The sequence below is a fragment of the Arthrobacter sp. 1088 genome (genome assembly GCF_031455315.1).
Taxonomy (GTDB): domain Bacteria; phylum Actinomycetota; class Actinomycetes; order Actinomycetales; family Micrococcaceae; genus Arthrobacter.
Genome location: NZ_JAVDSM010000010.1, coordinates 170112 through 227782, shown reverse-complemented (window position 1 = coordinate 227782; position 57671 = coordinate 170112). Strand labels below are relative to the sequence as shown.

Annotated in this window: 51 protein-coding genes and 1 tRNA gene (2 of these 52 cut by a window edge); 27 read left to right on the top strand and 25 right to left on the bottom strand. The window is 61.0% G+C overall.

Annotation, left to right across the window (positions count from 1 at the left end; translation table 11 throughout):
- Together J2Y41_RS17165 and J2Y41_RS17160 are read left to right on the top strand one after the other, a co-directional pair.
- On the top strand, positions 1–726 hold the 3' portion of the coding sequence (locus J2Y41_RS17165; RefSeq protein ID WP_309930240.1) for a site-specific integrase. It extends 372 nt beyond the left edge of the window; 726 of the gene's 1098 nt are visible here — the last part of the coding sequence; its start codon lies off the left edge, out of view; the stop codon is at positions 724–726.
- Between the two features lie 5 nt (positions 727–731).
- Complete coding sequence (locus J2Y41_RS17160; RefSeq protein ID WP_309930239.1) at positions 732–1064, top strand: helix-turn-helix transcriptional regulator; 333 nt, start codon at positions 732–734, stop codon at positions 1062–1064.
- Positions 1065–1352: 288 nt separating this feature from the next.
- On the opposite strand, the gene J2Y41_RS17155 is transcribed toward J2Y41_RS17160, so the two are convergent.
- Positions 1353–1610 carry a hypothetical protein gene (locus J2Y41_RS17155; protein WP_309930238.1) on the bottom strand — a complete coding sequence of 86 codons (258 nt, stop codon included), beginning with the start codon at positions 1608–1610 and terminating at the stop codon, positions 1353–1355.
- Here J2Y41_RS17155 and J2Y41_RS17150 point away from each other — a divergent pair, their 5' ends adjacent.
- Both J2Y41_RS17150 and J2Y41_RS17145 read left to right on the top strand, forming a co-directional pair.
- Positions 1611–2558: a hypothetical protein gene (locus J2Y41_RS17150; protein WP_309930236.1), complete on the top strand. Its 948-nt coding sequence runs from the start codon at positions 1611–1613 to the stop codon at positions 2556–2558.
- Positions 2559–2598: 40 nt separating this feature from the next.
- On the top strand, positions 2599–2832 hold the full coding sequence (locus tag J2Y41_RS17145; protein WP_309930233.1) for a hypothetical protein: 234 nt from the start codon (positions 2599–2601) through the stop codon (positions 2830–2832).
- 806 nt (positions 2833–3638) lie between these two features.
- On the opposite strand, the gene J2Y41_RS17140 is transcribed toward J2Y41_RS17145, so the two are convergent.
- The 3 genes from J2Y41_RS17140 to J2Y41_RS17130 all read right to left on the bottom strand — a co-directional run bounded on the left by J2Y41_RS17140 (position 3639) and on the right by J2Y41_RS17130 (position 7164).
- Positions 3639–4916: a S8 family serine peptidase gene (locus tag J2Y41_RS17140; RefSeq protein WP_309930231.1), complete on the bottom strand. Its 1278-nt coding sequence runs from the start codon at positions 4914–4916 to the stop codon at positions 3639–3641.
- 96 nt (positions 4917–5012) lie between these two features.
- A complete protein-coding gene (locus J2Y41_RS17135) occupies positions 5013–6134 on the bottom strand; it encodes a pyridoxal-phosphate dependent enzyme (RefSeq protein WP_309930229.1) in 1122 nt (373 codons plus the stop codon).
- Position 6135: 1 nt separating this feature from the next.
- Positions 6136–7164, bottom strand: coding sequence for a hypothetical protein (locus tag J2Y41_RS17130; RefSeq protein WP_309930228.1), 1029 nt, complete (start codon positions 7162–7164; stop codon positions 6136–6138).
- Between the two features lie 485 nt (positions 7165–7649).
- On the opposite strand from J2Y41_RS17130, the gene J2Y41_RS17125 reads away from it, so the two are divergent.
- Both J2Y41_RS17125 and J2Y41_RS17120 read left to right on the top strand, forming a co-directional pair.
- On the top strand, positions 7650–10922 hold the full coding sequence (locus J2Y41_RS17125; RefSeq protein WP_309930226.1) for a hypothetical protein: 3273 nt from the start codon (positions 7650–7652) through the stop codon (positions 10920–10922).
- Between the two features lie 2 nt (positions 10923–10924).
- Positions 10925–12250, top strand: coding sequence for a hypothetical protein (locus J2Y41_RS17120; RefSeq protein ID WP_309930224.1), 1326 nt, complete (start codon positions 10925–10927; stop codon positions 12248–12250).
- A gap of 106 nt (positions 12251–12356) precedes the next feature.
- Here the strand turns inward: J2Y41_RS17120 and J2Y41_RS17115 are convergent, their stop codons facing one another.
- Positions 12357–12530 (bottom strand): hypothetical protein, encoded by a 174-nt coding sequence (locus J2Y41_RS17115; protein ID WP_309930222.1) that lies wholly within the window; start codon positions 12528–12530, stop codon positions 12357–12359.
- 630 nt (positions 12531–13160) lie between these two features.
- Positions 13161–14216 carry a PDDEXK nuclease domain-containing protein gene (locus J2Y41_RS17110; RefSeq protein WP_309930219.1) on the bottom strand — a complete coding sequence of 352 codons (1056 nt, stop codon included), beginning with the start codon at positions 14214–14216 and terminating at the stop codon, positions 13161–13163.
- A 241-nt stretch (positions 14217–14457) separates the two neighbouring features.
- Here J2Y41_RS17110 and J2Y41_RS17105 point away from each other — a divergent pair, with 241 nt between their 5' ends.
- Positions 14458–15489, top strand: coding sequence for an LLM class flavin-dependent oxidoreductase (locus tag J2Y41_RS17105; RefSeq protein ID WP_309930217.1), 1032 nt, complete (start codon positions 14458–14460; stop codon positions 15487–15489).
- 89 nt (positions 15490–15578) lie between these two features.
- Here the strand turns inward: J2Y41_RS17105 and J2Y41_RS17100 are convergent, their stop codons facing one another.
- The 3 genes from J2Y41_RS17100 to J2Y41_RS17090 form a co-directional block, all read right to left on the bottom strand.
- Positions 15579–16004: a ChaB family protein gene (locus J2Y41_RS17100; RefSeq protein ID WP_309930252.1), complete on the bottom strand. Its 426-nt coding sequence runs from the start codon at positions 16002–16004 to the stop codon at positions 15579–15581.
- A gap of 91 nt (positions 16005–16095) precedes the next feature.
- Positions 16096–16764 (bottom strand): response regulator, encoded by a 669-nt coding sequence (locus J2Y41_RS17095; RefSeq protein ID WP_309930216.1) that lies wholly within the window; start codon positions 16762–16764, stop codon positions 16096–16098.
- Positions 16761–18356, bottom strand: coding sequence for a sensor histidine kinase (locus J2Y41_RS17090; protein WP_309930250.1), 1596 nt, complete (start codon positions 18354–18356; stop codon positions 16761–16763). Before J2Y41_RS17090 ends, J2Y41_RS17095 begins: the two co-directional genes overlap by 4 nt.
- A gap of 283 nt (positions 18357–18639) precedes the next feature.
- On the opposite strand from J2Y41_RS17090, the gene J2Y41_RS17085 reads away from it, so the two are divergent.
- The 5 genes from J2Y41_RS17085 (at position 18640) to J2Y41_RS17065 (ending at position 22766) form a co-directional block, all read left to right on the top strand.
- A complete protein-coding gene (locus J2Y41_RS17085) occupies positions 18640–19650 on the top strand; it encodes a tripartite tricarboxylate transporter substrate binding protein (protein WP_224094198.1) in 1011 nt (336 codons plus the stop codon).
- A complete protein-coding gene (locus tag J2Y41_RS17080) occupies positions 19647–20150 on the top strand; it encodes a tripartite tricarboxylate transporter TctB family protein (protein WP_309930213.1) in 504 nt (167 codons plus the stop codon). The genes J2Y41_RS17085 and J2Y41_RS17080 overlap by 4 nt, the downstream gene beginning before the upstream one ends.
- Complete coding sequence (locus J2Y41_RS17075) at positions 20150–21760, top strand: tripartite tricarboxylate transporter permease (protein ID WP_309930211.1); 1611 nt, start codon at positions 20150–20152, stop codon at positions 21758–21760. Before J2Y41_RS17080 ends, J2Y41_RS17075 begins: the two co-directional genes overlap by 1 nt.
- The gene (locus J2Y41_RS17070; protein WP_224094195.1) at positions 21757–22149 is read left to right on the top strand and encodes a universal stress protein; all 393 of its coding nucleotides are present in this window, start codon (positions 21757–21759) and stop codon (positions 22147–22149) included. Before J2Y41_RS17075 ends, J2Y41_RS17070 begins: the two co-directional genes overlap by 4 nt.
- An 86-nt stretch (positions 22150–22235) precedes the next feature.
- Entirely contained in the window at positions 22236–22766 is a 531-nt protein-coding gene (locus J2Y41_RS17065; protein ID WP_309930208.1) for a GNAT family N-acetyltransferase, read from the top strand.
- A gap of 31 nt (positions 22767–22797) precedes the next feature.
- Here J2Y41_RS17065 and J2Y41_RS17060 read toward each other — a convergent pair whose 3' ends face one another.
- Positions 22798–24933, bottom strand: coding sequence for a glycogen debranching N-terminal domain-containing protein (locus J2Y41_RS17060; protein WP_309930205.1), 2136 nt, complete (start codon positions 24931–24933; stop codon positions 22798–22800).
- Positions 24934–24973: 40 nt separating this feature from the next.
- The gene (locus tag J2Y41_RS17055; RefSeq protein WP_309930203.1) at positions 24974–26056 is read right to left on the bottom strand and encodes a glycosyltransferase family 4 protein; all 1083 of its coding nucleotides are present in this window, start codon (positions 26054–26056) and stop codon (positions 24974–24976) included.
- Between the two features lie 219 nt (positions 26057–26275).
- Here J2Y41_RS17055 and J2Y41_RS17050 point away from each other — a divergent pair, with 219 nt between their 5' ends.
- On the top strand, positions 26276–26974 hold the full coding sequence (locus J2Y41_RS17050; protein ID WP_224166353.1) for a DsbA family protein: 699 nt from the start codon (positions 26276–26278) through the stop codon (positions 26972–26974).
- Positions 26975–27050: 76 nt separating this feature from the next.
- Here the strand turns inward: J2Y41_RS17050 and J2Y41_RS17045 are convergent, their stop codons facing one another.
- The 6 genes from J2Y41_RS17045 to J2Y41_RS17020 form a co-directional block, all read right to left on the bottom strand.
- The gene (locus tag J2Y41_RS17045; RefSeq protein ID WP_224166352.1) at positions 27051–28589 is read right to left on the bottom strand and encodes an alpha-N-arabinofuranosidase; all 1539 of its coding nucleotides are present in this window, start codon (positions 28587–28589) and stop codon (positions 27051–27053) included.
- A 49-nt stretch (positions 28590–28638) separates the two neighbouring features.
- A complete protein-coding gene (locus J2Y41_RS17040; RefSeq protein ID WP_224166351.1) occupies positions 28639–29535 on the bottom strand; it encodes a carbohydrate ABC transporter permease in 897 nt (298 codons plus the stop codon).
- A gap of 2 nt (positions 29536–29537) precedes the next feature.
- The gene (locus tag J2Y41_RS17035; protein WP_224094187.1) at positions 29538–30485 is read right to left on the bottom strand and encodes a carbohydrate ABC transporter permease; all 948 of its coding nucleotides are present in this window, start codon (positions 30483–30485) and stop codon (positions 29538–29540) included.
- 35 nt (positions 30486–30520) lie between these two features.
- Complete coding sequence (locus J2Y41_RS17030) at positions 30521–31855, bottom strand: extracellular solute-binding protein (RefSeq protein WP_309930199.1); 1335 nt, start codon at positions 31853–31855, stop codon at positions 30521–30523.
- 182 nt (positions 31856–32037) lie between these two features.
- Entirely contained in the window at positions 32038–33036 is a 999-nt protein-coding gene (locus J2Y41_RS17025) for a LacI family DNA-binding transcriptional regulator (RefSeq protein ID WP_224166349.1), read from the bottom strand.
- Positions 33037–33245: 209 nt separating this feature from the next.
- On the bottom strand, positions 33246–33797 hold the full coding sequence (locus J2Y41_RS17020; RefSeq protein WP_224166348.1) for a hypothetical protein: 552 nt from the start codon (positions 33795–33797) through the stop codon (positions 33246–33248).
- A gap of 532 nt (positions 33798–34329) precedes the next feature.
- Here J2Y41_RS17020 and J2Y41_RS17015 point away from each other — a divergent pair.
- The gene (locus J2Y41_RS17015; RefSeq protein WP_224166347.1) at positions 34330–35742 is read left to right on the top strand and encodes an MFS transporter; all 1413 of its coding nucleotides are present in this window, start codon (positions 34330–34332) and stop codon (positions 35740–35742) included.
- 183 nt (positions 35743–35925) lie between these two features.
- Positions 35926–36597, top strand: coding sequence for a TetR/AcrR family transcriptional regulator (locus J2Y41_RS17010; protein ID WP_224166346.1), 672 nt, complete (start codon positions 35926–35928; stop codon positions 36595–36597).
- A gap of 16 nt (positions 36598–36613) precedes the next feature.
- Here the strand turns inward: J2Y41_RS17010 and J2Y41_RS17005 are convergent, their stop codons facing one another.
- Both J2Y41_RS17005 and J2Y41_RS17000 read right to left on the bottom strand, forming a co-directional pair.
- The gene (locus J2Y41_RS17005) at positions 36614–37258 is read right to left on the bottom strand and encodes a LytR C-terminal domain-containing protein (RefSeq protein ID WP_224166345.1); all 645 of its coding nucleotides are present in this window, start codon (positions 37256–37258) and stop codon (positions 36614–36616) included.
- A 22-nt stretch (positions 37259–37280) separates the two neighbouring features.
- Entirely contained in the window at positions 37281–37580 is a 300-nt protein-coding gene (locus J2Y41_RS17000) for a type II toxin-antitoxin system VapB family antitoxin (RefSeq protein WP_062069994.1), read from the bottom strand.
- 136 nt (positions 37581–37716) lie between these two features.
- Between J2Y41_RS17000 and J2Y41_RS16995 the strand changes: the two genes are divergently transcribed.
- Both J2Y41_RS16995 and J2Y41_RS16990 read left to right on the top strand, forming a co-directional pair.
- Positions 37717–38637, top strand: coding sequence for a hypothetical protein (locus J2Y41_RS16995; protein WP_224166344.1), 921 nt, complete (start codon positions 37717–37719; stop codon positions 38635–38637).
- A 47-nt stretch (positions 38638–38684) separates the two neighbouring features.
- The gene (locus J2Y41_RS16990) at positions 38685–40274 is read left to right on the top strand and encodes a stealth family protein (protein ID WP_396133557.1); all 1590 of its coding nucleotides are present in this window, start codon (positions 38685–38687) and stop codon (positions 40272–40274) included.
- Between the two features lie 10 nt (positions 40275–40284).
- Here J2Y41_RS16990 and J2Y41_RS16985 read toward each other — a convergent pair whose 3' ends face one another.
- The 4 genes from J2Y41_RS16985 to J2Y41_RS16970 all read right to left on the bottom strand — a co-directional run bounded on the left by J2Y41_RS16985 (position 40285) and on the right by J2Y41_RS16970 (position 44093).
- On the bottom strand, positions 40285–41238 hold the full coding sequence (locus tag J2Y41_RS16985; RefSeq protein WP_224166343.1) for a phosphodiesterase: 954 nt from the start codon (positions 41236–41238) through the stop codon (positions 40285–40287).
- A gap of 140 nt (positions 41239–41378) precedes the next feature.
- Positions 41379–41861: a glutathione peroxidase gene (locus J2Y41_RS16980; protein WP_309930193.1), complete on the bottom strand. Its 483-nt coding sequence runs from the start codon at positions 41859–41861 to the stop codon at positions 41379–41381.
- Between the two features lie 100 nt (positions 41862–41961).
- Complete coding sequence (locus tag J2Y41_RS16975) at positions 41962–43518, bottom strand: M23 family metallopeptidase (RefSeq protein ID WP_309930188.1); 1557 nt, start codon at positions 43516–43518, stop codon at positions 41962–41964.
- Positions 43519–43715: 197 nt separating this feature from the next.
- A complete protein-coding gene (locus J2Y41_RS16970) occupies positions 43716–44093 on the bottom strand; it encodes a MarR family transcriptional regulator (RefSeq protein WP_309930186.1) in 378 nt (125 codons plus the stop codon).
- 96 nt (positions 44094–44189) lie between these two features.
- Here J2Y41_RS16970 and J2Y41_RS16965 point away from each other — a divergent pair, with 96 nt between their 5' ends.
- The 6 genes from J2Y41_RS16965 (at position 44190) to J2Y41_RS16940 (ending at position 50882) form a co-directional block, all read left to right on the top strand.
- On the top strand, positions 44190–45629 hold the full coding sequence (locus J2Y41_RS16965) for an MFS transporter (protein ID WP_224166341.1): 1440 nt from the start codon (positions 44190–44192) through the stop codon (positions 45627–45629).
- An 89-nt stretch (positions 45630–45718) separates the two neighbouring features.
- Entirely contained in the window at positions 45719–46639 is a 921-nt protein-coding gene (locus tag J2Y41_RS16960) for an oxygenase MpaB family protein (RefSeq protein ID WP_224166340.1), read from the top strand.
- Between the two features lie 316 nt (positions 46640–46955).
- Positions 46956–48050, top strand: a complete 1095-nt coding sequence (locus tag J2Y41_RS16955) for an extracellular solute-binding protein (RefSeq protein ID WP_224166339.1) — start codon at positions 46956–46958, stop codon at positions 48048–48050.
- Between the two features lies 1 nt (position 48051).
- On the top strand, positions 48052–48939 hold the full coding sequence (locus tag J2Y41_RS16950; protein WP_224166338.1) for an ABC transporter permease: 888 nt from the start codon (positions 48052–48054) through the stop codon (positions 48937–48939).
- A complete protein-coding gene (locus tag J2Y41_RS16945) occupies positions 48926–49753 on the top strand; it encodes an ABC transporter permease (RefSeq protein WP_224094166.1) in 828 nt (275 codons plus the stop codon). Before J2Y41_RS16950 ends, J2Y41_RS16945 begins: the two co-directional genes overlap by 14 nt.
- Positions 49754–49760: 7 nt before the next feature.
- Positions 49761–50882, top strand: a complete 1122-nt coding sequence (locus J2Y41_RS16940; protein WP_309930181.1) for an ABC transporter ATP-binding protein — start codon at positions 49761–49763, stop codon at positions 50880–50882.
- Positions 50883–50966: 84 nt separating this feature from the next.
- Here the strand turns inward: J2Y41_RS16940 and J2Y41_RS16935 are convergent, their stop codons facing one another.
- Positions 50967–54428 carry a bifunctional proline dehydrogenase/L-glutamate gamma-semialdehyde dehydrogenase gene (locus J2Y41_RS16935; RefSeq protein ID WP_309930179.1) on the bottom strand — a complete coding sequence of 1154 codons (3462 nt, stop codon included), beginning with the start codon at positions 54426–54428 and terminating at the stop codon, positions 50967–50969.
- A gap of 123 nt (positions 54429–54551) precedes the next feature.
- Between J2Y41_RS16935 and J2Y41_RS16930 the strand changes: the two genes are divergently transcribed.
- Positions 54552–55451, top strand: a complete 900-nt coding sequence (locus tag J2Y41_RS16930; protein ID WP_309930177.1) for a LysR substrate-binding domain-containing protein — start codon at positions 54552–54554, stop codon at positions 55449–55451.
- Between the two features lie 72 nt (positions 55452–55523).
- Here J2Y41_RS16930 and J2Y41_RS16925 read toward each other — a convergent pair.
- Positions 55524–55608, bottom strand: a tRNA-Ser gene (locus tag J2Y41_RS16925).
- Between the two features lie 306 nt (positions 55609–55914).
- On the opposite strand from J2Y41_RS16925, the gene J2Y41_RS16920 reads away from it, so the two are divergent.
- From J2Y41_RS16920 to J2Y41_RS16910, 3 genes are all read left to right on the top strand, one after another.
- Entirely contained in the window at positions 55915–56265 is a 351-nt protein-coding gene (locus J2Y41_RS16920; RefSeq protein ID WP_309930175.1) for a hypothetical protein, read from the top strand.
- Positions 56266–56274: 9 nt separating this feature from the next.
- Positions 56275–57189: a hypothetical protein gene (locus tag J2Y41_RS16915; protein ID WP_309930173.1), complete on the top strand. Its 915-nt coding sequence runs from the start codon at positions 56275–56277 to the stop codon at positions 57187–57189.
- Positions 57190–57315: 126 nt separating this feature from the next.
- Positions 57316–57671: the 5' portion of a M15 family metallopeptidase gene (locus J2Y41_RS16910; RefSeq protein ID WP_309930171.1), read on the top strand. It continues 310 nt past the right edge of the window; 356 of the gene's 666 nt are visible here — the first part of the coding sequence; it begins with the start codon at positions 57316–57318; its stop codon lies off the right edge, out of view.

Genomic DNA, 57671 nt, shown 5'->3' with positions numbered 1-57671 from the left:
CAGGTCTGCTTTGACTGGAACACCGCGGTCCATGCGCAGGCGACAGAGTCAGCTCCAGTCCGGCGCCCGTTCACCAGGCAGGAGCTGCAGGCCTTCTTTGACCGGTCCGATGACGAGGTGGACCGGATCGCAACCTTGGGCCGCAAGGGCTGGCTGCCGGCCTACCGCGACGCTGTCCTCTTCAAGGTGGCCTACAGCTGGGGGCTACGACGCAACGAGGTCAGACACCTCCAGACCGTGGATTTTGCCCGGAATCCGCACGCCCGGGAATTCGGCAAGTACGGGGTTCTGCAGGTCCGCTATGGCAAGGCCATGAAAGGGTCTCCCCCGAAACGCCGCAGCGTCCTGACGGTGTTTGACTGGTCGGCGGAAATCATCGCCGACTGGCTGGAACGCGGCCACCGGCACATGACCGACGGGCTGGACCTGTTCCCCTCCGAACGCGGCACCCTCGTTTCCGAGACAGCACTGAACCGCAGGTTCAACCGCTACTGCGAAGACCTGGGCCTCTCCCCCGGACTGGACATCCACTCGCTGCGCCGCTCCTACGTCACCCACCTGATCGAAGCCGGCATGGACCCCCTGTTCGTCCAGCACCAGGCCGGGCACGAACATGCGTCGACGACGGCTCTCTACACGTCCGTTTCCAGCGACTACCGGGTCAAAACGCTGCGCCGGGCCCTGGACTCCACCGTCCGGGACGCCCTGGCCGGAATGGAAGACTGAACCTCATGAAACGAGAGATCGACTACCGGTGGCGGCTTGCAGAACTCATGGCAGCCCGGGGAATGCACAACAGCACCGACCTGAGCCCGTTGCTAAAAGAACGCGGCATCGAACTCTCCGCCTCCCAGGTCTATCGGCTCGTCACGCAACGCCCGGAACGTGTCTCGCTCATGATGATCGCCGCCCTCTGCGACATCTTCTCCTGCGGACCCGAGGACCTCGTCACCGTCACGGCAACAGATGCCAACGTCCGCAAGGTCGCCTCCGACGCCAACGTCGTGGACCTGAACAAGACCATCCGGCCCAAACGGGCCCGCGTGATCCGCGATGACGGCTGAAATCACACCGCGGATTGCCGTCCGCGGCCGGCCCCGCACGGCAGGGGCGTTCACCTGCGACAGATGCTCACGGGCAGCCGGCAGGCACCGCGCCAGCTGGCCAGAAGGCAGGATCTGCGGGACCTGCTTCACGATCGCCATGCGCACGCACGGACCCTGCCCCGGCTGCCGAACAGAGCGCATGCTTCCCGGGCGGTCTGCTGCCCACGGCGACCAACCGGTCTGTGTCGATTGCGCAGGCATCACGCAGGATTACCACTGCTCCCGCTGCGGCACGGAAACCGAGCACTACCGCCAGAACACTTGCGCACGCTGCTCACTTCGGGACGACCTCACCGTCCTGTTGCGCGTCGACGATGCCCGGGGATCGGAAACGACGGCGACGAAACTGCTCGGCGCGCTCTGCGGAGCCCAGCGCCCCGAAAGCATCCTCACCTGGCTCCGCAAAACCGGCGTCCGGGACCTGCCGCCCGGCTTGCCACCGGCGGCATCCCCCTCAGCCATGAGGCGCTGGACCAGGAACCAAACAGCCTGCGGGTGGAACACATGCGCAGCCTGCTCACCCACCACAAGCTACTCCCGAACAGGGACCACTACCTCGCCCTCTTCGAACGCTGGCTCACCAGCAAGCTCGAGGACCTTGACGACGCAGACATCCGACGGCCGGTCGAGTCTTTCGCCCGGTGGCACCACCTGCGGCGCATCAGGAGCCTCTCCGCAGACGGGAAACCCACCCGCGGCCCCGTCCACAGCGCGAAGCAGGAAATCACAGAAACCATCAAGTTCCTGACTTGGCTCAAGCTCACCCACGGACGGACCGTCGCCTCCTGCGTCCAGGCCGACGTCGACGCATGGCTGGCAGACGGCCCAACCACAAGGCACGCCATCAGGACCTTCTTCGTCTGGGCGGTCAAGAACCGGATTTGCACCAACATCACCATCGGATTCCGACAAGCCAAGACCGTGCCACTGCTCACCCAGGGCCAGCGGCTCGCCATGCTCAAAGCCTGCCTCAGCGACAACATCGACACCCTGCACTACCGCGTCGCCGCCACTCTCCTTCTGCTCTACGCCCAGCCAGTCGTGAAGATCGCCGCGATGAAAAGCACCGACGTGATCCTCACGCCCGATGGCCTGCGCCTGTCCCTCGGCGACGGAGATCCAGCGCCAGTACCGGAACCTTTCGCCTCACTGCTCACCCAACACCTGGCCTCACGCCCCAACTTACGCACAGGCAGCAGCTCAGGCAGCAAATGGCTGTTCCCCGGCTACCGGCCCGGGCACCACATCCACCCCAACACGCTCATGGAACGCCTCAGAGAAATCGGCATCGAACTCCTGGGCGCACGCAACGCATCCCTCCGCACCCTCGTGAAGGAAGTGCCCGCCCCGCTCGTTGCCGAAATGCTCGGCTACAGCTACCAAGTCACCCAGAAACACGCCGCCGCAGCGGCAGAACCGTGGTCGCGTTACGCAGTCACTGAGATGGCATAGATAATGGCCGAACAGGATCCTCCGTTGTTAGGGAGAACGCATGGCGCCCGGAACAATATTCGGTCTGGTACTGGTTGGGGCAGGAATTATTCTCTTCGCTATTTCACCTGCCCTGACGGAGCGGGCGGCGAGGATCCGCGTCGAATGGTTTCAGCCAAACCTGGACCTGCCGGCATTCAAGCGGCGAAACGTCAGGATACTGCGGATCATGGCCGGGGCTTGGGTTGGAATCGGCGTCGCCATTGCGATCCTTGGGCTTGTCTCGGCTAGATAACCTCGGTGGCAGAGTTTCTCAACTAACCACCACCAGACTGCTGGGCGGCACTATCGGCTCCACCGTTTAAATGCGGGCTCAGTAGCCAGCTGAGAATAGTTCGAAAACGGATAATCCTCGTTACCAGTAGTAATGACTCTAAGTGCGGTTGTTGCACATCCGATATCGGCTTTAAAATCACGGGAGTGGAAGTGGCTGCGAGAACTCCCGTGCGGGGATAGCGCCCGTTCTCTTCCTGCACATCCGTCCCCTTTAGAGGTCACAGCGCTCCGCCTTTGGCATTGCAAATACCGGTAACTGGACGGTTTGGCGGATTACGAAGGGTTGGAGACATTAGTAGTTGCGACCTATCCAAATACAGATCTCGAACCACTTACCGGCCTCAGCAACCTTGAATACCTGAGCATTACGCATCTACCAGGAGTCTCAGATCTGTCCCCTATTGCCCGTTGGAAGAAACTACGCACGGGAAGACAGGACGAGACTTTCTGAACCGAAGTCCCTGCTAGGGACCGAGGGGTCCATCCTAGGTTGGGATAGAAGTCTCCGCTCCCCTACGAAGACTTCTGAAGGTTAACCATCTGATATTCACCAGCCGACGTCGTCCGGAACCAGTTCCGGCACTCGCTTCCGGAACCCGCGTAGCTTGAGTGCGCCACCAACCGATTGAAGGTTCAGTACAGTTTTCACCGTACACCTCTTACTCGGCACAACAACTCGCCCGATACTTTCGGGGCCGCATCATCGATTCGCCCCCTTCGGAGCCCATACAGAGTTCTCGTGTTACCCGAATTTCATACTTGGCGCTATGGGGCAGTCGCCAGTCCCACACCAAAATCAACCACACTGCTGCCGTCTACGAAAACGTCATCCCTTGCCGACGAAAGCAAGCGAGCGGCAACGTTCTTAGCGGTCGACCCGCCGTGTTTGGCCTGGAGTTCCTCCCACCAAAGCGCTGCCACTCCTGCAACATGAGGACACGCCATGGAAGTTCCACTCTTAGTGACAAGACCGCCTCCGACCCTGGCCGACTCAATTCCAACACCTGGACCAGCGATAGAGGGAAACGTGTTCGAAAATTCTGCAATGGAGTACCCCGCTCCGGTTGATTCCACGGCTGCCACGGCAAGCACGCCCTCAGCTGCAGCTGGAAGGGAAGCAGCAATTTCAAAACTGGGGGAACCACGCCGTTGGCTCTCGTTGCCAGAAGCCGCAACCAGCAAAGTACCTGCCCCAAACGCTTCACGAGCGCGAATCATAGACATAAGCGCGTCAAACATACGGAGATTGCCCCGGTAGGCCTCCAACGCGCGTGAAGTGGCGACTTGGACTGGCCAGCCCTGTTCGGAGAGCTGGGTCACCATCCCTGGAAAGTCGAAACCGAGTGACATAGACACAACATTGGCCCCGTTATCGACAGCCCAGCTCAGGCCCTTAAAGGCCATATCTGAGCTGCCCCGCCCGTTATTATCGAGGATCTTTCCAATAAGCGCCCGAGATATGCCACGAGCTGTACCAATACGTTTACCTTCAATATCCCGGCCAAAAATAGTCCCCGCGCAATGTGTTCCGTGTCCAACGATATCCCCGTTGCCTACCCCGGTAAAGTCTTGCTCTATGAGTGCGACCCCTTGGAATGCGTCGTGATTAGCATCAATCCCAGTGTCCAGAACCGCCATGACTACGTCACGACCAGATCGCGAGCTTATGTCCGCATGCACTGCGGACACCCCCCAGGGACTGCCGCTATCTAGTGTCTCGCTTGCTAGTGGAACTATTAAATGAGTAGGCATGATCCGAGCTAAAGCTGCGATGTCCGGATCATTCGCTAGGTCACGCTTCTCTTGAGTACTCAATTCTGCCGTCTCAAGATGAGGTGTCGGCGGCTCATCAATTTGAACATAAGCGGAAGTCTGCAGATGATATTCATCCGGCATGGCGTAGTCTAGATCGAAAGCATCTACTGAGACGCTTTCAGATTCTTGCCGATTTGACCACTTAGTAACTCCTAGGTCACGCGTCAGTGACGTACCCCACCCACTCCGAGAAACGTCACGCAGAATTATGTACTCTTCATTATCCATTCCTACTCCTCATGGCCCCTTGGTGCTGGAACACCTGTACCAATAAAATACTGCTATGCAGAAACGGGACTTGAAGTCACCTTTAATTGCGCGCGATCAAAATGAACTCGCAATCGCCCTTCTACCCCATTCCATGCGAAACCAGCCTGCCTCTACGCCCGGAAGACTTGGGTCCGAGGAGCGTGATGATTGAATTTCCAAAGGAGAAGTTTGAGCACACCCGAAATCGACACCATTGCGATCGCGCCATTCCTCGGAAAGCAGGCTCCCCAAATAACGAAGCGCGGTGTCTGGAAAGATAACTACTACAATCCTATCTGGATGTAATTTTGCTTCCCAACTAGCCGCGACAAATGCAGCACCACTACTCCCACCTACCTTCACATTCTTTTTGTAAAGATCAGAGACTGCTTTAAAGGCGGTGTTGTCATCAACCCAATGGACGACGTCGTAAAGTGTTGGATCCAACAACGGCATAAAGCGATCACTTCCGAGCCCGCCCAACAGGTATGGCGACGGTCCGTGGCCAAAATTTGTGCTTCCGCAAGCATCGACTCCAACCAGCTCTAGCTCCGGAAATCCAGAATCTCGGAGGAACCTGGTGGTGCCCCCAGATGATCCTCCCGTCCCAACTGGCGCTACTAGAACATCAATAACGTCGAACTCTGATACCAAGAGTTCAGCGAGACGCCAATAAGAGTTGGGGTTGTCCGGATTTCCATACTGATTCACCCAACTAACGGCCCAACCCTTGGACCTATAGTCTTCGTCGATCTGTACCAGCCTCTCAACTCGCGCATCTTGCGACTCTGCATCAATCTCTTCAAGTCTTACACCCGATGCCCTAATGGCCTGCTTGGTGGAATCGTCAACAGTAGCCGGCACTAGGAGATGGAGTTCGAGGTTCATGGCTGCAGACACCTCTGCTAGTCCCGTGGCCATATTTCCCGAGGACGTCTCGATGAATATTCGATGTTCATGGTCCTGGCTAAGGGTTGCTACAGCCCCGATCTCCACGGAGGTAGCACTCTCACTGAAGAAACCACTTTCATCCAGCGTGAAATTCTCGGTGGGGTCCAGGGCACGTTCTATACAGTGACGAGCTGGTATGCGTTTCATAAACTCAAATGAAATTGCTACAAGATTGGGATTTTGCTGGGGTGACGGTTTGTACAGTCGGGGCATCCAGAGTGCGTCAAGGGGGCTGTTGAAAATCACGTCACTTCCGCCTTTCAGCAGCCTGTGTAGTATCGAATACGCGGACCTCGGTTGCTAGATGTTTACTATGCGTTCGAACATGATCCGAAAAAGAATCCAGCAAATCCCTCTCCACGGTAGATGGAAAGAGTGCCGTATGATAGGAGCCAGTATGGGCAACAGAGTAGCCAAGCGCTCCAAAATTGCTTACTGCATGGATCAAAAGTGGTAGATCTCTGCTAATATTTCGCTTTTGATTCTCATCGGCACTTGCCATGGCTAAAGTGGCCAAACGACGTGAATCCCCCGTTCGCACAGCCCGTTCAACTGATGCCCAGCGGACACGCCATAAAAGCATTTCAGGTTCGGTGTAGCTAAACTTCACAGATCCAGTACTTACAGAGTCACCCGTGCTCCACGTGATGGCCTTGAAAGATGGTGGACGCCATCCCATGACTTTTACCGGTGAAGTGAGAGGAAGGCGTCCGGCAACAACCGACGCCTGGGGATAAGTCAAGGCGTCTGAACCAGACTCTACTTCGGCATGAATTGAATAGATTTCTTCATAATCAAGCTCTCTGCCATGCTCACGAGCGGTGGCAATTATTGCTGCTTCGATTAGAGCCGAACTCGACCCCGACCCGGCGCCCACTAAGATGTCATGATACCCATAGACTTCATAATGCGGTTTTTCTTTGATTTTTAACCATTTCCATGTGGCGACAACGGAAATAGTGACAATTTTTACTTCCCCGTCATTCCAACCGTTTGCATGGACGGAAACCGCTGGGCTGTCATCGCCCGTCTGATACTGCGCATGGGAGCCTATTGGAGAATGCTTATGAGCTCGCACATCAACAAATGCACTGTTTAGATCATCGAGTAGCGAGAATACACCCATTGTATATCGCTCCCGACCATCAACAACGAGAGGAATGGGCCCCTGCAGATATTCGCCTTTATGGGTGAACACTTCCGCCGTAGCCAATGAACCGATAGCATCGAGAAGTGGCCTATTTGCCGGCTTTGGCATATAAAAGGTGGTCTCCACCGAACGAGCATAAGCCTCAGTCCAGTGCCTCCGCTAGAGGTCAAGTCAGCCCAGATAAGTGAGACGGTTGACTTCGTTTTCACGCGTGGGCTGACGCGAACACTGCCGATGAAGCCACAGCTAATTCCTGAACCCGGCATGGGGTCCGGCAGCTTCACTTTCGAGCAGTGGCCCAGTGACTTCGGTGGGGGCGTCCACCGTCGGCAAATACGAGCCTGCAGCAAGGGGACAGGGCCGGGTTTTCCGCATGACCGCTGCCGGACAGTTCCAACAACCTAGTCGCGGCACCCTATACAACCTGGCCAATCCCGCCTATTTGATCGCCCCGGCACACATGGCGCAGGGCTCGCACGTAGCAGTCCTTCCTGCTACCTCTTGCGCAACCGCGCAACAAGGCGCATTTTAGGTACCAAACTCTTTTTCGCTTGTTGAGTAAACAGCCGACGGCTGACGGAATCAATTCGTTCTCCATGGATGTGGTTTGTATGGCGCAGCCCGCACTGGAAGTTTTCCGCTTGGTAGCCCTCCGCGGCCCTGACACGGCTCTGACGACAGCTCCAGCGGACCAAGTATCACGCGATCTGGCTGTTCGTCGGCTTCGTGAACTCGGGTCGAAGCTGGCTTCGGCGGGGTGGTTAAACAATGCCCAAGAGACTGCAGACGACCTAAGAAACTTGCCTAAGCCGCTGGATTCCGGCGATATAGGCGCGCTGGCGTGGTCGTCGGTTGCCGATGCGTTTGCGACTGACCCAACCATTGACCTGAGCAAGGTTCTCCTGAAAACCAAAAGTGGTGACGAGGTTGACTTACAGAAATACGCACGGCGACTCGAGTTTGCGGCGGACGAGGCTGAATTGACCTTGTCTTGGTTGACCCTTGAGCTCAGAGCCAGGATGGGCTTGAGCCTTCCGGACAGTGTCCTCGTTAAACATCAGAATGCGCTGAAGTTCGCGGCGGTAATCCATTCCCTTGCATCTGAAGGAAAACTTGAAGAGCCGGCTGTGGTGTTCGGCCGGCCCTTGGTTCTCCCCGAAGGGTGGAGACGATTACGGCATCCCGACGTTGCGAGTTCGGAACCGGATGAATCTGTCAAAGGCAGTGTGCAGCCCCAAGCCATGCTTGAACGCATTCGCCAACTTCGAGGTTTTGTGAGGCCAAGCACACTCTCAGCTAGCAGGTTCCAGGAAGAAGCGAGGACCGGGGGCCGTGCTGTTAGGGTCGCCGCAACACTCCCTGAAGGCCCACAAAAGTGGGCTGCTGACAGTACACGCGTCGTGCAGGAAGCCGCATTGCTTCGGAGCGTCTTGGTTAAGGCCACTGTCCTACGTGATTCCGGGGCATTCAGGAACTCTTTCCCGAAGTTCCTAAATGCCTTGAGAGACAACCTGTCACTGGCAGAGAAAGCCGTATTTAAGACTTTCATGAATGGCCACTCGACGTCGGACTTTACCAGTCTGGCCATCGATCTGGACAATCAAGCAGGGGCGAAGTTGGTTACTGCCAACGAGCTGTGCCGGAAGATGCGGATCTTCCAAGAGGAACAAGAGGAGCTGCTACCCCTTGCGCAGGTGTCTCACTCGGCGGCCCGCCCAGCCATCCGGGCTCTCGGATGGGGAGATTTACTCGTCATCCGCGATGAGCTTGTCGGCTACGAGGCCGGCGAAATATCCCATATTGAGAATGCTCTCGCCGGCGAAAGCAGCTCTCGAAAGCATGATCGCCGGCACGGAACTGAAGTTCTCTCTGAGGACGAGACGACCACTGTGACCTTCACGGAAAATCAGTTGGCGACAACTGATCGATTTGAGATTCAAGCTGAGTCCGCCCAGACAATCGCATCAAATTTTTCACTGCAAGCGGGAGTCAACACCTCAGGTAAATACGGGCTCACTCAGGTTGACACGTCCGTGGCCGCAGAGCTTTCACGCTCGACTGACGAATCTACACGATCAGCCCAGACGACAGCACATGAAGTCGTCAATTCCGCCGTGAATCGAACCCAGCAGACCGTGCGTGCCCTCCGCCGTACGCTGACCACCGATTCAATCCGCGAGTTGACCAAGCATGCAATAAACAACACGAAGGACGCCGTGGGTGGGAAACCGCAGCCTCGAACAGACATCTACCGTTGGGTAAACAAAGTAGAACGACTGCAGATGTATGAGTATGGAAAACGGCTGATGATTGAGTTCACCATCCCTGAGCCAGGTGTGTCGTTAATCGAAGCCGGACAACCTATTCGGCCGTCAGTTCCGAGACCGCTGCCGCTGGGCATCGGACCATCGGACATCTCGGAGGGCAACTACCTGTGCCTTGCAGATCGCTATCAAGCACGAAACGTACCCACACCGCCGCCACTACTCATGCAAGTGGGTGCCGCTTTTGCAACACAGCCAAACTACGAAGAAAGCCATAAGTCCGCGGGAGCCACGGACAAGCGGGAGTTACCCATACCACCGGGATACTTGCCAATGAGTGGACGTTTCGCCTGCACCAGCCGAGGGCGAACACAGGAAAAAGCCGACGCCAACGATCCATCCGTCGGCCTTGATCTCATGCACGCTCACATGGCGGTCGGAGGGGAAAAGATCCTCGACTCCACAGACCAGGCGGATGTCAACTATGAGCCGCAGGGAGGGAGACCTTCCTACAACGGAACATTCGTATTGCATGCGCCAACCCTTACGGACGATCACGGCATTCCCATCACGGTTCGCTGGACAGGGCCAGATGACAATATCGCCACCATGAACGTTTACATCACCTGCCGACGAGGGGCAGGAGCCTTGGACGCTTGGAGACTCGAGGTTTATGAACACCTCTTGGACGCCCATGCGCGGCTTGAGGCTGCCTATCAGGATGCGATGCGACAGGCAGAGTTTGATCAGACGGATGCTGAGCAGGCCTTTGGAAACAGACCGAGCGACCAGAATCGCGCACTGGAGCGCACCGAGCTGAAGAAATGGGCCATAAAGCTGATGCGTAGCGTTCCATTCACTTTCGATTCGGTCATCGGTCACGAAGGTGTCCAGGAGATTGACCCTGTATCTGCCGATCTTCAAGCGCCCGTTGTGCGGTTCTTCGAGGAGGCATTCGAATGGGAACAAATGACATACATGTTCGCTCCATACTTCTGGGGTCGCCGCAGAACCTGGACGCTTCGTCAGAACCTCTCTGTCCCAAATGACCCTCGTCATGAAGCGTTCCTGCGAGCAGGATCTGCAAGAACCATCGTCCCGGTTACAGCCGGGCAGGAGGCCCGCGTCCTGGCCTATCTGGAGTCCGATACGAGTCTGCCGGAGTGGGGCAGTGACTTGGCCATCGAAGACTGGGATCCCGCTCATCCGTCCCAACGGATCCCGCCTACCAAGTTGGACACGAACACCATTGCTCCCGGGGACAGGCTGTTTCCTGATTTGTGGCTGGAGATTATCGATGAGTACAAGCGGGACGTTCTTCGCGGTTCCGGGAAGGCAGAGGTCACCCAAGGAAACGCGCAAGTTCGACTACTTGAGTCAGTCTCACTCCTGGATAAGCGGGACGTGGGTAGAGAGATCTACATTGATGCTGATCGATACCAAATAGAATCCGTTCAATCGGGGACAAAACTCACCCTCGACCGGCCATATCAGGGAGCCAGTGGCCAGAGAGTCTATGCCACAGGACCAGTTCCTCGCGGAGCTCCATGGGAAGTCCGCGTCCCAACCAACCTGCTGGCACTTTCCTCGAATGCAAGTGCCCTCGCTTCTATCCCATGACTATGGTCGACGTAGTCACCTATCAGACCCGGGCCGAGCTCGCCGAACTGGTGAGTCGTCAGCGGCACCGACAAGTCTATTCGCTGCGCTTGATGGCGGCCTCCGCTATTGCGGCAGCAGGACAGGTGCGCGATACCCGGCTGGACCGTCTGGAGAACCCTAGCCCTCCACCGCAGCCGGATTTCTGGTTCGATCTCCTTTTCGAGATTGCGTTGGCGCCAGCCTTTAGCCTGGGAGCGGGCCTGATAATGCGTAAAATCGCAAAGCCGATCCTGACTGCGCGTCTTGGGCCGTCGCGCCACCTGATGCCACGCCCAAGCGTCCCCGGCACTCCCTGGGTTCCCAAGCTCGTCCCCGCCGAGTCAGCCGACAGGGCAAGCAATGAAGTTGAGTCCCTTCTTCGTGTCAGGGCGGCAAATGCCGCGGACGACGTGGCCAAGAGTCAGCGGTTGGAGGAGCTTTGGGCCGGTCTGGCCAGCGGAACTGCCGACAGTTTGGCGGACATTGGGAAGAAGCACTGGGACGAGTCGCGCGAACAGCCTGCGGAAAAGCTTCCCTTCAAGTGGCCCATCCCACCGGAGAAGGACAGCCCCGCCAGCATGGTCGAGGAAGCAGTGCTCCGGGGGGTTGCCAGGCACGAAGCTGCCATAGGAGTAGTCTTCGACGCCTTCCTCTTCACTATCCATGATCCTGCACTAACGTCAGGCCAGGTGGAACTACTACGAATCTTCTTGAACGTCCTGGCGGAGCTGCCGAGCGTCGACGAGAGTGCAGCAAAGGATCTGCGTCTCTTCTACGAAACCTGCATCTGGTGTTTGATGTATCCACGCATAGCCACGACCAGCCCGCCAAAGTTGCCGAAGAACCAGTTTCTGGACGTATCCAAGATTGTTAAACCTGAGTCCAGGGTGCAGCTGCTTATTGACATTGAACTGGCGACGTATCTGGTCCGTCGGCTGCCTCGTCCCGGGGGTCGCGAGTCTTTCGCTGCTTACGCATCGCGGGCGACCCGTCGAAAGCCTCGTCAACCTGCTGAGAGCCTAAATTCAATCGGCAGCCGATGGCACGAACTCGGTGGAGGATTATCTGACTCTCTCGCAGCCTTTAATGAAGTGTCGGAGGAAGATAGGGCGGCCAGGACAACTCATACAGGACTTCTCGATAAAAATGGCGAACCTATCGAGGAGCAGAATCTGTTCATTTCAAGTTTCGCATACGCTGCGCTTGCGGAACATTTTCGCCGTTTATCACACGATATGCGAAGCGTACTGGCAAGGTTACAAACACAGCCCGCCTTGGTTTATGGCCAGCAGAAATCGGGCGGTTGAGGCAGTGCTTATGATCGAATGCTGAGGAGAAGCTGCTCCGTGAACGGGATTCGTTCCCTGTGGGTGCGGCTTGGTCTGGCACGTTGCCACTTCTTCCTCTGGTTCGCTATCGTGCCTGAACCGACTTCCACGATAATCCGTTCTGCCAAGGCAGCAGTTCCTTCAAGATCATGATGACCCCAAATGCCATGGCCAGTCCCTCGGGGGCATAGTAGATCGGAATGCCGTCCGAACTGGCAGCTATGCCAAAATCATCGTCGACACCCTCACCGCTAAGCACTGTTCAGCACTTCCATCAGTGTCCAGCGCCCACTTGAAGGTGCGAAGTCTGCAGTTTCATGCGCTCAGCGTCACATTTGCGTCAAGGAGATACTTACCTGACGTGGTGGCGCGGGCATCCTTAGCTCAAAGGGGAAGGTGTTTTGGGGCAGCCTTGTTACAACCTTGGTAGGAGGTCCGTACTTTCGTCAACAAGGTTCTGCCAATGCGCTGTTATAGAGCGATTGGCGGTGAAGGTCCGAAAAGTGAGCCATAGTGACGCCCACGAAACGGCTCACTTTTTCGACCAGCTGACAGCGATGCTGACTCTCGTGCATTGCCCAGACTGCCGAGAGTGATGTACACCCCATGCTGACGTCAGGGTGAAGCCCAGAGAGCGTCAGGATAGAACTCCGGTTGCACTTTTCTGACATCATGCTTTGGAAGTCTCAAAGCTCAAGCTGACACTTGCGGGGGAAGACTCTCAGTGCGACATATGGGTGCTTATCGGTATCTCTCGCTACGAGCTCGGTGGGCGGCATGAGTGGCCCAACCCAATTGTCCAAAGTTCGTTGGACTATTCAGTTCACACACTACTTGCGGGTAGACCCTGCCGAAGAGTCCTCTTGGCGTGGCGGGGCAGCTTTGGAACCTAGTCGGGGTTGGGCTGTCCATCATCTGGTACGACCCATTCGAGGGCTGCGACGAGGTCGCCTTCGTTGGGCAGTGCCCGTTGTTCGGACGTGGGGAGCTTGTCGTAGGTGTAGGCGGCCACGGCCATGGGCGAGGTTGATCGGCCCAGGCTGTACCTGACACTCCGGTCGTTTTTGGTGCCGCAAATGAGGATTCCGATGGTTTCGTTGTGGTGTTCGCGGCGCAGCATGTCATCGACGAGGGCGACGTAGAAGTTGAGTTTGCCGGCGTACTCAGGTTGGAACTTGCCGGTTTTGAGTTCGATCACTACGTAGCGGTTCTGGTCCATGTGGAAGAAGAGCATGTCGACGTAGTAGTCGTCGCCGTCGACGTCGAAGTGCACCTGCCGGCCGACGAACGAGAACCCGGGCCCAAGCTCGCGCAGGGTTTCGGTGATGCGGCTGGTCAGGGCCTGCTCCAGGTCCCGTTCGGCGACAGTGCCGGAAAGGCCCAGGAACTCGAAGTTGTACGGGTCTTTGGCGATTTGTTGTGCCAGTTCCGAATCCTGCGCAACAAGCTGTTGCGTAAAGTTCGATGGCGCCGCTCCGGTCCTTTCCAAGGTCCGGTTCATGATCATGTTCAGCAGGACGTTTCTGCTCCATCCATGTTCGACTGCTGCCACAGAGTAGGAGAGCCGGCGCTCCTGCGTAGCGAGTTTGTCCAATAGGACTGTGACGTGACCCCACGGCAATTGCGCAACAGCTTGTTGCGCGATTGGGCCCTTCTGCCATGCCCCTGCGAATGTTGTCATGTACTGGATGTTTCGGGGCGAGAGGCCCTTCATATCAGGGAACTCTTGGCGTAGGTCCTCCGAGAGTCGTTTGATCACTCCGCTCCCCCAGCCCTGCTGTTCCTGTTGCTGCCGGACCCCCTGACCGATCGCCCAGTAAAGCTCGATGAGCTGGGTGTTGACGGTCCGCAGTGCCTTGCTCCTGGCCACCTTGACTGTCGCCTTCAAATCCGCGAGAAGGTCCAGATAGCCGAAGGGCAAGTCCAAGTCACGCGAGTAAGTCATGCGCTCAACCCTATCGGGCGCCACTGACGCTCAAGGTGCAATGGTCCAGACACCGTCTGGACCATTGAGATTTGCATGGCTGCGACGGGCGCGCCTTGGCTCTTGACATCGATACGTCAGTGGCCGAAGCAATCGCATAGCACCCTCAGCGAGCCCATCACAAAAGGTAACGTCCCGCCGTCGTCCCCGGTACCGGGATCTATTCTGGGCAGTAACTGCCGACCGATCGCGAAGGAAGTCCATGCCAAGCCCCGAACTCCCCCTCCGCAAACTTGGATTTCTCACTATCGGCCTTTTCGACCCCGCCGATCCGGCTGCAGGGCACCGGTCAACGCTGGAGATCATCGAGCTCGGTGAGCAGTTGGGGTTCGACAGTGCGTGGCTGAGGCACCGTCATTTGCAGTTCGGGATCTCCTCCCCCGTCGCGGTGATGGCCGCCGCCAGCCAGCGCACGTCCAGGATTGAGCTCGGTACCGCGGTAACCCCGCTGGGTTGGGAAAATCCTTTGCGCCTCGCGGAGGACCTGGCCACTGTGGATCTGCTCGCCGGGGGACGGATCAATCCAGGGCTTAGCGTCGGCGAACCGATGCACTACGACACCGTGAAGCATGAGTTGTTCCCGGATTCCTCAGAAACAGAGGACTTCTCCTATGGCCGCGTAGAGCGCTTTGCCCGCCTGGTCGCCGGCGAAAAGGTTCGGGAGTTCTCCGGCAAGCAAGGTGTTGTGGAGGAATTCTCCAACCGGGTGGAGCCACACTCTCCCGGGCTGCGAAGCCGCCTTTGGTACGGCGCGGGCAGCATGAAGTCGGCCGTCTGGGCCGGGGCAAACGGCTTCAATCTTCTCTCCAGCAGCGTGATTTTCCCGGATGAGAACCAGGAACCTGACTTTGCCAAGGTCCAGCAGACACAGATCCGTGCGTACCGGCAGGCAGCCGCAGCGTCCGGAAACTCTGCCCGGGTCTCACAGGGCTTGGTGGTGATCCCCACAGATTCTGCTTCGGATGCCCAGCGCGAAAAGTACCAGCGCTACGTTGATGAACGTACTCCCCGGACGCGGGCGCCCCAAGGGCCGAAAGGCATGCTGTTCGCCCCGGATGTGATCGGGACCAGCGCTGAAATTGCCGAGCAGCTGTACGCCCATGCTGGGTTCCGGGAAGTCGACGAGGTAGCTTTCGCACTGCCGTTCAGCTTTGAACATGAGGACTACGTGCAGATCCTCACCGACATCGCAGCAAACCTGGGGCCCGCCTTGGGGTGGAAAGCCGCCGGATGACGAGATGTCCCGATGACGAGGTGCGACGACCGTTTCCGTGCCGAATTCTGATGGAGGGCCATGCTTAGCCAGCAATTCTCGGGCGAAGACTACCCGCCCCGCGCCTTCCGGGTCGCGGCGTCGTTGGCTTTCTGCAGAGCTTCCACCAGCTCGTCCTTGCTCATTTTCGAACGGCCCTTGACGTCCAGTTCCCGGGCACGTTGATAGAGATGTTCCTTGGAGGCGTTGGCGTCCACGCCCCCGGCGGTAGGTTTCGTTGATTCAATGCCTTCTGCCGCGTGCTGGTCAGAAGGACCCCGTTCCTCCTTCGCCTCCCAGTGGTCGCCGACTTTCTCGTAGCTGTGCTTCACCGCCGCATAAGCGGTGCGGGCTGCCCGGCCCTCATCGTTGTCGTAGGTCTCCATGGCGGAGTCGTAGGTCTTGGCGAAAGTATCCTGGGCCTTCTGCTCGGAGCGCTGCAGAGTGGATGGAAGTTCGTCTTTGCGGGCATGATCGTTCTTGCCGGTCTTGGGCATAGTACTCACGCTCCTTTGTCAGAAACCTGATCGTGGACGTGCATTCAGTTTATCAATTGACACCTGGGCCAGGCTGCCGGGGACGCACTCGTCACCTCCCCTTCAGCACGTACCTTCTTTCGGGACGCCCGACGCCGTACTTGAGCCTGACTTCCAACGCACCTTCATCGTGGAGGTACTCAAGGTAACGGCGGGCACTCACCCGGGAGGTCCCCAATTGCTCGGCAACTTCGGCAGCGGAGACATCGCCGGGAGCGGATTTCAGCGCAGCTTCCACCAACTCAAGCGTCTCTACGCTGCAGCCCTTGGGCAATGTCCGCTCGGACACACCGAGCCCAAACACCCTGTTCACATCCGATTGCTCAGCCACGTCCTTGGAGGCGTCCAACCCTTGGTAGGCATTCAGGTAGTGCTGAAGGCGCTCCTGAAGATCAGCCTGCGAAAAGGGCTTAATAAGATAATGGACAATGCCGCCGCGAAGTGCCTTGCGCACCGTCTCGGTTTCACGGGCCGCGCTGATCACCAGCACGTCAAGGTCCGGGGCAACGTCCCGGAGCTGATGCATCAGGTCCAGCCCGTTGATGTCCGGGAGATGGATATCCAGCAGCACAAGGTCCGGTTGGAGCCGCTGCGTCTCAAGGATGGCCTGCGCGCCAGTGTGCGCTACACCCACGACGCCGAACCCAGGCGTACGCTGGATGAAACCGGCGTGGACCTTGGCCACCATGAAATCGTCATCGACAATCAGTACTTTGATCACGGCTGCGCTGCCCCTTCGAAATCCGAATCGTGCTTGTTGAATCGTGCGGTGAAAACTGCCCCATGGTCGTTGGCTACTGTCAGGTCGCCACCGGACCGACGGCAGATCACCCGCGAGAGCGCCAGGCCGAAACCGCGGGCATCGCCGGGTCCTGGCTCCTTCGTGGAAAAGCCCTGCCGGAAAATGTCCTCAGCGGCGTCGGAGGGCACACCTGGACCGTTGTCCCGGACGGTGACTGAAACACCGTCCGCTGAGTTGACCACCAACACACTCACCGCCGCCCCAACCAGCCCGGTAACGGCGTCGAACGCGTTATCCACCAGGTTGCCCACCACGGTGGTGAGGTCCCGGGACAGTTCCTCGTTGACGCGCGGGAGCCCGGACTGCGGGTCGATCTGCAGTTCCACGCCGCGCTCGGTGGCCAAACTGGCTTTGGCTATCAGGAGGGCTGCGAGCGCAGGGTCCTGGATGCGGCTGGTCACTTCGTCGTTGAGCCGGGTTCGGTCCACGGTGGCGCCGTTGACGAACTGCACCACGGAATCGTATTCGCCAATTTGGATCAGGCCGGAAATGACGTGGAGTTGGTTGGCGAACTCGTGGGCTTGGGCACGCAAAGTGTCCGTCACGGTTCTGGTGGCACCAAGTTCGCGTTCCAAGGACGACAACTCGGTGCGGTCCCTGAGCGTTGTCACCGATCCGATGTCACGCCCGCGGGAGCGGAGGGCCACCCTGTTCATGACCACCAAGCGGTCCCCCACGAGCACCAACTGGTCCGGGTCTGATTGTTCCCGGGTGAGTACCACCTTCAGCGCACGGTCCACGTGAAGTGAGGCAAGTTTCCGGCCCACACAGTCTGCGGGCAGTCCCAGGAGTTGGCGGGCGCTCTCATTTGCCACGGTAATCCGCTCGTGAGGGTCAAGGGCGACCACCCCTTCCTTCAGGCCTTGCAGCATCGCTTCACGGTTTTCCACGAGCCCGGTGATCTCGCGGGGCTCCATTCCCAGGGTTTGCCGTTTGACGCGGCGGGAGAGCAGGAGGGAGCCGGCCACGCCCAGGACACTCGCAACGCCCAGGTAGGTGAGGAGGTTTGGCACCACGTCTTCCAGCCGTTCAAGGGCGGACGGATAGTTCCTGCTGATGGCGGCGATGCCGATCATGGTTCCGGAGTCGTCGAGCACTGGTACGTGTGCTGAGAGAACCTTCCCTTCATTGCCGGCAAGGACTCCGGTCCATGCCCGGCCTTCCTTGACCCTGCTGTCACCGAGCAGAAGCTGCTTGCCCAGCTGGCTGGGATCCGAGGAGGTCACCACTGTGCCGTCCAACTTTGCGAGTGCCACGTGGGAGGAACCCGAGACAGTCCGAATCGATTCGGCCACGGCGGGGAGGGAGGAGCCGTTTCGGGGTTCGGCAGTGGGCAACAAGGCGCGCACTGTGGGGTTGTTGCCCAAGGCCTCCGCGGCGGACAAGGCCCGGCGCCCTTCAGTTCGTTCGAATGCAGCGGCAGATTGGGCCAGGGAGATAGCTACGACAGCCACCAGGACCGCCAGGACGATCAACAACTGCAGCACAAGGTACTGCCCGGCCAGGGACATTCCTCTTCTTCGAGTCACTGTTTGGATCCTTTGGTGATTCCACTATGCAAGGGCCGCTAACAGCTTCAAAAGTAGTCCGCCTTGGCGTATCGGAACTATACCCTAAGCACGCTGAGCACCTTCGGGGCCGGGTGCCATAAGACTGCAAAGGCGTGAACGCAATGAACTTAAAGATCACTGCGAACACAAGAGAGATCACCGTCACGCCGGGACCTAGCATCAATTCACGGGGCACAACGCTGAGCGCCCTGCACAGAATTTCCATACTGAGAAGAGGAACACCATGCGCCAGATCCGCGCATTGCGAATCGCCGCCGTTGCCGCCGGCATCGCCCTGATGGCTACCGGTTGCGGCGCCACAGGTAAGAGCTCCACTGCTTCGTCCAGCTCCGGCGCTGCAGCCGGACCCATCACCGGCCTCCAGATCATGGTTCCCAATACTCCCGGTGGCGGTTACGACACCACGGCACGGGCCGCCGCCAAGGTCCTCGACGACGAGAAGATCGCCAACAACACGGAGGTCTTCAACCTCGCAGGCGCAGGCGGCACAGTGGGCCTGGCCCGGGTGGTCAACGAAAAGGGCAACGGGGACCTCGCCATGCTCATGGGCCTGGGCGTTGTGGGTGCCAGTTACACCAACAAGTCCGAGTCGAAGCTGACCGAAACCACCCCGCTGGCACGGCTCATTGAAGAGCCCGGCGCCATCATGGTCAGCAAGGACTCCCCGTACAAGACCATCGATGACCTCGTGAAGGCCTGGAAGGCAGATCCCGGCTCGATCTCCGTGGGTGGCGGTTCCTCGCCTGGTGGCCCTGATCACCTCCTGCCCATGCAGTTGGCGGGCGCAGTTGGAATTGACGCCACAAAGGTCAACTATGTGGCATACGACGGCGGTGGAGATCTTCTTCCGGCCATCCTGGGCAACAAGCTTGGATTCGCGGCTTCCGGTGCAGGCGAGTACCTGCAGCAGATCAAGTCCGGTGAAGTTCGCGTCCTGGCCACCAGTGGCGAGAAGCGTTTGGAAGGTGTTGACGCTCCCACCCTGAAGGAGTCCAACATCGATCTGGTCTTCACCAACTGGCGTGGAATGGTGGCCCCTCCGGGCATCAGCGAGGATGACAAGAAGTCGCTGATTGCCGCCCTGGAGAAGATGCACGAATCCGCTGGCTGGAAAGAGGCCCTGAAGACCCACAGCTGGACCGACGCCTTCATCACCGGTGACGAGTTCCAGAAGTTCCTTACGGACCAGGACAAGCGGGTGGCGGACGTGCTCACCAAGCTTGGCTTGGCGTGAGCACTATAGCAACAGGCCTGAAAGGCCGCGCCGAGCTGGGGGTAGCCCTCCTGCTCGGCGCGGTAGGCGTCCTTGTCTTCCTTGACGCCAACGGCCTGGCAACCCCGTATTCGAAGTCGGACCCCGTAGGGCCCAAGGCGGTTCCTTTCATCGTTGCCGGTCTTCTGGTGGTCTGCGCAATTTTGCTGGCCATCAACGTACTGCGTGGCGGCAAAGGCGAAGTGGAAGGCGGCGAGGACATTGACCTCGCACACCCCGCCGATTGGAAGACAGTGCTCCCCCTTGCAGGAGCCTTCATCCTGAACATCCTGCTCATCGACTGGGCGGGCTGGGTCATCTCCGGCACTGTCCTGTTCTGGGGCAGCGTGCTGGCACTTGGCAGCCGGCACTATGTCCGCGACGGGATCATCTCCGTTGCGCTGGCCCTGGCCACCTTCTACGGCTTCTACCTTGGCCTTGGCATTGCACTGCCGGCCGGACTCCTGGAAGGAATCCTCTGATGGACGTCTGGTCCTCTTTGATGGACGGTTTCGCCACCGCCCTCACCCCCCTGAACCTTCTGTACGCCATGATCGGCGTGCTCCTGGGAACGGCCGTTGGCGTTCTGCCAGGGCTCGGCCCGGCCATGACTGTGGCGCTGCTGCTTCCGGTGACGGCCGCCCTTGAGCCCACCAGCGCCTTCATTATGTTCGCCGGCATCTATTACGGCGGCATGTATGGCGGCTCAACAACCTCCATCCTGCTGAACACGCCCGGCGAGTCTTCGTCTGTTGTCACGGCCATCGAGGGCAACAAGATGGCGAAAGCCGGGCGGGCAGCCCAAGCGCTCGCGACTGCGGCCATTGGTTCCTTTATTGCCGGAACCATCGGTACGGCGCTGCTGGCAGGACTTGCACCGTTGGTGGTTCAGTTCGCCGTGAGCCTGGGCGCACCGAGTTACTTCGCCATCATGATCCTCGCCTTGCTGGCCGTCACCGCGGTCCTGGGTTCCTCCCGGCTCAGGGGCTTTGCCTCCTTGGGACTGGGGCTGGCCATCGGTTTGGTGGGCATTGACTCCGTTACCGGCCAGCGCCGCCTGACATTCGGCCAGCCGATGCTGGCCGACGGCCTGGACATCGTGGTGGTGGCAGTGGCCATCTTCGCCGTGGGTGAAGCACTGTGGGTCGCCGCGCACTTGCGGCGTTCACCGCTTCACATCATTCCTGTCGGACGGCCCTGGATGGGCAAGAAGGACTGGGCCCGCTCCTGGAAACCCTGGTTGCGTGGCACGGCCTTCGGCTTCCCGTTTGGTGCACTTCCCGCCGGTGGTGCCGAGATCCCCACGTTCCTCTCCTATGTCACCGAGAAACGGCTGACAAAGCATCCGGAGGAGTTCGGCAAGGGAGCTATCGAAGGCGTCGCGGGCCCGGAAGCAGCCAACAACGCTGCAGCCGCCGGAACCCTGACCCCAATGCTTGCCCTCGGATTGCCCACCAACGCCACAGCTGCCGTCATGCTCGCAGCGTTCACCTCGTACGGCATCCAGCCCGGCCCGCAGCTGTTCTCCAGCCAAGGCCCCTTGGTGTGGGCGCTTATCGCCAGCCTCTTCATCGGCAACCTGCTGCTCCTGCTCATCAACCTGCCCCTGGCACCTCTGTGGGCGAAACTGCTGCAGCTTCCCAGGCCGTACCTCTACGCCGGCATTCTCTTCTTCGCCACGTTGGGCGCCTACTCTGTGAACCTGCAGGCGTTCGACCTGGTGATCCTGCTGGTGCTCGGAGCCTTGGGATTCATGATGCGGCGCTTCGGACTACCTGTATTGCCCCTGATCCTGGGCGTCATCCTCGGTCCGCGCATCGAAGGCCAGCTGCGCAGGACTCTCCAGCTGTTCGCCGGTGACCCCGCCGGGCTGTGGAGCGAGCCGATCGCCGTCGTCGTCTATATCATCGTCGCCCTGATTATCCTCTGGCCGCTGCTCTTCAAGCTGGTCCGCCGCAACCGTCGAGTGCCAGCCAGCGTGGTCCCGGCCCACCCCGGCGAAGTGCTCCTCAAGGAGGACGCCGCCATCCAAGCTGACGAAAACAGCACCCGGATCCACCACAACAGCCACCACAACAAGGAGAAGCCATGACCATCGTGGTGGGATACGTCCCCACACCCGAGGGCGAAGCCGCATTGACCCAAGCCATTGCCGAAGCGAAGAAAAACAACGACACGCTGTTGGTGATCAACTCTTCCAAAGGGGACGCCCTGGTGGATAACAGGTACGCCCAGGAACCGGAGATCCAGACCATCGAGGAACGCCTTGCCCTCCAAGGCATCGAGCACATCATCAAGCAGCCCGTCCGTGGCCATGATGCCGCTGCTGAGGTACTGGATGCGGCCGACGAGCACAACGCGGAGCTGATTGTGATTGGCCTCCGCCGCCGCAGCCCGGTTGGCAAGCTGATTATGGGCAGTGTCTCGCAGAGGATCCTGCTGGAGGCGGACTGTCCGGTGCTCGCCGTGAAAGCAGACTAAACGTAAACCAGAAGATTGTGCCGGCTAATGCCCTTAGGATTCGTTCTTAGGGGCATTAGCTATACACAAACTCCAAGGGGGACCACGTGGCCGAGACCATCCGCACAGCAACAACTGACGACGCCGGAAAGCTGGCCGAGCTTGCGGCCGTCACCTTCCCGCTGGCGTGCCCGCCCGGCGCCTCAGCGGCTGACATCCAGGCCCATCTCGAAAAGACGCTCGCCGAGGCGAACTTCGTGGATTACCTGGCCGATCCGCACATCACAGTTTTGGTGCTCGACGACGACGGTCAGCTCAACGGATACACCATGCTGATTGCCAAGCCTGCTAGCGACCCGGATGCAGCCTCTGTGCTCTCGGCGCTCCCCTCCACGGAACTCAGCAAGTGCTACGTCCACCCGGACCACCATGGCCAGGGAGCCGCATCCCGCCTCATGAAGGCCTCAGTCGCGGACGCTGCGGAAAGGGGTGCGGCAGGAGTCTGGCTTGGCGTGAACAGTGAAAACGCCAAGGCGATCCGTTTCTATGAAAAGAGCGGTTTCCAGAGGGTGGGCACCAAGTCCTTCAAACTGGGCGACACCGTGGAACATGACTTCGTCATGGAGCACACGCTCTAGCCAGCACACGCTCTAGCCAGCACCCGGGCAGTTAGCCGAACAAGTCACCAGCCAGTGGCGGCCGGGGGTCGGAGCGCAGCTGCAGGCCGGCTGGCAATCCCGTCACCGTGCCGTTTCCCGAGGACGCCTGGATCGTGATCCGCGAGCGCCCCAGCAGCACGTTTTCTGCCTTGAACTCCCCAAACGAGTCCGGGAGGATGGGCGCCAGGTGGAGCACTTTCCTGGTGAAATCGGGGTCGAACCGCAGGAGTATGCGAGCCAGCTGAATAGGGGCCGCAGCCGCCCACGCCTGTGGGGAACACGCCGTCGGATAGGGCACCGGCTCCGGAAAGTCCGAGCGGTCAAAGCCGCAGAAAAGTTCCGGAAGCTGACCGCCGAAGTGCTCCGCGGCGTCGAACAATCCGCTCGCCACCCGGCTGGCTTCCTTCACGAAGCCATAGCGCATGAGTCCGGTGGCCACGACCGCGGTATCGTGCGGCCAGACCGAGCCGTTGTGGTAGCTGACAGGGTTGTAAGCGCCCATGTCCGAACCAAGGGTGCGGATCCCCCAGCCCGTGAACATTTCAGGTGACATCAGCCGCTCGGCCACAAGTGCAGCCTTGTCCTCGTCCACAATGCCCGTCCACAGACAGTGGCCCATGTTGGACGTGCAGGAATCCACGGGTTTCTTGTCCTTATCCAGGGCAAGGGCGAAATAGCCTTTGTCCGGCAGCCAGAAAGACTCGTTGAATGCCTCCTTGAGCGCTTCCGCCTGGTCCGCGCAACGGCGTTCGACGGCGGTATCGCCCGCGGCGCGCGCCAGCAGCGAACGCCCAACGTATGCTCCATAGGCGTAAGCCTGGACCTCACATAGAGCGATGGGTGTTTCAGCGATCGTGCCGTCGGCGAAGTTGATGCCGTCCCAGGAGTCCTTCCACCCTTGATTGATCAGGCCGTGGGTGTTGGGGCGTTGGTATTCGATGAACCCGTCGCCATCCCGGTCGCCGTATTTCTCCATCCAGGAGATAGCACGGTCTGCGTGGGGAAGGAGGGAATCGATGATGTCCGTCCCCAGACCCCACCGGCTGAGCTCGCCAAGCAGCATGACGAAAAGTGGCGTTGCATCGATGGTTCCGTAGTAGGCGGTTCCGCCCAAGGAGAGTCCGGCCGTGACTCCCAGCCTCACCTCGTGGGGCATGCGGCCGGGTTCTTCCTCGGAGTCGGCGTCCACTTTGCTGCCTTGAAGCCCGGCCAGTGTTTGCAGCGAGCCGGCCGCGAGTCCTGGGTCCACCATGAGTGACATGTAGGACGCCATGATCGAGTCGCGTCCAAAGAGCGCCATGAACCAGGGCGCCCCTGCTGCGACGGCAGCACGCCCAGGGTGCTCATGGTCGAAGATCCGCAACGAACCAAGATCGCTCTGGCTTCGTTCAAGGACTTCCTCCACGTTCCTGTCCGTGACGGCGATCCGGGGAACGTGCTCCGCCCAGGCCATATGCCGGCGGACGCCAATCGTGTGGTGCAGGGCCGTGGTTTCCGTAAACGGCTCGTCCGGCCCCTTTCCGTTGATCAGGGGAATGGCAATGACGCTGGTGCTCCATTGGCTGCGGGCCGGGATGGTGACATGGAATGTCAGTCCTTCCGGATTCGCTTTGGCACCCGAAGCCCGGAACGCCACGCCGCGACGTTCCCCGTTCGCGTGCACGGCCTCGATGTGCAGTTCCTTTTTGCGGGCCGTTTTCTCGGTGGCTCCTGCCCTGCTTGCCCGGCCACCTTTGACATCGAAAAGGTCGGCGAGGTCGGCGTCGATGAGCAACTCGATTTCGCACGGCGCCGGCTGGCCCGAGTAGTTCCGGATGGTGAGGTCATCGCGCAGGCCAGCGCCCACGTGCCGGTGGTGCTGGACCACCAAGGGACTGTCGAAACGACCATCGCTGGAGCACGCCCGGCCAACGTATTCGGCTTGGAAGGCGGTGCGGTTGGTGGTGACCAGGGGCTCCCGGAGGGCTCCGTTGATCCTGAGGATCCAGCGGGAGACGATCCGGGTGTCCTGGTAGTAGGTGCCCTGGGAGCCGCCGCCGTGGATGTCACCGGAATGCGAGGAGATGCAAAAGGATGAACCTTCGACGACGGTCACGGCACCCAGCTCGGAAGCGCCTGCCTCCGTATCAGCGTTCCAAGCAGTCATGGCCCACGAAGCCTTCCTCGGGAAATGTCCTGCTTATCGATCACAGGTTGATGGGGGCTTGCCTCTGATTGTCTTGCAACTTGCCGTTGCCGGGAAGGCCTCCGGCCTTGAATTCTTCGATGACCGTGGCATAAAGCTCCAGATGGTCCGCCGCCATCCGTGCTGCATTGAAATACTCATCCACGGTACGCCGGCACTCTGCACGGCTCAGCCCTTGCACGTCCTGTACAAACCCTGCGAGTTCATTGGTCTGCGCCAGATATCCTGTGACGCCATGCCGGACTATTTCCGGTGCAGCGCCCATTGGGGTGGACAGTACGGGTGTTCCGGTGGCCAACGACTCGATCATGACCAGCCCGAACGGTTCATGCCATTGGATGGGGTTGATCATGGCCATCGCTCCGCCCATCAGTTCGTACTTCTCCGGGTCTGAGAGTTCGCCCAGGAATTCTTCCTGGGAACCAAGGACCGGCTCCACGACGTCGTGGAAGTAATCCTGCTCATCCTTGGCATGCATCTTGGCAGCGATGCGGAGCGGCACCCCGGCCTCACGGGCAACGGCCACCGCCTCCAGCAGGCCCTTGTCCGGGCACATGCGTCCGACAAAGCATGCATATCCGCCGGTGCCGTCGCCGACGGAAACGGTGGACAGATCCAGGCCATGGTGGATGACGGCCGAAATTTGAAGGTCGGAGATGCGGCTGCATTGATCATGCGAAATGCCAATGATCGCGGTGTCCTGGGCCATATCCCGGTAGAGCCCTGCATACCTCGGTGTCAGCGGGCCATGGACGGTGGTCACCACGGGAACACCCGGCGGCCGGTGGGCGTAGAGAGGTCCGGCAAGGGTGTGGTCATGAATGATGTCCACGTCCTTCATGCCGGCATAAGCCTTGATGACGTGGTGTAACTCGCTGAGCGTCAGCCCCAGCTCTTCAGGCTCGCTGGGCCCGAAGCCCCGCAGCAGCGGAACGGGGCAGGTGCTGTCAGACGCCGCCGCCAGTAGTACGTCATGCCCTGCATCGGATAAGGCACGGGCCAAGGCATCCACAACCCGTTCCGTGCCGCCATACCGTTCCGGGGGCACTGTGAACCATGGTCCAACGATGAGTCCAACGCGCATGCTGAAGGCCTCCACAAATATGCGAACCCGCGCACGGGGTTCAACCTCGTGTTCATCGCGGCCCCAGACACACGCGATTCTTCGGGACGAAGAGCGCCCCACCGGCTGACTGCATAACCTGCTTCACACATTAGGCTGGGCACGCCAGCCCCGGCAATGGGTGACGAAAATAACAGACTTTTCCGGAATGCGCGCAAGGCCCTCGAAGTTGACCACAGCATGAAGATTGAGATCTGGTCCGACGTCGCGTGTCCCTGGTGCTACATCGGCAAGCGCCGCTTTGAGACTGCCCTGGCACAGTTCCCCCACCGTGATTCCGTGGACATCGAGTGGAAGAGCTACCAGCTGGATCCCTCAATCCCCGGGCACTATGACGGCACGGAATTGGACTACCTGAGCAAACGCAAGGGCCTGGCTCCGCAACAGGTCAAGCAAATGTTCGCCCACGTCACGGAGACCGCCAAGGGCGAGGGCCTGGACTATCACTTCGACAAGGTAGTAGTTGCCAACAGCTTCACGGCCCACCGCCTCATCCACCTCGCCGCAGCCCATGGCCGCCAGGATGCCGCCAAGGAACAGTTGCTCAGCGATCACTTTGAGCACGGTGAGGACATCGGCAACCAGGAATACCTCACGAAACTTGGCGCCGCTCTGGAACTGCCGCCCAACGAGGTCGCAGTGCTGTTCACCACCGACAAATATTCGGACGCCGTCAACGAGGACATCAATGAAGCCCGCGCCATCGGCGTCACCGGTGTTCCGTTCTTCGTGATCGACCGCAAGTACGGCATCTCCGGAGCCCAGCCGGCGGAGCTCTTCAGCGAGGCCCTGAACCAGGCGTGGCAGGAAGCCAATCCCCTGATCCCCGTGGGCGCATCCGACGCCGAAGCCTGCGGCCCGGACGGCTGCAGCATTTAACGCAACGCGGGGTCACTTAGGGCCCATGTTGGCTGTCAACATGGGCCCTAAGTGACCCCGCGTTGTTTCTAAGCGGCTAGTTTTTCACAACCTCAAGCTCGACGACGGCCCAGGACAATGCGGGCAGCGTCAGCCGGAGTTCCGAACCAGTCGCCTTGACGCCTTCCAGCGGCTTCATGCCGACCCGACCCTGCTGGTCCTGCGTGTTGATGGTGAACCTGTCACCGCCCTCGGGGATCTCCAGGACTTCGGCGCGGAGCACCTGGCGCGCGTCGAAACCTCGAAGGGCTGCCTCGACGTCGGCCGCTTCTTCCAGCCCACGGTTGGCGAAGAACAGCGCAACGCGCCCCGTTTCCTCGTTCCACGTGGCGCTGACATCCACAAGGTCCGTGCCGCCGAACCGCGCATTCTCGTACTTGTCCGAGTCCACGGAAAGCCGCAGGATCTGGCCCGTGGCAAGCTCGGCCATCCGGGCGAACGGGTGGAAGATGGTCTGCTTCCATGCCGGCCCGTTCTCTTCCGAGAGGATCGGCGCGATCACGTTGACAAGCTGCGCCTGGTTGGCGATCTTGACGCGGTCGCCGTGGCGGAGCAGCGAGTTGAGCAGGGTCCCCACCACCACGGCATCCGTCACGTTGTACTTGTCCTCGATGACGCGGGGGTGCTCCCGCCACGGGGCCTTGACGATGTTGCTCAACTGGTCCTCGGTGTCCCGCCCACGCTGGTACCAGACGTTCCATTCGTCGAAGGACAGGCTGATGTGCTTCTTGTGCTTGCCCTTCGCCCGAACGGCGTCCGCGGTGGCGATCACTGACTCGATGAAGTAGTCAGTATCGACGGCGGACGCCAGGAAGCTGCCGACGTCGCCTTCTTCTTCGAAGTAGTAGGCGTGGAGGGAAACGTAATCCACTTCGTCGTAGGTGTGGGTGAGGACCGTCTGCTCCCAGGCACCGAACGTAGGCATCCGGGAGTTGGAACTGCCGCAGGCCACCAATTCAATGTCCGGGTCCACGAACCGCATGGCCTTGGCCGCTTCCTGGGCAAGCCGCCCATACTCCTCGGCGGTCTTGTGGCCGATCTGCCAAGGACCGTCCATTTCGTTGCCCAGGCACCACAGCTTGATATCGAACGGGTCCTTGTGGCCGTTCTTGGCGCGGAGATCGGACCAGTAGCTGCCGCCAGGGTGGTTGGCGTACTCGACGATCTCGCGGGCAGCATCCACTCCCCTGGTGCCCAGGTTGATGGCTTCCATGATTTCCGTGCCGGCCTGCTTGGACCAGTCCACGAACTCGTGCAGGCCGAAAGCATTCGTTTCCACGGTGTGCCAGGCACCGTCCAGGCGGCGGGGCCGGGTTTCGCGCGGGCCGATGCCGTCTTCCCAGTTATAGCCGGAGACGAAGTTGCCGCCTGGGTACCGGATGACAGTTGCACCTAGTTCCTTGACCAGCTTCAGGACGTCCTGCCGGAAGCCGTTCTCGTCGGCCTCAGGGTGGCCGGGTTCGTAGATGCCGCTGTAGACACAGCGGCCCATGTGCTCCACGAAGGAGCCGAAGAGGCGCCTGGGTACCTCGCCGATGGTGAAATCTCGATCGAGGGTGATGCGTGCGCGGGACATTTATCTCCTTGGTTGTGTTCTGAAACAGTTGGTTGGCGAAGGTTCCGGATCAGGTTCCGGCGAGTCCCGTCGTCGCGACGCCCTTGATGATCTGGCGTTGGAAGAACAGGAAGACAACGATGAGCGGCAAAGCTGCCAGCAAGGCAGACGCCATGTTCTGCGCGTACTGGACGCCGTAGGCGCTCTTGATGGTTTGCAGGCCCACCGGGAGGGTCAGCAGGGAGTCGTCGTTGGTGGAGATGAACGGCCACAGGAAGTTGTTCCACGCACCGATGAACACGAAGATCGCGACGGCGGCCAGGATGGGCCGGGACAACGGCAGGATGATCTGCACGAAGATCCGGAGACGGCTGGCACCGTCCATCACTGCCGCTTCTTCAAGTTCATGCGGGATCTGGTCGAAGAACTTCTTGAGTACGAACACCATGGCGGGGTGAATCACCTGCGGCAGGATGATGGCCCACGAGGTATCGATCATTTTGAACGCGAGCATTTGGTAAAAGAGCGGAATCATCAGCACGGGTGGCGGGACAATGATGGCTGCGATGATCACGACCATCAGGACCTTCTTGCCTTTGAACTCGATCCTGGAGAGTGCGTAAGCAATAAGAGCCGAGATCACCAGTGTGATTGCCGTGATGGCCGCGGAAGTGTAGAGCGAGTTCCACGTCCAGAGCGGGATGTTCCCTGCCTGGAACACATTGACGAAAGCGTCAAAGGTAAAGCCCGACGGCGGGAACCAGCTGACCTTGGACGCTGACGCATCCGCTTCGGACTTGAACGCAGTAACCGTGGCCCAGGCGAAAGGAATCAGCCAGAGGACCGCAATGAAGGCGGCCACTGTGACTGCCGCGATCTTGCCCACTGTCAGCTTTTTGCGCGGCTGCCGTATGACTTGGCGGCTACCGCTGGCTGGGGTCGAACGGGTGAGGGTGGTGGTTGCCATGGCTATACGCTCCTGCGGCGGGTGATGACGAACTGCAGCGCGGAAACCAGCACGATCAGTCCGAAGAAGATGTAGGAGATAGCTGCGGAATATCCCAGCCTGTATCCGGTGAACCCGGTTTCGAAGATGTACTGGACCACGGGACGGGTAGATCCGCCCGGACCCCCGCCTGTCATCTGGTAAATCTGGTCAAAGACTTTCAGGGAAGCCAGGATCTGGAGCAACACAATCATCACGGTTGTGGGCGTGAGCTGCGGCATCGTGATGGAGAAGAATTGCCGCCAAGCGCCTGCGCCGTCCAATGACGCTGCTTCATAGTGCTGGACGGGGATGTTCTGCATTGCCGCCAGGTAGAGCAGGAAGTTGAAGCCAACAGTCCACCAGAGTGTCGCGATCACGATTGACCACATGGCCACATTGGGATCGTTGAGCCACCCCACTTTTGCTATGCCGAACTTTGACAGGAAATCGTTGATCAGGCCGAGCTGCGGGTTGTACATCCAGACAAAGAACAGCGACACAACTGTGGATGCCAGCAGGAACGGCGCAAAGTAGGAGAGCCGCCACAGCCACTGGGCTGGAAGGCCGATGTTCAAGAGGGCCGCCATCACCAACGCAATCAGCACCAGGGGAACCGTGCTGATGACTGTGAAGTACAACGTGTTGCCCAGTGAACGCCACATCCCGGCATCGGCAAAGGCTTCGGCGTAGTTGGAAAATCCGATGAGGGTGTCGTTGGCGCCTGTCAGGGATTTGCCCGTGAGACTCATGTAAAAGCCGTACAGAATAGGCCAAATGAGGAATACGAGGAAGAAAATCAGGAAGGGCGCTGCGAATGCCCACCCGTTCAGGGTGTCCCGGCTTCTTCGGAGAGATAGCCCGGCCTTGATGCCTGGGCTGCGTGTTGTCCGTGGTTGGCTGGTCTGCCGGGACAGTGTAGAGGAACTCATGAAGGACTCCTTTGTCGCTCGGTGTGCTGTGCCGGTCAGACCGGATTGGGCCGGGATAGAAGGTCGTTGGTGCGGGCCACGAAGCCGTCCCACCCCTCAGCTGCTTTGGTGCGTCCCAGAAGTACGTTCTGGATGTACTCGGCAAAATAGTTTTGCCAGTCCGAGCCGGATCCGCTGAACCAGGCCTCGGGATCGTAGTTGATGATGTCCGCCGCGTTGGCGTAGTGGATCTGGGGCGTGAGCTCCCCGTAGGCCGGCGATTGAACCACAGGCTGGTATGCCGGGATGTGGCCTGCCTCAGCCCATAACAGCGAACCCTTGAGGATGTCGCTGACGAACTTATATGCGTCTTTACGCTTCTCTTCATCCACCACGAGTTGCCGCGGAAGGACGAAGGAATGCGAGTCGGCGTAGGAAGCCGGTGTCCCGTAAAGGGTGGGGATGGTGGCAGCGTCGACAGGCAGTTTCGCTTTCTTCATGGTGGGTAGTTCCCAGCCGCCGCTGAAGACCATTCCCGAGTCGCCCCGGACAAACTCTGCGATGCCGGTATTGATGTCATTGCCCTTGGCTGCGATGGTGTCATCAAAGAGGGAGGCCATGAATTCCAGTGACTCTATGGCAGCGTCCCGATCAGCCTGCATGGGTTGGCCGGGAGTCAGCACAATTTCCGCGCCGTGCTGCTTGTACAGGGTGTAGAACAGCCGCCACATCTGCGCGCCGAGGTTCAGGTATCCAAGGGAAAGACCGTGGGCCTTGGTGACTTTTTGCATCTCCAGTGCCATGGCCTTGAATGCGTCCGGTGAATTCACCTCCTGCAAGAGGCCGTTGCTTTCCAGGAGACCCGCTTTGCCGGCTATGTCCGTGTTATAGAACATGATGAACGGGTGCGAGTCCAGCGCCAGGGAGAAGACCTTTCCGTCTTGCTGGCCCTTTTCCCAGATGCGCGGCGCGAAGTTCTCCGGCGTGATGCCATTCTCCGCGAGCAGCCCCAGATCCCAGGGCTCAATGAGGCCGCCCGGGGCATATCCGGGAACTCGGCTGGCGTGCATAATGGCTACCTCTGGAGGCCGGCCCCCGGCAGATGCCATGGCCAGCTTGGTGTAATAGGGCGGGCCCCATGCCAACACGGTGGGGTGCACCTTGAAACCGGGATTGGCTTGGTTGGCATTGGCGATCATCGCTTGCATCTTGGTACCGTCGCCGCCGGACAAGAGATGCCAGAAGCCGATCTCCCTGACTTCGCCGGCTTGGGCCGCGCCTCCACAGCCTGTGAGGCTGGTGGCCAGAAGCCCGCCGCCGAGGAGGGCCGATCCAGTCAATAACTGTCTCCGGGTCAACTGTTTCCCGGTCAATGATTCAAACTGCTTCACCCGTAACTCCTTTGGAAGGGTGGCTGAAAAGGACACAACTGCTGCGCAAAATCCGGCTTCGGTGCATCCCCACTGCCGGGTAAAGGGTGGCCCGGGGGTGACGCGGCTCTCACATTACATCGTTGTAATAGGGGAGGCAAGAGAAAATTGTTAGCGCGAACAGTTTAATGTTGAAGGCCTCTTCAGCGGCTGCTGTCCCGCTCCACAATGCTGTAGTCAACGGTGACAACACGTTGCCCCTGGCCCCTGTCCGCCATTCGCTCGGTGAGGAGGCGCAGGGCTTCGGTGGCGATGGTTCGTTTATCGAAAGACACCGTGGTCAGGGAGGGAACCGCGTAGCGCCCATCCATGACGTCGTCGAAACCAGCCACCGCTATATCGTCAGGAACACGGACGCCCTTTTTCCACAGCGCATTGAGGGCGCCAATGGCCAGCGAATCCGTGAAGCAGAACAACGCCTCAGGCAGCGGGTTGGATTCCAGGTAATGCATCAGGGATTCGGCGGCGGAGCCAGGAGTCCATTGACCGCAGGAGATCAGCAAGGATTCATCCAGCGGAATCCCCAACTCCGCAAGCGCAGCCTCGTAACCCTGTCTCCGTTGGATCGAGGTGGCAGACTGCCTGGTCTTGTTGATACCCAGCACGGCGATGCGCCGGCGTCCGGGCTTGGCCAGGGCAAGCGTCATATCGCGCGCCGCCGCGAAACTGTCCACGTAAACCCGGTCCGCAAGCTCCTGGGTCACTTCGCCCAACAGGACCACAGGAGGCAAAGCCACCCCAACCTTCACGGCACTTTCATCCAGCACCACAGGGTTGAGAATCAGGCCGTCAATGAGGTTGGAGCGCGCTCGGGTCATCAGCTCATGCTCGCGCTGCGGATCCGAACCTGTTTCCTCGATCTGGACGCTCCAGCCCTGCTCATGGGCTACTTCCACAATGTTCTGGGCTATCTCAGCCGAGAACGGGGTGGCCAGATCCGGCAAGGCCAGCGCGATTACACCCGAGCGGCCGTTGCGGAGTCCGCGCGCAGAAAGGTTGGGCACGTAGTCGAGCTCCTGCATTGCTTGCTCAACCCTGAGCCGCGTTGGAGCGCTGACCGGCACGATTCCGTTCATGACGTTCGAGACGGTTTTCGGCGATACTCCCGCGCGGCGCGCCACATCCTTGACCGTTGCCCGCAACAGTCCCCCTCATGAATTTAGTGTCCGGTTCACACGATGTTACGCGAGTCTGCGTATACCTCATGCGCCGGGGACGGGCGGGTTCCAACGACGGTCACAACCGATTTGCTATGAGCACACATCGTAAATGGCCAGCTCGGGGATGACTGGTGCGGGTAAACGCGGCACTCCTTCAGCCGCCCGCTCAGCGTTCAGCCTGCGGGCAGTTCTCATCCGTCAACGACGGACATCGGTAGGCCGCCCCCATGCACGGTAGGGGCGATGCTGTCCAGCTGCCAGCCGTCCCCAGATATCCGGAATGCCGCGATCTGCGGCAGCGAGTAGCCCGATGGGATGCTGGTCGGCCCATTCGCTGTCGAGGATTGGTGTTCCTCGGTCAATTCCTTGAACCGGACGCTTGCCTCCGAACCGGTCACCTCGACCGACTCCACCGTTACCTTCGTCGAAAAGGACGTGTACCAGAAGCCCATTGACTTGAATCCGGCCTTTGACCGAGCCACCACTTCGAGGTCCCGGTCGCGCTTGGACCGGTAGGCCGCCGTCATCTGCCCCTCGGCAAGGCGCGGGGCGGGGGGAGTGTCGAGGACTGTGCCGTTTCGATCCTCGACCGCAGCCTGGATGATGGCCGCGAGCTCGGACGACGACGGGCCTGGCACGGATTCGGACGACCCCACTGCGGGCGGCCCGGCGGCCGGCTGGCACCAGGCGAGGGCGAACCCGAGCACAGCCACCACGGTGACCGTGTACGGCGAGTACTTCACCGTGCTCCCCCTTGCCCTGGATGTCAACACAGCCTGCCGCGCCGAACCCACCCCAGTCAATGGGGCCCAATGACGGCCCTGTCCTCCGCAAAGATTCTCCGCAGGCGGTCCGCTACGCTCCCCCCCAACTCGTATGACGGCGGTCCGGACCCTGCCCCGGATTCATGCAGACCACGGTGAGTTAACGGATACAACGAATTAACCTCTCAGGCTCTTGACCGGGACGGGTCGCGCCCTTAGAGTTTTCTGATATATGAGTCATATGTCACACGTCGCCGACCTCGATTCCAGGTTTTGATCCCGATGGGTCGGCGCGAGGGTGCCGGTAACGACGGCCTTGGCATATGCATCTCGAAGAGCAGTGATACATGACGACGCCGAAATCATCTCGCGTCCTGCGGCCGTACCGGCTGGCATCGAGCCAGCCGGTATCGTCCACCGGGCGCTAAGGGCTGCGGCTGTCCGAGCATCTAAGCAACGGCGCTCTGGTGCCGTCAGCGGTCTGCGCTGAACCAGAAGGGAACAAATCTCAATGATCCATCCGACCAGGACGACGGCCTCCGTCGACACCCCCATACCAAAAGAGACCAGCTCCAAGTTCAAACGCCGCTTCATGGTGCGGCTTGTCGCGGTCTTCATCGGCGGGATGTTCCTCGACGGCTACATTCTCGGAATTATCGGCCCCGTCACCGGACTCATGCGGTCAGATCTCCAGCTCGACGCACTATCGCTGGGCATGATCGCCGCAGGTCCGCTGGTTGGTATCTTCGTCGGCTCCCCGCTGGCCGGCTGGGCTACTGACAAGTTCGGACGCAAACCCATGTTCCTCGTGGACATGGGCCTGTTCCTGTTCGCCTCAGCAGCCCAGTTCTTCATAACCTCCGGGGACGGGGCCGTGATCCAGCTTGCCGCCATCCGGTTCCTCATGGGCGTCGCCATCGGTGGCGAATACTCAATCGGTGGGCCGTTGCTATCAGAGTTCTCCCCTCCGAAGCTCCGCGGGCGATTGCTCGGGCTGACCTTGGTCGCCTGGTACGTCGGTTTCATGATGGCATTCATCATCGGCACGCTCCTGCACGACGCCGGCACCCCCTGGCGCCTGGTACTCGGCACGAGCACGATACTCGCACTCGTCCTGTTCCTCGCCCGCATGGGCCTCCCCGAATCGCCGAGCTGGCTTATTACGAAGGGCCGGCATCAGGAAGCACTCGCGATCGCACGCAGATACGTCGAATCGCCCCAGATGCACGACAGCATCACCGGAGAGATGGATCTGAGGATGATCCAGGAGGCCGAAGCCGCGAAGAGCGGGACCAAAATCAAGAACGCCTCCTTCGGAATGCTGTTCTCGAGGCAGAACTGGCGCGCCACCGTCTTCACTGCAGGTTTTTGGTTCTGCGCGGTCACTCCGTACTTCGCAATCGCGACCTTCGCCGACGAGGTGCTCAACCAATTCGGCTTCGGCGGCGGCTGGGCCGGTGGAGTCGGCCTGTCCGCACTTGCGGTCGCGGGCGTTGTTACCAGCGTTCTTTTGATTGACAAGCTCGGTCGCCGAATCCTCACTGTGCCCGGGCAGTGGCTCTGCGCGGGCATCCTGCTGGTCATCGGAGTCTGGGCGGACGCACCAGCAATCCTCGTGCTCGTCCTGTTTCTCGCCTTCTCCTTCTTCAATGCCGGCTACACCACAATGACCCAGGTCTATCCGGCCGAGGTATTCCCCGGCCACCTGCGTGGCGTCGGCATGGGCTTCGCCGCGTCCTTCAGCCGCATCGGAGCCGCACTCGGCACCTTCGCCCTGCCCTGGGCGATCGCCAACATCGGCATGGGCGCAACCATGGTCGTAGCCGCCGCCGTCGCATTACTCGGCGCAGCCCTCTCGCAATGGCTCGCGCCTGAGACCAAGGGGCGCACCCTCGCGGAGATCTCAGCAGACTTCTCCCACTGACACCTGGACTGCGCGGTGACCTGGAGCAGGAGCTAGGAGCCATCATTCTTTTCCTGGTTGGGTAGGCGTGCCTACAGCACAGCTGTAGGCACGCCTACCGTCCATTCAGACCCAGCCCCCAGGTTCGGGATACACGTACACAAGCTGGCAGGACTTGGTGACACATCACTGTAAAGTGTCTATATGCCCAGGATCACGGCCGCCACGAACGCTGCCCAACGCGCCGAGACCCAACGCCGTATTCTGACCGCCTTCGGTGAACTCCTCTTCACCCACGGGCTGCCCGGCCTCACCATGACCGACGTCGCGCGCCACGCAGGCGTTGGCCGCACCGCCGTTTACAACTACTACGCAGACATGGAGCAGTTGCTCATCGCGTACGCGCTGGATGAAACCGAGCGCTTCATCGTGGACCTTCGGGATTCGCTGGCAGCCCTTGAAAACCCAGTGGACAGGCTGGCCCTCTACGTCCGCGCCCAGGTGGAGGACCTCAGCCGCCGCCACCTACCGCCAGGCCCAGCGATGGCCGCCGTTCTTTCCCCGGCCTCGTTCGCGAAGCTCGCGGACCACGTGGGCGAGCTCAACGTCCTCCTCCAGGACATCCTCACTGACGGCGTCCAGCAGGGCTACCTCCCGGACACTGATGTCGCCCAGTTGGCGCGGCTCATTCACGGCACACTGTCTGCCAGTGCAGCACGACGCAACCGAACGCCCGACGGCGGGACTCCCCCGCCTGCCCCAGCCTCCGACGTCGAGCCCCAGACAGCGCAAACGGTTCGATTCATCCAACTGGGTGCGGGAGCGCAGTTCGACGAAGCGGGCAAGCCCGTCCGCCTGGATGCACTGACGCTATAACTACCAGGCCTGCGACCTACTGCGCGGGGCGGGTGGGGATGATCGGCCACCGGGAGTTGTCCGCGATTCTCAGGTCCTCGCGCGGACAGCTGAGTTTGCCTGGAGTCTGGTCCACGAGTTGCGGTTCAACCAAGCCCTGAAAGCCCCGGGTGAGGACCACGTCCACTGATTCGTCTTCGCGGTTGTCCTGGAAGTAATCCGTTCCGGCCAAATTCCGCTGGACGTTGAATGCGGCTGCCTGGCCCTTGACTCCCGAGACCACCACCCCGATTCCCGAGTACGCGGTGTCGCTGTTGTCCACGGAAAGGACCTTGTACCCCCGTGCTGTGAACTCGTCGGCGACAGTATTGGCCAGCCCTGCCCGCGAGGTGGCATTGAAGACGTTGATGTTCACGGTTTCGTTCGGCACGTAGTCGAATGTAGTGGTGGGGCACAGGCTGGTTGGCGCTTTGCTGGCGATCGCCGTGGGAATCCTGATGACACCATTCATGATGGCCCAGGCACCAACTGCTCCGGCTGCTATGACGCCTACCAGCAGGACAAGGACAATGGCGTGGAAGACGCGGCGCCGGAAGCGGCTGCGTTGGGCACGGGCGTCCTCGGCGAACGTGGCGCGAAGCTCAGGTCCGGTCACCACATGGTGCCCGTGCAACTGCGTCACATCTTTGGGACGCTTGCCCTGCCTAGCCATCGATTACCAATACGCGTGCGTGAATGGCCGTCCTCTGGTGGAGCGCGGTACGGACTGCCCGATGGAGCCCATCTTCGAGGTACAGCACGCCCTGGTACTGGACCACGTGCGGGAACAAATCCCCAAAAAATGTTGAATCTTCTGCGAGCAATGCCTCCAGATCCAGGGTGCGCTTGGTGGTAACAAGTTCATCGAGGCGAACGGGCCGCGGTGGAAGGGCAGCCCAGTCACGCGGCGCGGAATATCCATGGTCAGGGTACGGGCGTCCCTCGCCCACAGCTTTGAAGATCACCCTGCAAGCCTATGGAAGATGCTGCGCTAACGGAACTTGTGACCCCCGGCACACGCAGGTTGTGGCCAAACGGTGACTATCCGACGTCAGGCGTCATAGCTGTGATGCACACCTCGGGGACTGACAGAATAGGGGCATGACTCAATCGCTCCAAGGTACCGACCGGACCGCTGCCCACACGGCCCCAGCCCTCGCGCTGCTGCTGGACGTCGACGGCCCCATCGCCAGCCCTGTAACGCGCGACGTCAAGCCGGATATCATCGCGGACCTCGTGGCGCTGGCTTCGGCCGGCATCCCCGTCATCTTCAACACGGGCCGCTCGGACGCGTTCATCAGCGAACAGGTCATGGGGCCGATGATCGAGGCCGGCATGCCGGCCGGTACCATCATCCACGCCATCTGCGAGAAGGGCGCCGTCTGGTTCAGCTACACAGCTGCCGGCCCCGGACCCATCCACGTGGACCACGAGCTCGCCGTGCCCAAGGCCTACGGGGATGACATCCGCAGGCTCGTCGCCGAGGACTACTCCGCGCACATGTTCTTCGATGAGACCAAGCGCGCCATGGTCTCCGTTGAGCAGCACCTTGACGTGGCCAGCGAAGATTACCTGGCCGAGCAAAAACTCTTCGACGCAGACGCCCTGAACATCATGGGCCGCCACGGCCTCAACGCAGCCATCCTGGACCACCACGCCCCGGAGTCCGATGACACAGTGGACTACCGCCTGGACCCCACCATTATTTCCACGGACATCGAATCCGTCCGCTTGGGCAAGGACCTTGGCGCCAGCCGGGCAGTGGAAATGTTGGCCGCGCAGGGAATCACCCCGCTCTCCTGGCGCACCGTGGGTGATTCCCGTACGGACTACGCCATGGCAGACTGGCTTCACCACAACGACCACGATGTGAAGCACGTGGACGTCCGGCCCGCAGACGGCGTTCCGGTGAAGCCTTACACCATTCTTACCGCCGCCGACCTCGAGCTGGCGGACGACGTCATTCACGACGACGCCGGCGGAGCCTTCCTGCGCAGCTGGCGCGAGGCCCTCGCCATCTAGACTCCCGCATTCCCCAGAAACGACTCACAACAGTACGGAGAAAAGCCATCACGCAAGCACAGGTCGATCCGATTTACCACGGCAGCCCCACCGTAGAGGAAGATGCGATCGCCGAGGCGGTCTCACCTGCCGTCGTTGCCCACCTGAAGCACAGGTCCGACGTCGTCCGTCACCGCGGGCGGTACGCCCTCCTTAACGGTGACCTCACGCCTCAACAGGCAATGGTTGCGGACCTGCTGGCCATCCGCGCCGCTTTGGACGCCGCCGGCGTGGACTTCATCCTGGTGCGTGGCAATGACGAAAGGCCGGTCATCGCCGTCGACTGGGAGTCGCGCAAGGACGTTCGCGAGGCACTGGTTGCTGCCTTCCGCAATGAGCCGTTCTACTCCATGACTGTCGATGCCAAGAAGAAAACCTCGGTCCTGGTTGCAGACGGCGAACTCTCGGCCAACCGGAAAGCACGGATCTTCCGCCTGTACCGGCCCAGGGTGGAACTCGGCGGCGGCCTTTGGTACGGCCCTGCCCTCGGTGTCCAGTTGGAACTGTGGAGGTTCGAAGGCGACCACCTTGAACTCCCCGTGGAGAATTCCCTGACCCGGCGCACCATGCTGCGCCAGGACGCCGTTCGCGGTACCGTGCAGCGCCATGGCCTCACTTGGCCGACCATCGAGAACATGTTCGCGGACCATGCCAGCGACATCGACTTCGACATCGACATCGTCTTCTCGTGGGTGGACGGCAGCGACCCCGAATACATCGCCAGGAGGCGCGCCCAGCAGGCCGGGGCTGTCCTCGGCGAGGGCGATGACCATGAGGCACGCTTCCGGCAGATCAACGAGCTGAAGTATGCACTGCGCTCGGTCCACATGTTCGCACCGTGGGTGCGCCGGATCTTCATTGCCACCGATTCGCCCACACCGGCATGGCTTGCCGACCACCCCTCGGTCACGATCGTGCGCAGCGAAGAGTTCTTCGCCGATCCGTCAGTACTGCCCACCCACAACTCGCAAGCAGTGGAGTGCCAGCTGCACCACATCGAGGGATTGTCCGAACACTTCCTCTACTCCAACGACGACATGTTCTTCGGCAGGCCCGTTGGCCCGGACATGTTCTTCACGCCCGGCGGAATCACCAAGTTCATCGAGGCTGACACCCGGATTGGGCTCGGCGAGAACGATGCCGAACGCAGTGGCTTCGAAAACGCTGCACGCGTCAACCGCAAGCTGCTGTGGGAACGCTTCGGACGGATCACCACCAGGCACCTGGAACACACGGCCGCTCCCCTGCGCCGGAGCGTGGTGGCACAGATGGAGCACGAATTCCCGGCTGAGTTCTCCAAGACCGCGGCCAGCCGCTTCCGCGCTGCGGACAACATCTCAGTAACCAACTCGTTCTACCACTACTACGCGCTGCTCACCGGCAAGGCCGTAACCCAGACCAACGCCAAGGTCCGCTACGTCGATACAACGCAGTGGTCCGGACTGCACTACCTTCCAAAGCTGCTGGCCAAACGGCACATGGATCTCTTCTGCCTCAACGATGGCAGCTTCCCGGAGGTTGAAGCGGACGAACGTGCGGAGCTGGTAACCGACTTCCTGGAGAAATACTTCCCCGTCAAAGCCCCCTGGGAGAAATAAAAAGCCTGGGTCAGTCCCGGTTGTTCGACTGGGAGACGAGTTCCTGCGACGCCGGGACTGGTACCCGCCGCGAACGGCTCGGAATCCGGATGCCGGCTTCCGAGAGGCGGCGCTGCACTTCGGCAGCGTCCACCGGCTCGCCAACAGTTACGCCACCGGACATGGGAACCACCGAATGCACGATCGTGTGTTCGTAGACGTGGACCATGTTGTAGGACTGGGCACCGTCCCGGCCCCGCTGTCCTCCGGCGCGCACGCCGAGGTCCTGCGTGTAGCACGTCGCCGAGGCGACTGATACCGGGATGCCGGCGAAGCCCGCTGTCGTGGAGTAATGCAGATGACCGGCCAGGATGGTACGGACATCGGAATTGCGGACGACGGCGGCCAGGGCGGCTTGGCCGCGCAACTCCACCAACACTGCGAGGTCCTGGACGCACGGGACCGGCGGGTGATGCAGGGCGAGGATAGTGCCGTCCGGGGCGGGGGTGGCCAACTCTGCTGCCAGCCACTGAAGCTGCGATTCGGACAACTCGCCATAGTGGTATCCGGGGACCGTGGTGTCCAGGGTAATGATCCGGAGCCCGTTGACGAAGTAGCTGCGGTCCACAGGGTCCTCCGGCCGGCTCGCTACGGAGGCGTCCAGGAAGGCCGAGCGGAAGTTCGCGCGGTTGTCGTGGTTGCCCATCGCCCAAATGGCCTTCGCTCCGAGCGCATCGCACACCGGCTCAATCATTTCCCGGAGACGTTTGTAGGCTTGGAACTCGCCCTTGTCCGCAAGGTCTCCGGTGAAAATGATGGCCTCTGGCTTGATCCTGGAGGCAATGATCTGATCGCAGATCTCCTGGAGCCTTGCAGCGCTGTCCACAGAACCGTGGAGCGTGCCTGGGCCGGCCACCAGGTGAAGATCACTCAAGTGCAAAAGCACATGACCTGGTTTGGGGTACTCGGCCTCGATGAGCTCCATAGCTGCCTTAGCGTTTGGTGGGAGACGGTGTCCCCCGTGTCATTCCAGTACTGCCAATCCAACCAGACAACAAGCCAACAACAGGCTAACTGCCGGCGGAATGTTGGAAAATTACTTTCTCCCTTCGAAGGTATTGATGCTTATGACAAGGCCTTTTCAAGCGCGTCAACCAATTCCTGCGCGTCAGGTTCCACGCTTGAGGGAAACCTTGCAACCAGCTCGCCGTCACGGTTTATGACGAACTTCTCAAAGTTCCACTTGATCTTGACCGGCTGCCCGGACTCGTCCCTGGTCAGCTCGGCGAATAGCGGATGCTGCTCTTTACCCAGCACGTTGGCCTTGCTGGTGAGCGGGAACGAGACGCCAAAGTTGCGTTCGCAGAATTCGGCGATTTCCTCGTCGGCTCCGGGCTCCTGGCCACCGAATTGGTTGCAAGGGACGCCAAGGACTTCAAGGCCCTCCTCGCGGTACTTTCCGTAGAGCTCCTCAAGGCCGGCGTACTGGCGGGTGTAGCCGCATTTGGAAGCTACATTCACCACCAGGACGGCTTTTCCTTCAAAGCGTCCGAAGTCTGCTTCAGAGCCATCGTTGAAGGTGAGGGGAATGCTGTAAAGAGTTCTCATGTGATCGCTTCCTGACGACGTCGTCTGGCGGGATTGCCGCGATCGAGCTTACGGGGAGCTGCCCAAGCCCTGAAACGTAGGGGTACCTACACTCGCCGGCTTATGACGTGGGAAGGATGAGCGAAGACAACGGCACGATTACGCCGTCCGGCCGCTGGACCATGTCCGGGCCAACGAGGATATATCCAGGCGGAAGCACCACTGCCGGAGGCGTTGATGGAAGCACAGCCACAGGGCTGGGCGCCGGAACAGGAGCCGCCGGAACGGGAGCCACGGGCTCCACGGTTTGAGTAACCGCCACCGGGGCGGGAGCAACCACCACGGGCTCGGGTGCGACAACCACAGGCGCTGGCTCAACCACCACGGGTGCCGGCGCAACAGCCACGGGTTCCGGCGCAGGGGCTACCGGAGCAGGAGCCGGATCGGCGGGTGCCGCTGAAGCGACGGGCGCCACGGGCTCGACGACGGCGGGTGCGGTGGCCGTGTTGGGGACCGCAGGCGACGTGCTGGGTGCTGTAGTCGTCGTGCCTGGCGTCGTTGTGGTGGACGTCGGCGTTGTGGATGTTGCCGTGGGCGTCGGTGTGGAAGTCGCCGTCGGACTTGGCGTCGCTGTAGCCGTAGGCGTTGCCGTAGCCGTAGGAGTTGGTGTGACAGTCTGCGTCGGCGTCGAGGTAGCCGGTGGCGTCTGCGTGGATGGTGGCGTTTGCGTGGCAGGCGGCGTAGTGCCCGAAGTGGCGGGCGGCGTAGTGCCCGAAGTGCTCGGCTGTGTGGTCACCGGCGGAGCAACGGCCTCTTCGTCGTCGCCACCGATGACGGCCCGGTTGGTGCTATCCGACACCGGCACGGCCCACTGCGGCGAGGCAGAGACGCCTGTTCCAACTCCAGGCTGGTAGTTAACCATGGTGATGTTCTGCAGCGGATCGATCTGCCGTAGGGGCAGATAGATCCAGCCGTTGGGGTTGGTGTGCAAGCCGTTCACGATCGTCTCAAAGTGCAGGTGACACCCAGTGGACCATCCGGTGGTCCCTACCTCGGCGATGACTTCTCCGACGCGCACGGACTGGCCCTGCGTCACACCAATCGCTTGAAGGTGGTTGTAGGTTGTGACCAGGCCGTTGCCGTGTTCGATTTCAACACGGTTGCCGCCACCCCAAAGGTGCCAACCGACGGCCCTGACAACCCCGGCGTCGGCGGCGTAGACGCGCGTGCCGCATGCGGCGGCGTAATCCTGGCCCCAGTGGAACTCGCCGGGCAGCCCAGTGATGGGGCTGTAGCGGTAGCCGTATGGAGAACTCGGATTCAAGACTTCAAGCGGCGCGTAAAGGCTGCCGGCTGGTGGACGCGACAAGCCGGACGAAGCAACGGTCAGGCCGGATGATCCGTCCTTGGCCACGGTCCGGACAAGTGCGCGGTCGAAGTAGACCATGGGCGTGCCGGCCTCTTGGGTCGGCGGCTCGGGCATGGTGTCGATCACTGTGGTTTCGGCTTCCGGCGGCACAAGGCTGCCAAGCGAGAAAGGTCCAACGACGCCCTGCGCCACAGAACCATCCACAGAGCCGGTAGAGACGGAATTTAGGGGTTGGAAACCAAAAGCGAAAAAGGCTGCGGCTGCCAGGATTCCGGCGATGAGCATTCGACGAAAACCGTCGGTGCGCACCAAGTCTACGTATCGGTCAGATTCACTATGCTTGCCCACAAGAACACTCCCCAAAGCCAGCGGCACCAAACCCCAGCCTGGCGTGCAAGCACCATTGTTGCGGGAATCAATATGAAAATAAAGGCTTTCCGGCCCCAGTAAAGCGCAGGGTTTCCTCAGTTTTTGCTCAAGTGATCTTGAGGTTCGGGGATGACTCCCTACCCGAGGTTTTCCTCGAGCAGTGCACGGTGTTCCACCGCAGCAGATTCATGCAGGGCGCGGCCGGCGTCTGTGAGCTCCAGATACAGGGAGCGACGATCATCGGCACACGTTTGGCGGGAAACCAGGCCTGCTTTTTCGAGCCTGTCCACCACCTTGGACACAGCGCTTTGGGTCATGGGCGTGCGCTCCCCCAAGGCCTTCATACGGCAAGCGGCGTCCGTGCTTTCAGCGACGAGGTCCAGAATTTCGAATTCATTCAGGCCGATGTCGAACTTGGCTTCCAGGGCGCGGTCAATGGCTCCTGCGGTACGGAAGTAGGAGTCCTGAATGCTGCGCCACTGCTCAACAAGCTGGCGATCACGCGTCGTTGCCATGCCCTGATTCTAGTCCATCCCGCCTTTAGAATCCACGTCATAATATTCCGCGTCATATTCCTTGTCATTCAATGACGCGTCATATAGCTTGGATGCATGACATCACCCACCACCCTTCAAAGATCCGCCGAACCCGTGCTTTCAGCCGTCCGTTGGACGCGCGCCCAGTGGCTCCTGCTGATGGTTGTGTGCACCGTCCTCGCCCTGGACGGGCTGGATGTTTCCATGGTTGGCGTGGCCCTGCCTTCGATCGGACAGGAACTCAACCTCGGAACCGATTCGCTCCAGTGGATCGTGTCCGCCTACGTCCTGGGGTACGGAAGCCTCCTGCTCCTGGGCGGCCGGCTCGCGGACCTGTTGGGCCGTCGTCGTATATTCCTCATCGCCTTGGCGGTGTTCGCCGCAGCCTCACTGCTGGGTGGCCTGGTGGACGATCCCGCAATCCTGATCGCTACCAGGTTCGTCAAGGGCCTCGCCGCAGCGTTCACCGCGCCAACAGGTTTCTCCATCATCACTACCAACTTTGCCGAGGGCCGCGAGCGCAACAAGGCCCTGTCCATCTTCACCACGTTCGGCGCCAGCGGCTTCTCGCTGGGCCTTGTGGTCGGAGGCCTGATGACCAGCCTGAGCTGGCGGTGGACGTTCCTGGTGTCCGTGCCGATCGCCGTCGCCGTGGTCCTGCTGGGCATGAAGTTCATTCCGAAAGACAAGCCGTCTGCTGAAAACAGCGGGCACGACATCTGGGGTGCGGTGACGCTCGCGCTGGGCATGCTCGGCCTCGTCTACACGTTGGTTTCGGCACCTGAGCAGGGCTGGGGATCTGTGGCAACTATCGCCGGATTCGCAATCTCTGCAGCCGTGCTTGCAGCCTTCGCTGTGATCGAGAACAAGGTGAAGCACCCGCTGATCCGCTTCGGCATCCTCAAGGAAGGCTGGGTGGCCAGGGCCAACCTTAGCGCGGTGGGGCTTTTCGGTTCTTACTTGAGCTTCCAGTTCATCGTCACCATGTTCCTGCAGTCGGTGCTCGGTTGGACGCCTTTGGGCATGGCTTTGGCCCTGCTGCCCGCCGGGCTGCTGGTGGCCACCAGCGCACCCTTTGCTGACCGGCTGATCGAGAAATTCGGCGCCACGCAGCTGATCCTCACCGGTCTCACGGCCCTTGGATTGGGCTACGTCCTGTTCCTCCGGGTGGGCACCACGCCCAACTACGCCCTGGACATCCTGCCCTCGGTAATCCTGCTGGGCATCGGCTTCGCCCTGGCCTTCCCGTCCATCAACGTCCAGGCCACAACCGGCATCAAGGACTCCGAGCAAGGCCTGGCTGCCGGTTTGATCCAGACCAGCACGCAGGTGGGAGCCGCACTGGTCCTGGCAGTCACCACCGCTTTGGTGAGCGGGCACGGACAGGCGGCCGGAACCGTCAGCGCCCAAGCCATGCTGGAACAGTACCGTCCGGGCCTGATCCTGAGTGCCGCCGTCGCCATCGCGGCCCTCCTGGTGGCAGCAGCACCGTCAAGGCGCCGCGCCCGCGTTTAGTCCGCGCACCCCCCGGCCCTCATGGCGTTGCCATGGGGGCCGGGCCAGTACACAAATTGCTCTGTACAGGTTCCGCGAAGAGCGGTCTCATGGGATGCATGAGGAATTACCTCACCGAGTACAGATACGACCTGCAACGCACGTTCACGGGAACATCCGGAACCCCACCTGCGTGGGTGCCGCGCCTTGCAGAAGGGAACGACGCCGGATATCACCTTCCCGGCTCGGCCGTCTGGGCTGTGCATGGCTCCATGGCCACCATCGTGGCCGGAATCCGGGTCTTGCTGATGCAGTCCTTGCACCCCGGCGCGCTTGCGGGTGTTTACGAGCACTCCGGCTTCAAGGAAGATCCGCTGGGGCGGCTGGCCAGTACCGTGCGCTGGATCTTCACCGTCACGTATGGCTCCAAGGAAGCCGCTGAGGCAGCAACCTACCGTGTCCGGAAGATCCACGAACATGTCCGGGGAAGCTACGTGGACGGAACTGGCGCCCACCGCAACTATTCCGCCAATGATCCCGAACTCCTCCGCTGGGTCCACGTCACGTATGCGGATTCCTTCCTCAGGGCCAACCACATCTGGGGCCGCCCGATACCCGGCGGCCCGGATGCCTACGTCCGCGAATGGGCCCAGGCTGGCCGGCTCATGGGAGTGGAAGATCCACCGGTCACCGAAGCCCAGGTGCGCCAGGAACTGGAAGCCTGGTATGCCTCCGGGATCTTGCGCTCGGATGAGCGGCTGGCAGAAACCATCGCCTTCATACGCCGTCCGCCCCTAAGCCCGCTGCTTCAGCCGGGCTACCGGATCCTGTTCGCTGCCGCCGTCGCAAGCCTTGAACCCAAGTACCGGAACATGTTGGATCTGCGACCCGCCCGCTTGGGTCCCATCCCACTGCCTGCCATCACCGCCGCCCGTGTTGTTCTATCCATGGTCCGGCTGGCCCTGGGTTCACACGGTCCCAGCGAACTCGCAGCTCGGCGCCGGCTGCAAAGGCTGGGATATGCGGTGTGAGACCCGCCCTCGAAAGTAGCCCAAAAGAGGCCCGCACACAGCTGCGGGCTTCTTTTTTCGGTCAATTGTTTCTTAATGCAATACAACCGTTGACTAGTGAGCAACCTCACAGTTACAGTTACGGCACCCCAAACGGCCGAACGACGGCCGGTGTACCTGACTTTCGAATGCTTTGATGAAGGGCGTGCGCAACCCGCCGCCCCCAAGCTTCGGGAGCCTTCTTCACGATGTAACCCCAGCACACGCCCGTCTCCCCCATGGCCCGTCTCCTTGAAGCGAGCCTGGACGTTGGCGTACATGAGAGGCAATGCGAGCCATGACAGATTTCCGTTCCCACGTTTTTGACCGCAGGCAGATCCTCAAGGCAGCGGCACTGACGCCGTTTGCCGGACTGGCACTATCCGGCTGCAGTTCCAAGCCAGCCGAAAGTGCCGCCGCCAACAAGACCGTCACGGTCACTTCCTACGGTGGTTCCTACAACGACCAGTTCACGCAGACCATCCTGGATCCCTTTTCGAAACAGACAGGTATCCAACCGACTCTCTTGGCCAACACGAGCTTGGCTTCCCTCAAAGCGCAGGTGCAGTCCGGCGATGTGCAGTGGGACCTGGTGGAAATCACAGCACCGGAGTATGAAACGGCCGTTGCCGAAGGACTGCTGGAAAAGTTCGACTACGACATCATCAGCGACAAGGGTCTTCCCGGCTACGCCAAGGCGGAGTACGGCATCAAGTACCTGAGCTTCCTTTTCGTCATGGCATGGGACCAGAACGCCATTCCGGATGCGCAGGCGCCCAAGGATTGGGCGCAATTCTTCGACCAGGACAAGTACAACGGCAAGCGCTCCGTCTACAACCAGCTATCCGACAGCTCCGTGCTGGAAGCCGCGCTGCTGGCTGACGGCGTGCCGTTCGACAAGATGTACCCCCTTGACGTTGACCGGGCTCTGCGGGTCTTGGGCCACCATCCCGGAAAAGATCGTCTTCTTTATCACTCGGCCAACCAGGAACCCATCCAGCAGCTCACGTCAGGAGAAGTCGCACTGTCAACGAGCTTCAACAACCGGGTCAACGCTGCGCGCAAGGACGGGGCCAAACTGAACTTCTCCGCCGAGAACGCCGTATTGGCCGGCGACTATTTTGTGGTCCCCAAGGGCGCAAAGAACAAGGAAGCCGCTTTCAAACTCATGAACTTCATGTCCAACGACGCCGAAGCCGGAGCTGCCTTCGACACGGTTACGAACTTGACCCTGGCGAACACGCCTGCGCTGTCCAAGCTGCCCAAGGAAGTGGCGGACACACTTCCCACCAGCCCACTGCTTGCGGACAAGATCCTCATCCGGGATGACAAATGGTGGTCCCAGAACCTGAAGAAGACCGAGCAGCAGTTCAAGCTGTGGCAGGCCAGCTGACATGAGCGCCATAACTTCTCAAAGAATCCAGGCGAAAGGCCGCGGGACTCCGACGCCGGACGAAGCGAAGCCGCGCCGGAGAAGGAGCGGATGGTGGCTGCTGCTGGCGCCAGTTCTTGCATTCGACGTCGTACTGTTCCTCACGCCGCTCGGGAAGCTGGTTGGCTCAAGCTTTTCCGGCAACGCCTATCAGCGGGTACTTGAGGATCCCCTGGTACTTCGTTCGCTGGCGAACACGCTTACCATCAGCCTGGCATCCACCCTGGTGACCGTTGGACTTGGCTATGTCATTGCCCTTGTCCTCTGGCGTTCCGGGAACATCCTGCGGGTAGTCCTCTTCGCCGTCGTATTGTTGCCCTTCTGGACCGGCATCCTGGTGAAGAACTTCGCGTGGGCGGTGCTCCTGCAGGACAACGGCATCATCAACGCCTTCCTGCAAGGCATTGGCCTGACGGACGCACCCATCGAGTTGCTCCACAACCGATTCGCGGTGATCGTCGGCATGGTTCACTGCCTGCTGCCCTACGCCGTCTTTCCGATCTTTTCTTCACTGATGTCCATCGACGACCGCCTTGGACTCGCGGCACGGTCGCTCGGCGCCAGGGAAGGATCCGTGTTCCGTCACATCACCCTTCCGCTTAGCACTCCGGGCGTCTCGGCAGCAGGCCTCCTGGTCTTCATCATGAGCACAGGCTTCTTCATCACCCCGGTGGTCATGGGTGGGCCAGGCGACATGATGATCGCCAACCAGATCGACTACTACGCCCGGCAGTTGACCGACTTCCCAGGCGCCGCAGCCCTGGCCGTGATCCTTACAGCGCTGGTCAGTATCCTCGTGGCGATATACCAGCGGGTCCTCAAGGCCGGAGGCCACCATGAAGACAACTAATCCACAACACCGTTTGATTCCCCTGCTTTCTTTGCCGGTCTTCCTGTTCCTGGTGATTCCGACCCTCATCGTGGTTCCCGTGGCGCTCAATGACAGCCGCTACATCACGTTCCCACCCGAAGGTTTGTCCTTCGCGGCGGTGGCCGGCTTCTTCGCCGACACCGCATGGACGTCGGCATTGGCCGCCAGTCTCCAGTCAGCGGGTATTGCCGTGGTGATCGGCGTAGCTATTGGTTCTACGGCGGCCATCGCCCTTCATGGCCGCACGTTTCCCGGGAAGTCGGCTGTGATGGGACTGATACTGGCCCCCATGATCGTGCCCACCGTGGTGCTTGCCCTTGCCTTCTACCAGTTCTTCATCTCGGTTGGCATGGTGGGCAGCATCATTCCCATCGGCCTGGCGCACGCCGTCATCGCCACGCCCTACGTGTACCTCACAACGCGTGCCAGCCTTGCCGGGCTCAACCCTGCCCTGGTGCGGTCGGCCCAAAGCCTCGGCGCGGGGACGCTGTCCGTGTTCCGGCATGTATATCTCCCCGTTATCCTCCCGGGCCTGGTCTCCGGAGCGCTATTCGCCTTCTCGGTATCGATCGATGAAACCGTGATGTCGCTGTTCATGCAGTCCCCCAGCGCCACCACCTTGCCGGTGAAGATGTTCACCGACATCCAGTTCAACCTGACTCCCAAGATCGCCGTCTCCTCCGCGCTGTTGGTAACAGTTGCGACCATCGGGCTGCTCCTGCAGGTCATGTTCGTCCTCAAGCGCCGATCGATCTCCCGGATGGTGCCCCTCGCAGTGTCCGCCCAAACGTAAAGGAACAATGATGACCACATCAATGACTTCCACCGCCACCCCTCCAGACGCAGCCACGCAAACGAAGGGACTTCTTGAGCTCAGGCAGGTCCGCAAAAGCTATGGTGGGTTCGTCGCAGTCGACCAGTTGGACCTGACTGTCCAGCCCGGCGAATTTGTCACCCTCCTCGGGCCCAGCGGATCGGGCAAAACCACCACCATGATGATGGTGGCCGGGTTCGAAGAACATACCTCCGGCTCCGTCATGATTGACGGGCAGCCCGTAGACACGCTCCCCCCAAGGGACCGGAACCTGGGCGTCGTTTTCCAGAATTACGCCCTCTTCCCGCACATGACCGCCCTCGAAAACGTGGAATTCGCGCTCCGCATGAGAAAGGTGCCGGCGTCGGAACGGCGCCAGCGGGCCAACGAAGCACTCAAGCGTGTGGGGCTTGGCGCCTTGGGTGACCGCAAGCCACGGCAGCTGTCCGGAGGCCAGCAGCAGCGCGTTGCGCTCGCCCGGGCCCTGGTGTTCAACCCCGCGGCACTTCTCCTGGATGAGCCCATGGCAGCGCTGGACAAGCGGCTCCGCGAACAGATGCAGGAGGAGATCAAAACCCTTCAGAAGAGCCTGGGCATCTCTGTGCTGTTCGTTACCCATGACCAGGAAGAAGCAATGGCAATGTCGGACAGGATCGTGGTGATGAAAGACGGCCGGATTGTCCAATCAGGACCGCCGGACGAGGTCTACAACCACCCCCTTACCGACTGGGTTGCCGGCTTCCTTGGCGACACCAACCTGATTCCGTGCACAGTACTGGAGCGCAACGGCAAGGAGGCCACCGTGGATTTGGGTGGTTTGGGAATCGCACGCGTGAGGGACCAGGGCGCTATGGGTGCGGACTACGCAGTATCGATCCGACCGGAACACCTGAAGCTCAGTTCAACGCCGCCTGTGGATGGGGGCTGCGGAGCTGTTATTACATCGTCCACCAACCTTGGCGCCACCGTCCGTCATCGGCTCACTGCTGGAGGCCATGAATTGATGCTGCGGGAGATGAGCCCGGAGTCCGGCACGCGGTCGGCAACGGACAGTCTTTGGGTTGGTTGGGACCCGGACATGGCACAGTTGTTGGTCCTGGAATCCTGAGGCGTCAACGAAGACAGCCAGGCAGGACGTCGTTATGGACGTCCTGCCTGGCTGTCTGTGCAACTCCGGCCTGTCTTGGTGGGATTAGATCAGGTGGTCCGAGAGGTGGTTCGGGGTGCCGAAGCGGTGCGCGGTGACGGACACGGCCTGCTCGCGCAGGAATGGCAGCATCTCGATGCGGCCGGCCTGGGTCACTGCACCGTGGTAGACGGCCACATCCGGGCGGCCACCCATGGCTGCGCTCAGCGCGGCGAAGTCGCCACCGATCAGGCGGATGCGGCCGGCGTCGAACTTTGCCGCACGGGCCAGCCACGCGGCGTCGTCCTCGACCCGGACGCTGACGCCCAGGTTCGCGAACACATTCACCACAGCATCGGGAAGTACGACGGCGGAGCTCACCTTGAGGGTCGATCCCGCCACTGCGCCGGCCGCTACTACGCGGAGCAGTTCCGCGAGCCGCTCGCCTTCGGACAGGCGGACCGTGACGGGGATCGGACGGTAGCGGAACACGTTGCGCTCCGCGGAGAGGCCGGAGACATCCTTGCGGGTGCCGAACTCGGATTCCCAGGCTGCGGCGTCGCTGAAGAGTGCCTGCTGAAGGGTGTGGAGTTCCTCGGCAGTGACGTCAGCGGACGTGGCAGCCGTGAGGATCTGGGCGGCTGCCCCCTGGAGCACGGTGCCGCGCTTTGCCGTGGCTTCGGCGGGGAGCCAGCTGCCCAGGCCGATGAGGTAGTTCGGTCCGCCGGCCTTGGTTCCGGCGCCAACGGCCGACTTCTTCCAGCCGCCGAAGGGCTGGCGCTGGACGATCGCACCGGTGATACCACGGTTGACGTAGAGGTTTCCGGCCTGGATGGTGTCCAGCCAGATGCCCATTTCAGCGGAGTCCAGGGAGTGCAGGCCAGCCGTGAGGCCGTACTCGATCTCGTTCTGGATGGCGATGGCTTCCTCAAGGGTCTCGGCGGTCATGACGCCCAGGACCGGTCCGAAGAACTCGGTGAGGTGGAAGTACGAGCCACGCTTGACGCCAGAGCGGATACCCGGGGACCAGAGCCGGCCGGTTTCGTCCAGGGGCTCAGGCTTGATGGCCCAGGTTTCGCCGTCGCCCAGGGTGGTCAGGGCGTTCAGGAGCTTGCCGTTGGCCGGTTCGATGATCGGCCCCATCTGCGAGGTGGCGTTTTCGGGGTAGCCGACGGTCAGGGAGCGGGCGGCGTCGATGAGCTGGTTGTGGAACCGCTTGGACTTGGCCACGGAGCCAACCAGGATCACCAGGGACGCGGCGGAGCACTTCTGGCCGGCGTGGCCGAAGGCCGAGTACACGACGTCCTTGGCTGCGAGGTCCAGGTCAGCGCTCGGGGTGACAATGATGGCGTTCTTGCCGGACGTTTCCGCGAGCAGTGGCAGGTCCTGGCGGAAGGAGCGGAACAGCTCAGCGGTTTCGTAGCCGCCAGTCAGGATCACACGGTCCACGCTCGGGTGCGACACCAGCTGGGTGCCGAGTTCACGCTCTTCAAGCTGGACCAGGGCCAGGACTTCACGCGGCACACCGGCTTCCCAGAGCGCATCCACCATGACTGAACCGGAGCGGCGGGCCTGCTTTGCCGGCTTGATCACGACGGCGGAACCTGAGGCGAGTGCCGCGAGCGTCGAGCCTGCGGGGATCGCCACCGGGAAGTTCCACGGCGGTGTCACTACGGTGAGGTTCGCTGGGACGAACGTGGCGCCGTCGACCTTTTCCAGGTCCTTGGCGCGCTCGGCGTAGTAGTGCGCGAAGTCGATCGCTTCGCTGACCTCGGGGTCGCCTTGGTCAATGGTCTTGCCGGTTTCTGAAGCCATGACCTCCAGCAACTCTGCGCGGCGGGCTTCGAGGACGTCGCCGGCGCGGTGCAGGATCGCTGCCCGCTCGGCAGCGGGCCGGGCACCCCAGGCCTTGCCGGCCTCCACGGCGGTGGCGATGATGCGGTCCAGATCGGCGGCGGCGGAAACCTTGGTGGATTCGACGATCTTGTTGCCCGCGGTGGAGCCGGGGATGCGCTTGAGGATGTCACGGCCCCAGGCGCGGTTTGCCGGCAGCGCCGGGTCCGTGTCCGGAGTGTTGCGGAAGCCCTCCAGCGGGGCAGGCTCGGCTGGCAGGCGCCGGTCCTGCTTGCGGTTGGGACCCGGGACCTCGTCCTTCATGTTGGCCAGGGAGTTCAGGAAGCGCTGCTGCTCGCGCTTGAACAAAGCCTCATTCTCGCTGAGTTCGAAGACCGCGGACATGAAGTTTTCCTGGCTGGCGCCCTCTTCGAGGCGGCGGATCAGGTAGGCGATGGCGACGTCGAACTCGCCCGGGTGAACCACCGGTGTGTACAGCAGGAGGCTGCCGACGTCCTTGCGGACGGCCGTGGCCTGGCCCGTTGCCATGCCCAGGAGCATTTCGAACTCGATGCCTTCAGTGACGCCACGCTGCTTGGCCAACAGCCACGCGAAGGCGACGTCGAAGAGGTTGTGTCCCGCTACGCCAATCCGGACGGCGTCGATGTGCTCCCGTGTGAGGGCGTAGTTGATGACGTTCTTGTAGCTGGTGTCCGAGTCCTGCTTGCTGCCCCAGGTGGCCAGCGGCCAATCATGCAGGGAAGCCTCAACCTGCTCCATGGGCAGATTGGCACCCTTGACCACGCGGACCTTGATGGGCGCGCCACCCTGTGCGCGGCGTGCAGCGGCCCATTCCTGCAATTCCTGCATCGCACCGAGGGCGTCCGGGAGGTAGGCCTGGAGGACGATGCCGGCCTCGAGGTTCTTGAACTCCGGCATGTCCAGGATGCGCTTGAACACCGCAATGGTCATGCTGAGGTCCTTGTATTCCTCCATGTCCAGGTTGATGAACTTGGGCTTGGGGAAGGACGCGGCCAGGCGGTACAGCGGGGTGAGCTTCTCCACCACGTGATCGACGGCTTCGTCGAAGGCCCATGGGGAGTGCGGTGCCACGGTAGAGGATTCCTTGATGGAGACGTAGTCAACGTCGTCACGGGCCAGGAGCTTCAGCGTGCCTTCCAGGCGGCGCTGCGCTTCGTGCTCACCAAGGACAGCCTCGCCCAACAAGTTCACGTTCAGGTGCACGCCGTCCTGGCGGATCTTCGCGATGGCCGGACCGAGCTTGGCATCCGTGGCATCCACGATCAGGTGGCCCACCATCTCCCGGAGCACCCGGCGGGCGATCGGAATGACCACCTGGGGCATGATCGGAGCCATGACGCCGCCCACACGGACCGCGCCGCGCATGTACCAGGGAAGGAACGCAGGAACCTTGGGAGCCAGCTCGGCGAGTTTCCGGGCGGCGACGGACAGGTCCTCGGGGCGGATGACGCCGTCGACGAATCCGACCGTGAAGTCAAGGCCATTCGGATCCTTCAAGACGCCGGCGAGGCGCTGGGCGGACACATCCACGGGAATCTTGCTGGCTTCGGTCAGCCAGTGGCGGACCAACGCGATGGCTTCCTGTGCCAAAGCATCGAACTGCCCGGAATCCTGGGTGCGCGGGGCGGCGGCAACCGGGAGGGTGCTGGTCATTGGGGCTCCTTCTGAGGCGGAGAAGTTTGTTTGTTTCCATCAGTATGGATCTACAATCACGTTAGGAAAAGCGATCTTTTCTGACGAATATTCATTACCCATTCCGATCCTTTGGAGGCCGCCTTGCTGGAAGTCCGCAGGCTGCGTTTGCTGCACGAATTGAAGATCCGCGGAACGCTCGCCGAGGTGGCCGATGCCATGCAGTACAGTCCCTCTTCCGTGTCCCAGCAACTGACCCTGCTGGAGAAGGAAGCAGGCGTCGAACTGCTCCGCAAGGCCGGCCGCAGGGTGCAGCTGACACCTCAGGCGGAGATCCTGGTTGCCCACACCGCCGCCCTCCTGGAGACACTGGAACGGGCGGAAACCGAGCTCGCGGCGTCCCTGTCCACAGTCACGGGAACCGTCCGGCTGGCCGTGTTCCAGTCGGCTGCACTTGCGTTGCTGCCTGACTTCCTCAGCATCATGCGCCAGGAGTATCCGGAAGTGCGCGTCGAAATGACCCAGCGCGAACCCGAGACGGCCCTCTATGAAACCTGGGCGCGCGACTTCGACATCGTGGTCGCGGAGCAATATCCCGGACACGCCGCGCCCCATCATCCTGGGCTGGACCGGGCAACGCTGACCAGCGACGCCATCCGGCTGGCCACTCCCCCGGTAGGACTGGGCGGGGAACGTGTAGCCTCACTCGCCGACACCGCGGACATGCCCTGGGTCATGGAGCCCCGCGGCGCCGCCTCCCGGCACTGGGCCGAACAGGCCTGCCGGTCCGCTGGCTTCGAACCGGACGTCCGATACGAAACGGCCGACCTCCAAGCGCAGATCCGCCTCATTGAATCGGGAAACGCCGTTGCCCTCATGCCGGACCTCGTCTGGACAGGTCGGACCCGCCCCGTCCAGCTGCTGGACCTCCCCAGCCTGCCACAGCGGACCGTCTTCACGTCCACCAGGACGGCCGGGCGGATCCATCCCGCGATTCTTGCATGCCGCGAAGTACTGGAGCGGGTGGCCGCTGGGCAACAGTAGCGCAGCCCACTCCCAGGAGGGCCGGATTCCGGGAACGCAAAAGGCCCCGGTCCTGGGGACCGGGGCCAAACGCGGAGAATGGGGGATTTGAACCCCCGAGGGCGTTAACCCAACACGCGTTCCAGGCGTGCGCCATAGGCCGCTAGGCGAATTCTCCTTGCTTCCGAATCGAAAGCAGATACTACTGTACCTGAGAATTTCGGCATCGTGTAATCGGACGATTTCGCCCTCGCCGCACGTCCAAAAAGCATTGTTCGCCTTAACGGAAAAATGGACGCCCCCAACGCGCCCATTCTTGCGGTATCACCGTTGAGCTGCCGGGTCCGGCCCCTCGCCCCCAGGCCCCGCAGCTCACAATCTTGAGATTGCCCCAATCGGTGTACATACCCATGGTCCGCTGTGACCCGCAGATATGCAATGGTGTGGGCCGCTTTGTAGCCGTTGTTACTGACAGGATGTTCCCATGACGCAGCTCCACGCCCTGGTTGTTTACGTTCCGGAGACCCACACTCCCGCCGTCCTGAAGGCAATCGGGGACGCTGGTGCAGGACGGATCGGCGACTACTCGCATTGCTCGTTCACCTCGCCGGGCACTGGCCATTTCACTCCCCTGCCGGGCGCCCAGCCGTTCATCGGCGACGTCGGAACCAGCGAGCAAGTGCCGGAAACGCGGGTTGAGTGCGTGGTTGAGGAGGACGTGCTCGACGCCGTCGTGCTGGCTCTGCGAGCGGCCCACCCCTACGAGGAGCCGGCTTTCATGACGTGGCCCGTGAACGGGTGGCGACCTTCCCCGCCGCATCTGCCGGAGAGCTAGGATCGCTCCGTGGACGATAGGCAAATACCTCCCGACTCTGCCGGTTCGCTGGACGGGTCAGACGAAGAAAGCCGGGCCGCGGAAAGAATCTTTGAACGCCTCCAGGCCTTGGAGCCGCTCTGCGATCGAAGAATGGACGTTGGCGGCGTCGAGAACGGTTCGCCCCTTCACCAGTTGGATGACCTTTTCAGTTCCTCCCGCAGCGTCAGCCACCTGCTGACCCAGTCCCTCGTGGCCGCCATGGATAATCTGCAGGCGCTCCGCCGCCTCTTGTTCATCGAGGCGCCCGACGGAAACATCTATTTCCGCACCCAGACCCATGCACCGTACGCATTGGTACGCACCATCATGGAGTGCACTGCCACAGTGCTGTGGGCGCTTCTGCCGGAAAGCTCCGATGAACGCGCGCGGCGGGGCCTGGTACTCGTGTCCCGGGAAGTGTTCAACGCCGCCGCGTTCTGGGACTCCTACCTTCGGGAGTTCCATCCGGAACGGCACGAGGTCGCGGCGGATTACTTTGACGGCCTCCGCCGGGCGCTGAACTCATCGGCTGAAGCCTTGCGGCTGCCCCCAATGTTTCGGCGGAAAGGCGATGGAAGCTGGGGGTATGCCACCAAGAACCGTACGGAGACAGCGATCCTCAAGGAGTTGCGTTCGAGCAGCAGCCTGCCTCCCGGGCTGATCTATGCCTGGCAGTTCTGTAGCGGCTACTCCCACGGGCTGGAGTGGACAACCGCCGAAAGAAGCGGTTACGACGTCGCAAGCAGCCTCGCCGAAGACGATGCGTTCCAGGCCGAAGGAATGGAACAACTCCGGCGCATGTGCGACGTAGCGTTCGATCTGATACCCCAGGCGTGGGAAGTCTTCGATGTCCGGCGCCGCAGCGGACCATTCTTAAATCCCGGGGAACCACTTTTGGACTGAAGAACCGTCCTTGGATTGAAGAGCTGACAGGACTTGAAAGTCAAGATTGTCGGACCTCCGGACCGGGAGTACAGTCACCCCATCGCTGGACACACTTGACCGGACGCACATGACTTGGAGGACCACATGAAGCTGCGTCAATTCTGGTTGGGGATCGCTGCGACACTGCTGTCCTTGGGGCTCCTGTCCCCGCAGGCTGCCGTCGCGGTCCAATACGACATCGACTCGGCCAACAGTCTGCAGGTTGTGGTTAACAAACACCGGATGCTGAATCCGCCGAGCTATGTCCCGGCGTCACTTACGCGGGTTTCAACTGAACGGCTGCGCCCGGAGGCTGCAACCGCATACAACTCGTTCGTGAAGGCAGCCAAAGCGTCAGGGGTCAACATCCGGGCCACCAGCGGATACCGCTCCTACTCGCAACAACAGAGTCTCTATGCCGACTACGTCGCGCAATACGGCCAGGAGACCGCAGATACCTT

Excerpts from the sequence above, each read along its gene's own strand:
- J2Y41_RS16980 (WP_309930193.1), bottom strand. The coding sequence starts at position 41,861 with ATGAGAACTCTTTACAGCATTCCCCTCACCTTCAACGATGGCTCTGAA.
- J2Y41_RS17060 (WP_309930205.1), bottom strand. The coding sequence starts at position 24,933 with ATGACTGCTTGGAACGCTGATACGGAGGCAGGCGCTTCCGAGCTGGGT.
- J2Y41_RS17090 (WP_309930250.1), bottom strand. The coding sequence starts at position 18,356 with ATGTCCCTGGCCGGGCAGTACCTTGTGCTGCAGTTGTTGATCGTCCTG.
- J2Y41_RS17045 (WP_224166352.1), bottom strand. The coding sequence starts at position 28,589 with ATGTCCCGCGCACGCATCACCCTCGATCGAGATTTCACCATCGGCGAG.
- J2Y41_RS17010 (WP_224166346.1), top strand. The coding sequence starts at position 35,926 with ATGCCCAGGATCACGGCCGCCACGAACGCTGCCCAACGCGCCGAGACC.
- J2Y41_RS17140 (WP_309930231.1), bottom strand. The coding sequence starts at position 4,916 with ATGGATAATGAAGAGTACATAATTCTGCGTGACGTTTCTCGGAGTGGG.
- J2Y41_RS17160 (WP_309930239.1), top strand. The coding sequence starts at position 732 with ATGAAACGAGAGATCGACTACCGGTGGCGGCTTGCAGAACTCATGGCA.
- J2Y41_RS17055 (WP_309930203.1), bottom strand. The coding sequence starts at position 26,056 with ATGCGCGTTGGACTCATCGTTGGACCATGGTTCACAGTGCCCCCGGAA.
- J2Y41_RS16940 (WP_309930181.1), top strand. The coding sequence starts at position 49,761 with ATGATGACCACATCAATGACTTCCACCGCCACCCCTCCAGACGCAGCC.
- J2Y41_RS17050 (WP_224166353.1), top strand. The coding sequence starts at position 26,276 with ATGAAGATTGAGATCTGGTCCGACGTCGCGTGTCCCTGGTGCTACATC.
- J2Y41_RS16955 (WP_224166339.1), top strand. The coding sequence starts at position 46,956 with ATGACAGATTTCCGTTCCCACGTTTTTGACCGCAGGCAGATCCTCAAG.
- J2Y41_RS17125 (WP_309930226.1), top strand. The coding sequence starts at position 7,650 with ATGGCGCAGCCCGCACTGGAAGTTTTCCGCTTGGTAGCCCTCCGCGGC.
- J2Y41_RS16965 (WP_224166341.1), top strand. The coding sequence starts at position 44,190 with ATGACATCACCCACCACCCTTCAAAGATCCGCCGAACCCGTGCTTTCA.
- J2Y41_RS17070 (WP_224094195.1), top strand. The coding sequence starts at position 21,757 with ATGACCATCGTGGTGGGATACGTCCCCACACCCGAGGGCGAAGCCGCA.
- J2Y41_RS17075 (WP_309930211.1), top strand. The coding sequence starts at position 20,150 with ATGGACGTCTGGTCCTCTTTGATGGACGGTTTCGCCACCGCCCTCACC.
- J2Y41_RS17035 (WP_224094187.1), bottom strand. The coding sequence starts at position 30,485 with ATGAGTTCCTCTACACTGTCCCGGCAGACCAGCCAACCACGGACAACA.
- J2Y41_RS17120 (WP_309930224.1), top strand. The coding sequence starts at position 10,925 with ATGGTCGACGTAGTCACCTATCAGACCCGGGCCGAGCTCGCCGAACTG.
- J2Y41_RS17150 (WP_309930236.1), top strand. The coding sequence starts at position 1,611 with ATGCGCAGCCTGCTCACCCACCACAAGCTACTCCCGAACAGGGACCAC.
- J2Y41_RS17145 (WP_309930233.1), top strand. The coding sequence starts at position 2,599 with ATGGCGCCCGGAACAATATTCGGTCTGGTACTGGTTGGGGCAGGAATT.
- J2Y41_RS17015 (WP_224166347.1), top strand. The coding sequence starts at position 34,330 with ATGATCCATCCGACCAGGACGACGGCCTCCGTCGACACCCCCATACCA.
- J2Y41_RS16985 (WP_224166343.1), bottom strand. The coding sequence starts at position 41,238 with ATGGAGCTCATCGAGGCCGAGTACCCCAAACCAGGTCATGTGCTTTTG.
- J2Y41_RS17110 (WP_309930219.1), bottom strand. The coding sequence starts at position 14,216 with ATGACTTACTCGCGTGACTTGGACTTGCCCTTCGGCTATCTGGACCTT.
- J2Y41_RS16950 (WP_224166338.1), top strand. The coding sequence starts at position 48,052 with ATGAGCGCCATAACTTCTCAAAGAATCCAGGCGAAAGGCCGCGGGACT.
- J2Y41_RS17040 (WP_224166351.1), bottom strand. The coding sequence starts at position 29,535 with ATGGCAACCACCACCCTCACCCGTTCGACCCCAGCCAGCGGTAGCCGC.
- J2Y41_RS16995 (WP_224166344.1), top strand. The coding sequence starts at position 37,717 with ATGACTCAATCGCTCCAAGGTACCGACCGGACCGCTGCCCACACGGCC.
- J2Y41_RS16920 (WP_309930175.1), top strand. The coding sequence starts at position 55,915 with ATGACGCAGCTCCACGCCCTGGTTGTTTACGTTCCGGAGACCCACACT.
- J2Y41_RS16945 (WP_224094166.1), top strand. The coding sequence starts at position 48,926 with ATGAAGACAACTAATCCACAACACCGTTTGATTCCCCTGCTTTCTTTG.
- J2Y41_RS17100 (WP_309930252.1), bottom strand. The coding sequence starts at position 16,004 with ATGCCCAAGACCGGCAAGAACGATCATGCCCGCAAAGACGAACTTCCA.
- J2Y41_RS16970 (WP_309930186.1), bottom strand. The coding sequence starts at position 44,093 with ATGGCAACGACGCGTGATCGCCAGCTTGTTGAGCAGTGGCGCAGCATT.
- J2Y41_RS16960 (WP_224166340.1), top strand. The coding sequence starts at position 45,719 with ATGGGATGCATGAGGAATTACCTCACCGAGTACAGATACGACCTGCAA.
- J2Y41_RS17085 (WP_224094198.1), top strand. The coding sequence starts at position 18,640 with ATGCGCCAGATCCGCGCATTGCGAATCGCCGCCGTTGCCGCCGGCATC.
- J2Y41_RS16935 (WP_309930179.1), bottom strand. The coding sequence starts at position 54,428 with ATGACCAGCACCCTCCCGGTTGCCGCCGCCCCGCGCACCCAGGATTCC.
- J2Y41_RS17105 (WP_309930217.1), top strand. The coding sequence starts at position 14,458 with ATGCCAAGCCCCGAACTCCCCCTCCGCAAACTTGGATTTCTCACTATC.